The sequence below is a fragment of the Aeromonas sp. 19NY04SH05-1 genome, from assembly GCF_040581895.1.
GTDB lineage: Bacteria > Pseudomonadota > Gammaproteobacteria > Enterobacterales > Aeromonadaceae > Aeromonas > Aeromonas enteropelogenes.
In genome coordinates, this window is record NZ_CP095328.1 from 497501 (window position 1) to 555171 (window position 57671).

Annotated in this window: 46 protein-coding genes, 7 tRNA genes, 2 rRNA genes and 1 riboswitch (2 of these 56 running past the window's edge); of the genes, 30 read left to right on the forward strand and 25 right to left on the reverse strand. The window is 60.6% G+C overall.

Annotated elements, in window-relative coordinates; genetic code table 11:
• The 3 genes from MRK42_RS02350 to MRK42_RS02360 all read left to right on the forward strand — a co-directional run.
• Window positions 1–686: ribosomal RNA gene (locus tag MRK42_RS02350) — 23S ribosomal RNA — on the forward strand (it extends 2203 nt beyond the left edge of the window).
• A 120-nt stretch (window positions 687–806) separates the two neighbouring features.
• A 5S ribosomal RNA gene (gene rrf, locus MRK42_RS02355) occupies window positions 807–921 on the forward strand.
• Between the two features lie 94 nt (window positions 922–1015).
• Window positions 1016–1092, forward strand: a tRNA-Asp gene (locus MRK42_RS02360).
• Between the two features lie 438 nt (window positions 1093–1530).
• On the opposite strand, the gene MRK42_RS02365 is transcribed toward MRK42_RS02360, so the two are convergent.
• Window positions 1531–1618, reverse strand: a tRNA-Ser gene (locus tag MRK42_RS02365).
• Window positions 1619–1814: 196 nt separating this feature from the next.
• Here MRK42_RS02365 and MRK42_RS02370 point away from each other — a divergent pair.
• Together MRK42_RS02370 and MRK42_RS02375 are read left to right on the forward strand one after the other, a co-directional pair.
• Entirely contained in the window at window positions 1815–2564 is a 750-nt protein-coding gene (locus MRK42_RS02370) for a DsbA family protein (protein ID WP_354688876.1), read from the forward strand.
• A 281-nt stretch (window positions 2565–2845) separates the two neighbouring features.
• Entirely contained in the window at window positions 2846–3745 is a 900-nt protein-coding gene (locus tag MRK42_RS02375) for a sulfite exporter TauE/SafE family protein (RefSeq protein WP_354688877.1), read from the forward strand.
• On the opposite strand, the gene MRK42_RS02380 is transcribed toward MRK42_RS02375, so the two are convergent.
• Both MRK42_RS02380 and hemL read right to left on the reverse strand, forming a co-directional pair.
• A complete protein-coding gene (locus tag MRK42_RS02380) occupies window positions 3663–4475 on the reverse strand; it encodes a hypothetical protein (protein WP_354688878.1) in 813 nt (270 codons plus the stop codon). The genes MRK42_RS02375 and MRK42_RS02380 overlap by 83 nt on opposite strands.
• Before the next feature lie 180 nt (window positions 4476–4655).
• A complete protein-coding gene (hemL, locus tag MRK42_RS02385; protein WP_354688879.1) occupies window positions 4656–5942 on the reverse strand; it encodes a glutamate-1-semialdehyde 2,1-aminomutase in 1287 nt (428 codons plus the stop codon).
• Window positions 5943–6183: 241 nt separating this feature from the next.
• On the opposite strand from hemL, the gene clcA reads away from it, so the two are divergent.
• From clcA to erpA, 3 genes are all read left to right on the forward strand, one after another.
• Window positions 6184–7575, forward strand: coding sequence for a H(+)/Cl(-) exchange transporter ClcA (clcA, locus tag MRK42_RS02390; protein ID WP_042026740.1), 1392 nt, complete (start codon window positions 6184–6186; stop codon window positions 7573–7575).
• Between the two features lie 87 nt (window positions 7576–7662).
• Window positions 7663–8364 (forward strand): DUF6776 family protein, encoded by a 702-nt coding sequence (locus tag MRK42_RS02395; protein ID WP_026456437.1) that lies wholly within the window; start codon window positions 7663–7665, stop codon window positions 8362–8364.
• 84 nt (window positions 8365–8448) lie between these two features.
• Window positions 8449–8799 (forward strand): iron-sulfur cluster insertion protein ErpA, encoded by a 351-nt coding sequence (gene erpA / locus MRK42_RS02400; RefSeq protein ID WP_026456436.1) that lies wholly within the window; start codon window positions 8449–8451, stop codon window positions 8797–8799.
• 115 nt (window positions 8800–8914) lie between these two features.
• Here erpA and nhaC read toward each other — a convergent pair whose 3' ends face one another.
• The gene (gene nhaC, locus MRK42_RS02405; protein WP_026456435.1) at window positions 8915–10324 is read right to left on the reverse strand and encodes a Na+/H+ antiporter NhaC; all 1410 of its coding nucleotides are present in this window, start codon (window positions 10322–10324) and stop codon (window positions 8915–8917) included.
• 300 nt (window positions 10325–10624) lie between these two features.
• Between nhaC and MRK42_RS02410 the strand changes: the two genes are divergently transcribed.
• A complete protein-coding gene (locus MRK42_RS02410) occupies window positions 10625–10834 on the forward strand; it encodes a hypothetical protein (protein ID WP_042026738.1) in 210 nt (69 codons plus the stop codon).
• On the opposite strand, the gene MRK42_RS02415 is transcribed toward MRK42_RS02410, so the two are convergent.
• The 9 genes from MRK42_RS02415 to rsmC form a co-directional block, all read right to left on the reverse strand.
• Window positions 10829–11101, reverse strand: a complete 273-nt coding sequence (locus MRK42_RS02415; RefSeq protein ID WP_354688880.1) for a late competence development ComFB family protein — start codon at window positions 11099–11101, stop codon at window positions 10829–10831. The genes MRK42_RS02410 and MRK42_RS02415 overlap by 6 nt on opposite strands.
• 109 nt (window positions 11102–11210) lie before the next feature.
• Window positions 11211–11296: transfer RNA gene (locus MRK42_RS02420), tRNA-Leu, on the reverse strand.
• Between the two features lie 71 nt (window positions 11297–11367).
• Window positions 11368–11453: transfer RNA gene (locus MRK42_RS02425), tRNA-Leu, on the reverse strand.
• 46 nt (window positions 11454–11499) lie between these two features.
• Window positions 11500–11585, reverse strand: a tRNA-Leu gene (locus tag MRK42_RS02430).
• Window positions 11586–11631: 46 nt separating this feature from the next.
• Window positions 11632–11717, reverse strand: a tRNA-Leu gene (locus MRK42_RS02435).
• 55 nt (window positions 11718–11772) lie between these two features.
• Window positions 11773–11858 (reverse strand) — tRNA-Leu (locus tag MRK42_RS02440).
• A gap of 128 nt (window positions 11859–11986) precedes the next feature.
• Window positions 11987–13447, reverse strand: coding sequence for a glycogen synthase GlgA (gene glgA / locus MRK42_RS02445; RefSeq protein WP_354688881.1), 1461 nt, complete (start codon window positions 13445–13447; stop codon window positions 11987–11989).
• Complete coding sequence (gene glgC, locus MRK42_RS02450) at window positions 13437–14654, reverse strand: glucose-1-phosphate adenylyltransferase (protein WP_026457173.1); 1218 nt, start codon at window positions 14652–14654, stop codon at window positions 13437–13439. The genes glgA and glgC overlap by 11 nt, the downstream gene beginning before the upstream one ends.
• Window positions 14655–14805: 151 nt before the next feature.
• Entirely contained in the window at window positions 14806–15855 is a 1050-nt protein-coding gene (rsmC, locus tag MRK42_RS02455) for a 16S rRNA (guanine(1207)-N(2))-methyltransferase RsmC (protein WP_354688882.1), read from the reverse strand.
• Between the two features lie 280 nt (window positions 15856–16135).
• Between rsmC and dapA the strand changes: the two genes are divergently transcribed.
• The gene (gene dapA / locus MRK42_RS02460; protein ID WP_042026733.1) at window positions 16136–17008 is read left to right on the forward strand and encodes a 4-hydroxy-tetrahydrodipicolinate synthase; all 873 of its coding nucleotides are present in this window, start codon (window positions 16136–16138) and stop codon (window positions 17006–17008) included.
• A gap of 74 nt (window positions 17009–17082) precedes the next feature.
• Here dapA and MRK42_RS02465 read toward each other — a convergent pair whose 3' ends face one another.
• Window positions 17083–18048, reverse strand: coding sequence for a CYTH domain-containing protein (locus tag MRK42_RS02465; RefSeq protein WP_354688883.1), 966 nt, complete (start codon window positions 18046–18048; stop codon window positions 17083–17085).
• A gap of 169 nt (window positions 18049–18217) precedes the next feature.
• Between MRK42_RS02465 and MRK42_RS02470 the strand changes: the two genes are divergently transcribed.
• A complete protein-coding gene (locus tag MRK42_RS02470; protein WP_026458279.1) occupies window positions 18218–18898 on the forward strand; it encodes a TIGR00153 family protein in 681 nt (226 codons plus the stop codon).
• A gap of 25 nt (window positions 18899–18923) precedes the next feature.
• A complete protein-coding gene (locus tag MRK42_RS02475; RefSeq protein ID WP_338611700.1) occupies window positions 18924–20189 on the forward strand; it encodes an inorganic phosphate transporter in 1266 nt (421 codons plus the stop codon).
• Window positions 20190–20269: 80 nt separating this feature from the next.
• Here MRK42_RS02475 and MRK42_RS02480 read toward each other — a convergent pair whose 3' ends face one another.
• Both MRK42_RS02480 and metB read right to left on the reverse strand, forming a co-directional pair.
• A complete protein-coding gene (locus MRK42_RS02480) occupies window positions 20270–22741 on the reverse strand; it encodes a bifunctional aspartate kinase/homoserine dehydrogenase II (RefSeq protein WP_338611701.1) in 2472 nt (823 codons plus the stop codon).
• Window positions 22741–23904: a cystathionine gamma-synthase gene (metB, locus tag MRK42_RS02485; protein ID WP_338611702.1), complete on the reverse strand. Its 1164-nt coding sequence runs from the start codon at window positions 23902–23904 to the stop codon at window positions 22741–22743. The genes MRK42_RS02480 and metB overlap by 1 nt, the downstream gene beginning before the upstream one ends.
• A 205-nt stretch (window positions 23905–24109) precedes the next feature.
• Here metB and metJ point away from each other — a divergent pair, with 205 nt between their 5' ends.
• Entirely contained in the window at window positions 24110–24433 is a 324-nt protein-coding gene (gene metJ / locus MRK42_RS02490; protein ID WP_026457225.1) for a met regulon transcriptional regulator MetJ, read from the forward strand.
• Between the two features lie 230 nt (window positions 24434–24663).
• Window positions 24664–25002: a tRNA-binding protein gene (locus MRK42_RS02495; RefSeq protein ID WP_338611703.1), complete on the forward strand. Its 339-nt coding sequence runs from the start codon at window positions 24664–24666 to the stop codon at window positions 25000–25002.
• 62 nt (window positions 25003–25064) lie between these two features.
• On the opposite strand, the gene MRK42_RS02500 is transcribed toward MRK42_RS02495, so the two are convergent.
• The 3 genes from MRK42_RS02500 to nudE form a co-directional block, all read right to left on the reverse strand.
• Window positions 25065–26336 carry an aromatic amino acid transport family protein gene (locus tag MRK42_RS02500; RefSeq protein ID WP_338611704.1) on the reverse strand — a complete coding sequence of 424 codons (1272 nt, stop codon included), beginning with the start codon at window positions 26334–26336 and terminating at the stop codon, window positions 25065–25067.
• Between the two features lie 402 nt (window positions 26337–26738).
• Entirely contained in the window at window positions 26739–27560 is an 822-nt protein-coding gene (gene cysQ, locus MRK42_RS02505; protein WP_338611705.1) for a 3'(2'),5'-bisphosphate nucleotidase CysQ, read from the reverse strand.
• A 41-nt stretch (window positions 27561–27601) separates the two neighbouring features.
• Window positions 27602–28210 carry an ADP compounds hydrolase NudE gene (gene nudE, locus MRK42_RS02510; RefSeq protein ID WP_026457221.1) on the reverse strand — a complete coding sequence of 203 codons (609 nt, stop codon included), beginning with the start codon at window positions 28208–28210 and terminating at the stop codon, window positions 27602–27604.
• A 146-nt stretch (window positions 28211–28356) separates the two neighbouring features.
• Between nudE and yrfG the strand changes: the two genes are divergently transcribed.
• Window positions 28357–29025 (forward strand): GMP/IMP nucleotidase, encoded by a 669-nt coding sequence (gene yrfG, locus MRK42_RS02515; protein WP_338611706.1) that lies wholly within the window; start codon window positions 28357–28359, stop codon window positions 29023–29025.
• 82 nt (window positions 29026–29107) lie between these two features.
• On the opposite strand, the gene MRK42_RS02520 is transcribed toward yrfG, so the two are convergent.
• From MRK42_RS02520 to MRK42_RS02535, 4 genes are all read right to left on the reverse strand, one after another.
• Window positions 29108–29320 carry a hypothetical protein gene (locus MRK42_RS02520; RefSeq protein ID WP_026458093.1) on the reverse strand — a complete coding sequence of 71 codons (213 nt, stop codon included), beginning with the start codon at window positions 29318–29320 and terminating at the stop codon, window positions 29108–29110.
• A gap of 122 nt (window positions 29321–29442) precedes the next feature.
• Window positions 29443–29778, reverse strand: a complete 336-nt coding sequence (locus tag MRK42_RS02525) for a DUF1294 domain-containing protein (protein WP_338611707.1) — start codon at window positions 29776–29778, stop codon at window positions 29443–29445.
• Window positions 29775–30365 carry a sugar O-acetyltransferase gene (locus tag MRK42_RS02530; RefSeq protein WP_338611708.1) on the reverse strand — a complete coding sequence of 197 codons (591 nt, stop codon included), beginning with the start codon at window positions 30363–30365 and terminating at the stop codon, window positions 29775–29777. The genes MRK42_RS02525 and MRK42_RS02530 overlap by 4 nt, the downstream gene beginning before the upstream one ends.
• Before the next feature lie 77 nt (window positions 30366–30442).
• A complete protein-coding gene (locus tag MRK42_RS02535) occupies window positions 30443–31705 on the reverse strand; it encodes an MgtC/SapB family protein (RefSeq protein WP_338611709.1) in 1263 nt (420 codons plus the stop codon).
• A 207-nt stretch (window positions 31706–31912) separates the two neighbouring features.
• Here MRK42_RS02535 and MRK42_RS02540 point away from each other — a divergent pair, with 207 nt between their 5' ends.
• The 6 genes from MRK42_RS02540 (at window position 31913) to cbl (ending at window position 37655) form a co-directional block, all read left to right on the forward strand.
• On the forward strand, window positions 31913–32911 hold the full coding sequence (locus MRK42_RS02540; protein ID WP_338611710.1) for a sulfate ABC transporter substrate-binding protein: 999 nt from the start codon (window positions 31913–31915) through the stop codon (window positions 32909–32911).
• A gap of 55 nt (window positions 32912–32966) precedes the next feature.
• Complete coding sequence (locus MRK42_RS02545; protein WP_338611712.1) at window positions 32967–33542, forward strand: alpha/beta hydrolase; 576 nt, start codon at window positions 32967–32969, stop codon at window positions 33540–33542.
• A 261-nt stretch (window positions 33543–33803) separates the two neighbouring features.
• Window positions 33804–34643, forward strand: coding sequence for a sulfate ABC transporter permease subunit CysT (gene cysT / locus MRK42_RS02550; protein ID WP_338611713.1), 840 nt, complete (start codon window positions 33804–33806; stop codon window positions 34641–34643).
• A complete protein-coding gene (cysW, locus tag MRK42_RS02555) occupies window positions 34640–35530 on the forward strand; it encodes a sulfate ABC transporter permease subunit CysW (protein ID WP_338611714.1) in 891 nt (296 codons plus the stop codon). The genes cysT and cysW overlap by 4 nt, the downstream gene beginning before the upstream one ends.
• Window positions 35531–35552: 22 nt before the next feature.
• Window positions 35553–36611 carry a sulfate ABC transporter ATP-binding protein gene (locus MRK42_RS02560; protein WP_338611715.1) on the forward strand — a complete coding sequence of 353 codons (1059 nt, stop codon included), beginning with the start codon at window positions 35553–35555 and terminating at the stop codon, window positions 36609–36611.
• A 96-nt stretch (window positions 36612–36707) separates the two neighbouring features.
• On the forward strand, window positions 36708–37655 hold the full coding sequence (gene cbl, locus MRK42_RS02565; protein ID WP_224210939.1) for an HTH-type transcriptional regulator Cbl: 948 nt from the start codon (window positions 36708–36710) through the stop codon (window positions 37653–37655).
• Between the two features lie 61 nt (window positions 37656–37716).
• Here cbl and gbpA read toward each other — a convergent pair whose 3' ends face one another.
• Both gbpA and MRK42_RS02575 read right to left on the reverse strand, forming a co-directional pair.
• Entirely contained in the window at window positions 37717–39141 is a 1425-nt protein-coding gene (gene gbpA / locus MRK42_RS02570; RefSeq protein WP_338611716.1) for an N-acetylglucosamine-binding protein GbpA, read from the reverse strand.
• A 64-nt stretch (window positions 39142–39205) separates the two neighbouring features.
• A riboswitch (cyclic di-GMP riboswitch) is annotated at window positions 39206–39290 on the reverse strand.
• A gap of 266 nt (window positions 39291–39556) precedes the next feature.
• Entirely contained in the window at window positions 39557–41245 is a 1689-nt protein-coding gene (locus MRK42_RS02575; protein ID WP_338611717.1) for a methyl-accepting chemotaxis protein, read from the reverse strand.
• A 281-nt stretch (window positions 41246–41526) separates the two neighbouring features.
• On the opposite strand from MRK42_RS02575, the gene MRK42_RS02580 reads away from it, so the two are divergent.
• The 9 genes from MRK42_RS02580 to MRK42_RS02620 all read left to right on the forward strand — a co-directional run.
• Window positions 41527–43377 carry a M3 family metallopeptidase gene (locus tag MRK42_RS02580; protein ID WP_338611718.1) on the forward strand — a complete coding sequence of 617 codons (1851 nt, stop codon included), beginning with the start codon at window positions 41527–41529 and terminating at the stop codon, window positions 43375–43377.
• A gap of 643 nt (window positions 43378–44020) precedes the next feature.
• Window positions 44021–45103 carry a UDP-N-acetylglucosamine 2-epimerase (non-hydrolyzing) gene (gene wecB / locus MRK42_RS02585; protein WP_254203569.1) on the forward strand — a complete coding sequence of 361 codons (1083 nt, stop codon included), beginning with the start codon at window positions 44021–44023 and terminating at the stop codon, window positions 45101–45103.
• A gap of 5 nt (window positions 45104–45108) precedes the next feature.
• On the forward strand, window positions 45109–47352 hold the full coding sequence (gene nrfB / locus MRK42_RS02590; RefSeq protein WP_042070498.1) for a cyclic di-3',5'-guanylate-activated glycosyltransferase NrfB: 2244 nt from the start codon (window positions 45109–45111) through the stop codon (window positions 47350–47352).
• Window positions 47352–50291, forward strand: a complete 2940-nt coding sequence (locus MRK42_RS02595; RefSeq protein ID WP_338611721.1) for a tetratricopeptide repeat protein — start codon at window positions 47352–47354, stop codon at window positions 50289–50291. The genes nrfB and MRK42_RS02595 overlap by 1 nt, the downstream gene beginning before the upstream one ends.
• Window positions 50291–51196: a DUF4434 domain-containing protein gene (locus tag MRK42_RS02600; protein WP_338611722.1), complete on the forward strand. Its 906-nt coding sequence runs from the start codon at window positions 50291–50293 to the stop codon at window positions 51194–51196. Before MRK42_RS02595 ends, MRK42_RS02600 begins: the two co-directional genes overlap by 1 nt.
• A gap of 766 nt (window positions 51197–51962) precedes the next feature.
• Entirely contained in the window at window positions 51963–54347 is a 2385-nt protein-coding gene (pgaA, locus tag MRK42_RS02605; protein ID WP_338611723.1) for a poly-beta-1,6 N-acetyl-D-glucosamine export porin PgaA, read from the forward strand.
• Window positions 54347–56305 (forward strand): poly-beta-1,6-N-acetyl-D-glucosamine N-deacetylase PgaB, encoded by a 1959-nt coding sequence (pgaB, locus tag MRK42_RS02610; protein WP_338611724.1) that lies wholly within the window; start codon window positions 54347–54349, stop codon window positions 56303–56305. Before pgaA ends, pgaB begins: the two co-directional genes overlap by 1 nt.
• Window positions 56302–57552 (forward strand): poly-beta-1,6-N-acetyl-D-glucosamine synthase, encoded by a 1251-nt coding sequence (pgaC, locus tag MRK42_RS02615; protein WP_216993118.1) that lies wholly within the window; start codon window positions 56302–56304, stop codon window positions 57550–57552. Before pgaB ends, pgaC begins: the two co-directional genes overlap by 4 nt.
• Window positions 57539–57671, forward strand: the start of a protein-coding gene (locus tag MRK42_RS02620; RefSeq protein WP_042070494.1) for a hypothetical protein. 182 nt of this gene lie beyond the right edge of the window; only the first 133 of its 315 coding nucleotides appear in the window; the start codon lies at window positions 57539–57541; its stop codon lies off the right edge, out of view. Before pgaC ends, MRK42_RS02620 begins: the two co-directional genes overlap by 14 nt.

A 57671-nucleotide genomic window follows, 5' to 3' on the forward strand; every position in this document is an offset into this window, starting at 1 on the left:
TCGCGGACAGTGCCTGGTGGGTAGTTTGACTGGGGCGGTCTCCTCCCAAAGAGTAACGGAGGAGCACGAAGGTTGGCTAATCCTGGTCGGACATCAGGAGGTTAGTGCAATGGCATAAGCCAGCTTAACTGCGAGACGGACAGGTCGAGCAGGTACGAAAGTAGGTCATAGTGATCCGGTGGTTCTGAATGGAAGGGCCATCGCTCAACGGATAAAAGGTACTCCGGGGATAACAGGCTGATACCGCCCAAGAGTTCATATCGACGGCGGTGTTTGGCACCTCGATGTCGGCTCATCACATCCTGGGGCTGAAGTCGGTCCCAAGGGTATGGCTGTTCGCCATTTAAAGTGGTACGCGAGCTGGGTTCAGAACGTCGTGAGACAGTTCGGTCCCTATCTGCCGTGGGCGTTGGATGATTGAAGGGAGTTGCTCCTAGTACGAGAGGACCGGAGTGAACGAACCTCTGGTGTTCGGGTTGTCACGCCAGTGGCACTGCCCGGTAGCTAAGTTCGGAATCGATAACCGCTGAAAGCATCTAAGCGGGAAGCGAGCCCTGAGATGAGTCATCCCTGACCCCTTGAGGGTCCTAAAGGGCCGTTGGAGACCACAACGTTGATAGGTGGGGTGTGTAAGCGCGGCGACGTGTTGAGCTAACCCATACTAATTACCCGTGAGGCTTAACCATACAACACCCAAGAAGTGTTCTAAGGCTTGTAGCAAATAGAATGAACTACTCAAATTCAGTGATAGCGAAGCCAACAGGCAAATCGTTATTCACGTCAGCTTTCTCAGATTGAAGAATTTGCCTGGCGGCCATAGCGCCGTGGAACCACCTGAACCCATGCCGAACTCAGAAGTGAAACGCGGTAGCGCCGATGGTAGTGTGGCATTCGCCATGCGAGAGTAGGACACTGCCAGGCACCCAATTAAACGGTGATGTGAAAGACATGACCGGCTGCGAGGATGACACCTCAGAAGAAGCGGCAAATGATTTAGCGAAAGCTAACCGAATGCGGAGCGGTAGTTCAGTCGGTTAGAATACCGGCCTGTCACGCCGGGGGTCGCGGGTTCGAGTCCCGTCCGCTCCGCCACTAACAAGAAGCCCAGTCGACAGACTGGGCTTTTTTTCGTTTTTAAGGCCTTCCCTGATGGGAAGGCCTTTTTCGCTTCTGGCCCTTAGGGTCATATTCAGCATTGCCTTGGGCAGTTCTCCCTCCTATCAATTTATCTTCTCCCGTTGCGGATCTATTTTCTCCACTCTGAAGCCGTCACGATCGTGAATAGTCTCTTATCTTGCTTGGTAAGATGAATCAAGCTTCTCGTCAGTACTTTATCTAAGTCAATGTCACTGTGTATCTGGGCAACGGAAATGGATTATTCGGAAGAGGATATGGGGTGGGCATCAATGATGGGATATGCAGCCTGCTGCGTTTGGTGTTGTTGAGGCAAGGGGAAATAGATGAGAGAGGGAGCGTATCAGCATATACAAAAAAGCCCACGCAACCAAAGTTGCATGGGCTTCGAATTGATGGCGGAGGAGGTGGGATTTGAACCCACGGATGGTCGCCCATCGCCGGTTTTCAAGACCGGTGCATTCAGCCGCTCTGCCACCCCTCCGCAGCAGTGCGGCGAATATTACCATGCTGTTTCTGCTTGTAAATCCCTGACTTGCCTGATCGCTGGTTAATTGCACGAAATCACGGCAAAAGGGATGAAAAGGGTGGGGTTATCGCATTTTTCACCAGATAACTTGACTTGAATACAGACTCAACCACTATAGTGGCCACCATCATATCCTCTGCAAGATAATGTTATGACTATTAAAAATGCCCTGTTTTGCGCCTTGGCGGGCGTAACCCTGCTGGCGGCTCCGGCCCAGGCAAGCGAGTTGACCAAGACCGATGTCGAGCAAATCGTGCGTGACTATCTGGTCAAGAATCCGGAAATACTGGTTGAGATGTCCAATGCCCTGCGCGCCAAGCAGGAGCAGCAGCAAGCCGAAAGTGACAAGGCGCTTATCAAGGCTCATGCCAAGCAGCTCTATGGTAACAATGACCCCGAGATGGGTAATCCGAAAGGCTCGCTGACAGTGGTCGAGTTCTTCGACTATAACTGCGGCTACTGCAAGCGCGCCCACCCGCTGGTCAAACAGCTGATCGCAGAAGACAAGGATATCCGTTACATCTACAAGCAGTTCCCGATCCTGAGCGAAACTTCCTACTTTGCCGCACGCGCTGCACTGGCAGTCCAGTTGGGACAGCCAGACAAGTACCAGGCCTTCCATGAGAAGCTCTATGCGCACAAGGGGCCGTTGGCCGATGAGGCACAGGTCAAACAGGTGGCTGAGGCGGCAGGCGTGAACTGGAGCAAGGTTGAAGCCAAGCTCAAGGATGGTAGCATCGATCAGAATCTGGGTACCAACCGGGCACTGGCGGAAGCGCTTGCCATTTCGGGCACTCCTGCCTTTATCATCGGTGATCAGATCCTGCGTGGCGCACCGCGGGATCTCGCGAGTCTGAAAGGCTTCATCAAGGATGTGCGTGAAGGCAAGAGCATTCAGTAAGATCTGTTTGCACTTTCAGTTGTGATAGAAAAAGAGGGCCGGTATTGCTACCGGTCCTCTTTTTATTATGCCCATCGGAACAGGTGGTCGTCGCGAAAGGACCATAACAGCGTCCGACGGGATGGGCCTCTCGCCCCAGTAACAAGTATTAGCAGAGTCGTTCGACGTCTATCCGGGAATATTTGCTCCCACTGTCGCGTATTTGGGGGATTGCTTAATTCCAGTCAAGATTTTTCCTGCTGCCTGCCTTAGAATCGCCGCCCGTGGCAGGAGAAACCCATATGTTAGTTGAAATTTTACGGTTAATTTTTATAGTCGGCGGTCTGGCATACGTCATCATGCTGGTGCAGGCATGTTGGCGAATGAAGCGTAACGGGACGATCGAGCCCACCCCCTTCTGGCCTGTGGCGGCGATCGGGGGGATTGCCAATTTCCTCGATACTTTGGGGATTGGCAGCTTCGCGGTGAAGACGGCTTGCTACAAGCAGTTCAAGCTGATCGACGATCGTCTGTTGCCCGGCACCCTCAACAGTCAGTGTGTGTTGCCTGCGGTGACCCAATCACTCATCTTCATCGGCGCAGTGGCCGTCGACCCCCTGACCTTGCTCAGCATGATGGTCGCCGCTGCGGCAGGCGCCGCCTGGGGCGCGCGGCGGGTTGCCTCGTTTGATCGGCAAACCGTGCGGCTGGTGATGGCTATCTCTCTTCTCGTAGTCGCCGGATTCATCTTCGCCGGTCTCCTGGGCCTTTTCCCCGTGGGGGGAGAGGCGATGGGGTTGAGCGGCTACAAGCTGGTGATCGCTCTGCTCGGCAATTTCCTCTTCGGAGTACTGATGAATGTCGGTATCGGTCTGTTTGCACCCTGCATGACTCTCGTCTACCTGCTTGGCATGAACCCGCTGGCAGCGTTTCCCATCATGATGGGCTCTACCGCCGTACTGAGCGTCTTCTCGGCGGGTACCTTTATCCGCAAGGGGACCTTTGATGCCAAGGCCGTGCTGGCGGTTGCCATCTTTGGTCCCATCGGGGTGGTGCTGGCGGCCATGCTGGTCAAGTCGATGGATGTGGAGATGCTGAAGTGGCTGGTCGCCTTCATCGTCATCTATACCTCCTGGACCATGTACGCCTCCTGGCGGGCGGGTCGTCAGCCCTCTCCACAACTGGTTGCGGACGCAAGCTAGCTTGCACCAAGGCGGCCTCGGCTCTGGCCCCGAGAAAGACATAGAGCCCGAGTGCCAGCAGCAGACCCACGGCACATCCCATCACGCCGACCGCAGGCCAGAGCAGCTCGCTCTGGCCCAGCGAGCCCTTGAACAGCAACAGCAGCCCTTCGATAGAGACCGCGATCAGGATGGCGGCGATGAAGCGGGTGATGGTGCGGCGAATGGCGCTATGGCGGAAGATATCCTTATGCAGCAGCACCTCCTCTTCCAGTATGGTTTTGCCGAGATCGAACACCGCCAGCGCCAGGGTCAGGAAGATGATGGCGCTGAAGGCGCCAAGCCGGTTCTGCCGGGTGCCGCACAACAGCAGGTAAAGCTGCTCCAATCCGTGCCAGATGAGGGTGGCGACGATCAGGAACAGGGCCGCACTCAATATCACGTAGACACCCTTGAACCAGGGAATGGCGCGCCGCCGCCCACCATCGCCCATCAACCAGGCGATCAGCTGGTGCAGGCAGACGGTGACTGCCCGTCCCTGACCACGGATAACCAGATGCAGCCGGTCAGATTCGGCAGGCGTTGGGGGCAGGATCCCGGTAGCCCCCTGCCACTGTTCGATGCTGACAATGAAGGGGTAGCGTTTGAGCGAGGCGAGCGGGGTTTCGAGCAATCCCTGCAACAGAGGATGCAGTTCGTCGCCAAACTCCTGATAGCGTCGCAACACGTCGATGGGGCTCATCTCTGCCATGGGAACCTCGTTTGCATGGGGCCTGAGCTGGATGTGCAAATTATGGGCCTGCTTTATGACAGGGATAGGAGAGGGAATTGCACCAGAAGGCGGCAGGAGAGGGGCGGGTCAGGCAGTATTGCACCGCCAAGGTGAAGAATAAAAAAGGGCCCTCGTGGGCCCTTTTGTATCGGCAGGGGATTAACCGGCCAGCTTGGCGAAGCAGCGATCGGCGGCTGCCAGGGTGTGTGCTATCTCCTTGTCGCCGTGAGCCATCGACAGGAAGCCAGCCTCGTAGGCGCTCGGCGCCAGATAGACGCCCTCCTCCAGCATCAGGTGATAGAAGCGCTTGAAGCGCTCCATGTCGCAGCGGGTTACCTGCTCGTAGCGGGTGATCTCGGGCTCATCGGTGAAGAAGAAGCCGAACATGCCGCCGACATAGTTGATGGCGAGCGGGATACCGTGTTTGGCCGCTGCGGCTTTGAGCCCCTCAGCCACCTGGGCTGTTTTGGCGCTCAGCTGATCATACAGGCCCGGCTCCAGCAGCAGATCCAGCATGACCAGGCCGGCGGCCATGGCCACCGGGTTGCCGGAGAGGGTGCCCGCCTGATAGACGGGGCCGGTCGGGGCGATGTGCTGCATCACCTTCTTCTTGCCACCGAAGGCCCCCACCGGCATGCCGGCACCGATGATCTTGCCGAGGGTGGTCAGATCCGGGTCAATGTTGTAGTGCCCCTGGGCGCCGCGCAGGGAGACGCGAAAACCTGTCATCACCTCGTCCAGGATCAGCAGGGCGCCGAACTCGTCACAGATGGCGCGCAGCCCTTCCAGGAAGCCGGGGACCGGCGGAATGCAATTCATGTTGCCAGCCACCGGCTCGACGATGATGCAGGCGATCTCGCTGCCGTACTGGGTGAAGGCCTCGCGCACCGAGTCCAGATCGTTATAGACACAGGTGAGAGTGTGCTTGGCGAAGTCGGCCGGCACGCCCGGGCTGTTGGGCTGGCCCAGGGTCAGGGCGCCGGAGCCGGCCTTGACCAGCAAGGAGTCGGCGTGGCCGTGGTAGCAGCCTTCGAATTTGACGATCTTGTCGCGGCCGGTGTAGCCGCGGGCGAGGCGAATGGCGCTCATGGTGGCCTCGGTGCCGGAGTTGACCATCCGCACCTGCTCCATGGAGGGGACGATCTGGCGCACCTTCTCGGCCATCAGCACTTCGATCTCGGTGGGGGCACCGTAGCTCAGCCCTTTCTCGACGGCCTTGATGACGGCGGCCTTGATGACCGGATGATTGTGACCCAGCAGCATGGGACCCCAGGAGCCGATATAGTCTACATAGGCCTGACCGTCGACGTCATAGAGGTAGGCGCCATCGGCGTGGTCGATGAAGCGGGGTGTGCCGCCGACCCCATTGAAGGCGCGGACCGGTGAGTTGACGCCGCCCGGAATGGTCTGGCGGGCCTGTTCAAACAGCTGATCTGATTTTGACATGGATCATCCTTAATGGGATTTTGGTCGTCACACAGGGGAAAGCAGCCGATTGAGACTCGGCAGGTTGTGGCATGAGGAGTATGCTTTGCGCTCTCGCCACCCGGACTCTCGGTCTGCACCCGTGACAAAATTAACGGGCCGACTATAGCAGAAAGCCCCAGCCCTGGGCAGCCGAGCAATGCGCCGGGTGATCCTGATCTCAGCTCGCTGACGATGTCGTTTTTCAAGTTGGTGTAACAAGATGGCGCAACAAGCTCTCTCCTCTTCTGAACCGGATGCAGCTCCTCGGGGAGCCGTCTCTCGAATCATCCGGCAAGACAAGATCCCCTTGCTGGTACTGCTGCTCGCAGCCTTGGTCGGCACCTTGGCGGGACTGGTATGCGGCCTTTTTGAATCTGGGGTGCATTGGCTGGTCGGGCAACGCCTGGATCTGCTGGCCGATCGCCCATGGTGGCAGCTCGGGCTGCTAGGCTTTGGCTTCAGCGCCCTGCTGGGGCTGGTCGGTTACTTTCTTACCCATGCCTTTGCCCCCGAGGCGGGCGGCTCCGGCATTCCCGAAATCGAAGGGGCGATGGACGATCTGCGCCCGGTGCGCTGGTGGCGGGTGCTGCCAGTCAAGTTCTTCGGCGGCATCTGTACCCTGAGCTCCGGCATGGTGCTGGGACGTGAGGGGCCGTCGGTCCAGATTGGCGGCAACCTTGGCAAGATGGTGGCGGATATCTTTCGGCTGCCCAAGGAGCATGGCCATGCTCTGCTGGCCGCCGGGGCGGCTGGCGGCCTTGCCGCCGCCTTCAATGCGCCGCTGGCTGGGATCCTGTTCGTGATGGAGGAGATGCGGCCGCAGTTTCGCTATTCCTTCCTGGCCATCAAGGCGGTGGGGATCTCTGCCATCATGGCCACCCTGATGCTGCAGAACATGAAGGGGCAAGCTCCCGTCATCAGTCTACCGCACTATGATGCCCCGGCACTGAAGGCACTCTGGCTGTTCCTCTTCATGGGGGGCATGTTCGGGGTGCTCGGCTTTGTCTTCAATAAGCTGGTGCTGGCCTGTCAGGATGGCTATCTGGCGCTGCACCAGAACAAACGTCACCGCTTTGTCGCCATTGGCATGCTGGTGGCTGGCACCTTTGGCGTCTTGTCGCTGTTTGCTCCGGCTGTCACGGGGGGCGGTACCGAACTGATCCCCCACCTGATGGGAGGGGAATATGCGATGGCCACCCTGTTCCTCATCTTCTCGGTGCGACTGGTGGCGACTCTTATCTGCTTCTGCTCCGGCGCCCCTGGTGGGGTATTTGCCCCTACCCTGGCCCTCGGCACTCTGTTTGGCGTGGTGTTCGGCCATCTTTTTCACTCCGCGTTTCCGGATCTTGGCATTGAGCCCGGCGCTTTCGCCATCGCGGGCATGGGGGCGTTGTTTGCCGCCACAGTGCGTGCGCCCATCACCGGCATAGTGCTGGTGACAGAGATGACTGACAACTATCAGCTGATCCTGCCCATGATGATCACGACCGTCGGCGCGACCCTGGTGGCGCAGGGATTGGGTGGTCGCCCCATCTATTCCCAGATCCTGGAGCGAACTTTACGGCTCGCCGCGCGTCAAAAGCGGGGAGAGAGCGGCGCCACCACCAGTTAACTCCTTGTATATCACCGCGGTTCAGCTTGGGTCGCGTATAGTGAAGGGAAGGTGGCTGCCGTATGGCGTGGTAACAGAAGAGGCCCTATGTCCCAGATATTGAAGTTGTTGGCGGTGCTGATCGTGGGGGCGCTCATCGGATACTTTGTCGGTAACCGACAAGAGTTGGCACAGAGCAGTCTGCTAGTGGTGCAGCAGGAGACGCTGGATCGCCAGGGCAAGGCCATCGGTCAGCTCAAGACCGAGCTGGGCGTGAAGGATACCCAGCTGGCGACCCAGAAGGCAGCCTTCGAGCAGTTGCAGACCACCCTGAAGAGCCAGGAGGCTCAAGTACAGGAGCTCAAGCGCCAGTTGGCGTTCTTCGAGCGGATCATGCGCCCCACCGGTGAACAGGTCGGGGTGGTGATCGATAACCTCACCCTGCAGGAGACCAGCATTCCCGGTCGTTATCACTATCGTCTGGCCCTGACGCAACCTGCCAAGAAGCGCGAGCTGTTTCGCGGTCAGGTGCAGATCCGGGTCGAAGGCAGCCAGGGTGACAAGCCCAGAGTGCTGACCGGACGGGATCTGGGGATGAAGGTGAGCGAATGGCGCTATGCCCTGCGTTATTTCCAGCTGCTTGAGGGGAATTGGCAGTTGCCCGAAGGGTTCGTGCCGGACCGGATCCGGGTCACCATCAACAAGGATGGCCGGCAGCCGGCACAGGAGTTGCTGGTGGAGTGGGGCGAGGTGATCAAGCCGCTGGTCGCGGCGCCACCGGCTCCCGTGCCCGCCACCGGACAAGAGTAGTGGTGAATACTTGAACTGAATGGTCGGGTATTGGATAATTTCGCGGTTTCCATGTTTGTGGATCTAATGGTTGTGAGGTCAGTGATGAGTGCAGTAGCAGAAGCCCCGTTGCCAATCCAGATGACGGATGCGGCAGCCAACAAGGTGAAGACCCTGATCACCGAAGAAGAAAATCCGGAGCTCAAGCTGCGGGTATACATCACGGGTGGGGGCTGCTCTGGTTTCCAGTATGGTTTTACCTTTGATGAGAAGATCAACGATGGCGACACCGTGGTCGAGAAGAACGGCGTTACCATGGTGATCGATCCCATGAGCCTGCAATATCTGGTGGGCGGCAGTGTGGATTACACCGAGGGTCTGGAAGGTTCGCGTTTCACCGTGACCAACCCCAACGCCACGACGACCTGTGGCTGTGGTTCCAGCTTCTCCATCTGACCACGAATCCGGTTCGATGCAACGGCTCTCGGCAACGAGGGCCGTTTTTGTTGGTTGAGTGGTAATAACGATAAAGGCGCCGCAAGGGCGCCTTTATCCTGTTCAAAGTGCTGGGTTAGCGGGAGCTGGCCGCCTCGACCAGCGGTACCCGATTCACAGCCTTGCCCAGATAGGCGAGGGTGATAGTCACTATGATGCAGGTGAAGCTGAGCCACATGTAGGGTAGGTAATCGAGGGTAGCCACCCCCAGTACCCCGGCCATGAAGATGCCGTTGTCGCTCCAGGGCACCATGCCGCAGGTGAGGGTGCCGCCAAACTCGGCGTTGCGGGAGAGGTTCTTGCGCGCCAGTCCCAGCCGGTCGTAGTTCTTGGCCATGATCTTGGGGGTCAGGATCAGCGACACATACATGGCGGAGCCGAACACGTTGGCCAGGAAGGCGGTGCCTATGGTGTGGGTAGTCAGGCTGCCCGCTCCGTTGATGCGCTTTTCAAAGGCGCTGGCGATCACTTCCAGAATGCCGACCTTCTCCAGCAGGCCACCGAAACCCAGACCGAAGATGATGACGGCCACCGAGCCCAGCATGGATTCCATACCGCCACGGCCCAGGATGTTGTCGATGAAATCGACACCGGATGTGATGGCAAACGGGCTGTAGGCGGAGTGCATCGCCTTGACCGGATCCATGTCCTGGAAAACGATGGCCCACACCAGGCCCAACAGGGCGCCGAAGCTGATCACCGGGAAGGCGGGCTTGCGGTTGGCCAGGAGGCCCAGCACCAGCACCACCGGAATGATGGCCAGCGGGGTGATGTTGAACTGCTTGTCGAGCGCTTCCATCACCAGGTTGACCTGCTCCAGGCTCACATTGCCCGAGTACTGCATGCCGACCACGGTAAACAAGGCGGCGGTGATGATGTAGGAGAAGAGGCTGATAGGCAGCATCCCCTTGATGTGTTCCATCACGTCGACGTTGGACATGGTGGAGGCCAGTACCACGGAGTCGGAGAGCGGAGATAGCTTGTCACCGAAGTAGACGCCGGAGAGCACGGCACCGGCCACCAGAGGTGCGGGTACCCCCAGGCTGTGGCCTATGCCCATCATGGCGATGCCGGCGGTGGCTGCGGAGCCCCAGGAGGTGCCGGTGGCCAGCGAGGTGAGGGAGCAGATGATCAGGGTCGCCAGCAGGAAGATGGAGGGGTGTATCACCTTGAGGCCGAAGTAGATGATGCTGGGCACTATGCCGCCGGCAATCCAGGTGCCGACCAGGGCACCGACGGAAACCAGGATCAGGATGGCCCCCATCCCCTTGGAGACGCCGTCGACGGCAGCCTGTTCCAGGGATTTGTAATCATGGCCGAGCTTGATGCCCAGCCCCATGATGACGAACCAGGCGATGAACAGGGCCAGCTGGATCGGCAGGTCGAGCACGCTGGTAAAGGAGAAGGCCAGGGCCAGGAAAATGGCCAGGCAGGCAAATACCTGCAGCATGCTCGGCAGTCGGATTTGGTTGTGTTGGTTTTGCATAGATACTTCCTAAACTCTTGCTCGCCAAGGTCGGTCCCTCTCGTCCTGTGGATATCTGTATCCCGAGGGGCCAACCCAAAAAGAGGCCGCAATCTATCACAATCCGGGGGGAGAAAATCCCAACTGAATTGGCAAAAACACAAGATTGATTGAAAAAATCACAATTTAGTTGATCTCATAACCCATTTTTGAGCGCCATGTTGGCAAGGTAAGCGACATTCGAAGCTCGTTTGAAATGGCTTGCACCACCAATAGATGAAGATGATAATTGTTCTCAATTGTGGGGCGAGGAGAGAAGAGATGCGCTGGGGGTTGAGAGGGGTCCTGTTACTGGCCGCGTTGGCCGTGCTTTATTGGGGGCACGGGAAGGAGTATGGCTTCTGGAGTCTCGGTTTTGTGCTGGCGGCCTGGGTGATGCTCGAGCCCAGGTTGAAACCTGCGCTGATCTTGCTGCCAGTGGCCGGGGCGGCGGGGGCCGTCACCCTGCTCTGGCAGCAGCCATGGCTATGATTGCTTGGTGGGGGCCTGCTTGATGGTCTGCTGGGCCAGCTTGAGAGACTCGATGACCTGTTTCTCCATCTCGGCTCGTTTGGCGTCAGTCAGGAAGTAGATCATATCGACATCGTGGCGAATGTAGTGGGCAGGCAGCTGGTTGAGGGTGAGGCAGCAGAGATCGGCCATCTGATCGCTGCTCAGGGTCTGTTGCAGTCCCTGCTTCTCAATCTCCTTGAGCATCAGGTGTTCGTAGAAATTGTGAATATCGGTATCCAGTATCATAACGGTTCCTTGGCATGGCGATAGGCGGGGAATCGTCAAAAGGATAGTCATAACAAGGAGTAAAAACAAAAGGCCCGTCACTTTCGTGATGGGCCTTTTGCGTAATGAATGGTGCGAAGAGAGGGACTCGAACCCTCACATCCGTGGGACACTAACACCTGAAGCTAGCGCGTCTACCAATTCCGCCACCTTCGCACACTGATTTTTTCCATCTGGTTTTTACATGCGGATGGAGCGCATCGTTCTGTTTTTACATGTCAGAGTCATGGTGCGAAGAGAGGGACTCGAACCCTCACACCCGGGGGGCACTAACACCTGAAGCTAGCGCGTCTACCAATTCCGCCACCTTCGCACATCGGGTTATCAGTCTGGATTTACATGCTGTCTGATAAAAAGCATGGTGCGAAGAGAGGGACTCGAACCCTCACACCCGGGGGGCACTAACACCTGAAGCTAGCGCGTCTACCAATTCCGCCACCTTCGCACATCGGGTTATCAGTCTGGATTTACATGCTGTCTGATAAAAAGCATGGTGCGAAGAGAGGGACTCGAACCCTCACACCCGGGGGGCACTAACACCTGAAGCTAGCGCGTCTACCAATTCCGCCACCTTCGCACATCGGGTTATCAGTCTGAATTTACATGCCGCCTGATAAGAGCATGTTGCAGTATGGTGCGAAGAGAGGGACTCGAACCCTCACATCCGTGGGACACTAACACCTGAAGCTAGCGCGTCTACCAATTCCGCCACCTTCGCATCACTGCGGAGGGGGATTCTATAGAGTTTTGGGGGAGCGTCAACAGCCAGAGGGGACTTTTTTCACTGTTGGCGCTCAAAGCCATGCCAAAGGGACAAAACTTCAGCAATTCGCCGACGCCGATGGCTCAGTGGCGTCCAAGGGCACTCTGGTACATCTGTTCATACTGGGTCACCGAGTCGGCCCAGTTGAAGCGAGTGCTCATGGCATTGCGCTGCACTTTGGCGAAACGCTCCTTGTCCTGCAGGAAGTAGAGCAGGCTGCGACGCATGGTATCGAGCAGGATGGCCGCCGTAGGATCGTTGAAGCAAAAGCCGGTGGCATGCTCGGGATTGGCATCCCAGTCCACCACAGTATCTTTCAGGCCACCCACGGCACGTACCAGCGGCAGGGTGCCATAGGCCAGGCTGTACATCTGGTTGAGGCCGCAGGGTTCGAACAGGGAGGGCATCAGGAAGAAGTCGGCACCCGCTTCCACCAGATGGGCCAGCCTGTCGTCATAGGCGTTGATGAAGGCCAGCTTGTCCGCATGCTGTTGGGCCATGGTCTGCAACTGGGCTGCGAGCACGGGATCGCCGGAACCCACGATCACCACCTGTACCTGATGGTGGAGGAACTTCTCCAGCGCCGGGATCAGCAGTGGCACGCCCTTTTGTTCGGTCAGGCGACACACCATGCCATAGATGGGCAAGTCCGAGACGGGCAGGCCCACCTCCTGTTGCAGGCGCTGCTTGCAGATCCCTTTGCCGGCGAGATTGTCGATGCTGTATGTAGCAGGCAACAGCTCGTCGAATTCGGGATCCCAATCCTTGTAATCACAGCCGTTGAGGATGCCGCACAGATCGGCTGCTCGTTGCTGGAAGATGTGGGCCATGCCGTGGGCCCCAAGATGGGTGAGCAGCTCCTGGGCATAGTTGGGGCTGACCGCATTGATCTTGTCGGCGTAGAGCACCCCGCATTTGAGCAGGTTGACGTGGCCATAGTCGTAATTGATGCGGCGTTCGTAATCGGCAATCTCGGGGATAGCCCAGAACTGCTCGCGACCAAAACCTCCCTGAAACGCCGCGTTGTGAATGCTGATCACGCTGCGGGTGTGCTGGAAGAAGGGGTTGTGGGCATGTCGGGTCTTCAGCAGCAGCGGCAGCAGACCTGTGTGCCAGTCGTTACAGTGGGCGATATCGGGGGCAAAACCTATTTGTTCACAGGCATGCAGGGCGGCCGCAGACAAGAATGCAAAACGTTCGCCATTGTCACCATAGGCCTGATTGTTTTCGGCGTAGAGCTGGGGGCGATCGAAGTACTGCGGGCAGTCGAGCAGATAGACACAGACACCGTCCAAATCCATCTGGTAGATGCGATAGCCGATATCCGGCAGGCCTGGATGGGTTGGCAACCAGCGGGATGCCAGCAGTCTGGCCTCATCCCGCCGTTTTATAGTCTTGTAGAAGGGCAGCATGATCCGGACATCATGCCCCTTCTGGGCCAGGTACATGGGCAGGGCTCTGGCGACATCGGCCAGGCCCCCGGTCTTGACCAGCCCCTCAACTTCCGAGGCAACAAACAGGATTTTCAGTGGGTTAATAGCCAACTCTTGCTCCCTTAGGTACCACGACGATACCGCCTTCGGATACGGTGAATCGCTCTCTGTCGTGGTCGAGATTTTCACCGATAACGGTGCCGGGTGCAATTTCAACGTTTTTGTCGATGATGGCGCGCCGGATGGAGCAACCTTCTCCTATCTTCACATCCCCCAGCAGGACGGATTCACTGATATGGCTGCATGGGCCTATGTTGCAACGAAATCCCAGGATGGAGCGCTGGATCTGGCTGCCCTGAATGAAGCAACCAGCGGAGATCAGTGAGTTGGCGATCTTGACCTTGCACTCTTCGCTGTCGATGAAGGTGGCGGGCGGCAGGGCTGGATAGTGGGTATGCAGCGGCCACTTGCGGTTATAGAGGGAGAAGGGGGGATTGTCAGCCACCAGATCCATGTGCGCCTGCCAGTAGGAGTCGAGGGTTCCTACGTCACGCCAGTAGACATCCGGCTTCTCGCCCGGGATGAGATTGGTGCTGTAATCGTAGACATAGACGGGCGCGCGCGGGTAAAGGCTGGGGATCACATCCTTGCCAAAATCATGGCTGGAGTTCTCTTCAGTGGCATCCCGTTTGAGCTCGCGGCAGAGGGTCTCGGTCTCGAAGATATAGTTGCCCATGGAGACCAGCGCTTGGGTGGGATCGCCGGGAATGGGTTTGGGATGCTTGGGTTTTTCCTGAAAACCTATCATGCGCCCCTCGGTATCCACCTCGATCACCCCGAAGGCGCTGGCCTCCTCAATGGGCATACGCAGGGCGGCGACCGTCATGGCGGCGGCTTTTTGCTTGTGGAAAGCGACCATCTGGCTCACATCCATCTTGTAGATGTGATCGGATCCGAAGATGCAGACGTGGTCCGGTTCGGCGCGCTCGATAAACCCCAGGTTCTGGTAGATGGCATCGGCGGTACCGTCGTACCAGCGTTTGCCCATGCGCATCTGGGCTGGAATGGGGTCGATGAAACGGTCGGTGATACCGACGATGTTCCAGCCTTTCTTCATGTGCAAGTAGAGGGATTGGGACTTGAACTGGGTCAGGACGTAGATGCGCAGGAAATCGGCATTGACGAAGTTGTTGAGGACAAAGTCGATTAGCCGGTAACTCCCGCCAAACGGGACTGCGGGCTTGCTGCGGGTGGTGGTGAGGGGCTGCAGGCGGGTTCCTTCGCCTCCAGCCAGGATCATGGTCAAAATGCCGGCCATCGTATGTCTCTCCCTGAATAAACAAGATGAAAAGGTTTTCAATTCGTTTCAAAAAAACACCCCTTAAGGGGTGTTTTTTGTTTCCATTCAAGTACCTTATCAGATCCCGTGCGACGCTCTCTAGCGCTTTCGGGACAAGACTTACACTTATTTACACTTTGCTCAGATAGACCTTGAATTTGGCATCACTACGCACTGTTTCGGTCTGCTTGAAGTGCGTATCCAGTATAGGCTGGTATCGCAGGAAGGCGTTGGCCACTATGGTCAGGCTGCCATGAGGGCGCAGATATTCTGGCGCCTTGGCGAGAAACGTCTCGGTAGCGGCGTAGAAGGTCTTGAGCCCGGCATGAAACGGGGGGTTTGAGACGATCCGGTCAAACTTGCCGCTGATGTCGGAGTAGACATCGGAAGCATGCACCTTGCCCTGCAGGCCGTTGATGGCCAGGGTACGGCGGCTCGATTCCAGTGCCAAGGCATTGATGTCAACCATGGTGACCTCAAGGCCGGGATTGCGCTTGGCCAGCACCGAGCCTATCACCCCGGCACCGCAGCCAAAATCGAGCAGCTCGCCGCCCATGGGGGGCAGGGTCGCCAGCAGCATCTGGCTGCCCAGATCCAGTCCGTCCGCACTGAACACACCCGGCAGGGCCATCACAGTCAATTCGGTGTCACCCATCTTGCACTCATAGCGGCTGAACCAGGCATCCAGCTCGAACGGGGCAACCGGCTTGCTGAGCTCTCCGTGATAGAGGGAACAGCGACGGGCCGAATCGCGCTTGATCGGCTTCTCGCCATAGGGGGCCAGCAGTTTGTCGGCCCCATTGATGCCGCCGCGGTTCTCGCCGGCGAGAAACAGGTCGGCACCGGCTTCCAATAGCGGTATCATCATGGCCAGCAGATACTGGGCCTCGGCCTTGGCCTTGGGCATCAGCAGCAGCAGGGCATCGAAGCGGGGAGCACCGCCCAGCTGGTGGTCGAACAGGATGGCATCCTTGAGTGCGCTTTGCTGGCTGCGGTAATAGCAGTAATCCGTGGTGAAGACGGTCAGGGAGTCGGCCAGAGTGGCCAGCTGGCGGGGATAGTCATCCTCCAGGGCGCCGCACACCAGTAGCCGCTTGCCGACAAAGAGGGCTTGGTTTCGTTCCAGCATCTGGCTGACGGCACTATTTTTATGGCTGATGGCTCCAGCAGGGCTGCTCATCGGTTCTCTCCACGCAATTTTGGGCGGCCATTATACATAGCCGGTTTCGCCTTGACATTTTTGCCGTGTTCCCGAAATATGCCCAGACACCATTTTTTGACCAGAGATGATGAAATGCGGTTCAACGAGTTGAAACGAAAGCATAAAAAAAGCCTGAAATCCGGGCCTGCCGACGTTCGCGCGTAACCTCTCATCCCTGAGAACATTCAAACCCCGGTTGCGCACATCGTACCGGGGTTTTTTATTGCCATATGCGTGCCATTTAGGAGAAGGAGATCCCATGTTTCAAGGTTCAATCGTTGCCCTGATTACCCCGTTTCGACAGGGCAAGCTGGATGAAGAGGCGCTGCTGCGTCTGGTGGAGTGGCATGTCGAGCAGGGTACCCATGGCATAGTGCCGGTCGGTACCACAGGCGAGAGTCCGACCCTGACTCACGACGAGCACTGCCGGGTAGTTGAGCTGGTGGTCAAGCAGGTGGCGGGGCGCATTCCGGTGATAGCCGGGGCCGGCTCCAACAACCCGGTCGAAGCGATCGAATACACCCTCCATGCCGAGCGGGTCGGGGCCGATGCGACCCTGCATGTGGCTGGCTATTACAATCGCCCCAATCAGGAGGGACTCTACCATCACTTCAAGGCAGTGCATGATGCCACCGCCAAGCCCATCATCGTCTATAACATCCCGCCCCGCGCCATCGTCGATGTGCAACCGGCGACTCTGGCTCGCCTGGCCGAACTGCCGCGCATCGCCGGGGTGAAGGATGCGACTGGCGATCTGGCCCGTCCCTGGGTCGAGCGTCAGCTGATCAAAAAGCCCTTTGCCTGGCTCTCCGGTGAAGATGCTACCGCGGTGGCCTACAACATAGGTGGCGGTCAGGGCTGTATCTCGGTAACTGCCAACGTGGCGCCCAAGCTGGTGGCCGAGGTACAGAATCTGGCGCTGGCCGGCAAGTGGCAGGAAGCGCGCGAGCTGCAGGACAGGCTGATCCCGCTTCATCAGGCCATGTTCGCCGAGCCTAGCCCCGCCGGTGCCAAGTACGCCGCCTCCTTGCTCGGTTTTTGCAGCGAAGAGTGCCGCCTGCCGGTGATGCCGCTCTCTGAGGCCACTCGTGAGCGCATTCGCAGTGCCATGCAGCAGCTGAACCTGCTGTAAGTTATCGCAAACAGTCAGAACAAAACGGGTGAGCCTTGGCTCACCCGTTTTGTTTACAGGGCCTCAAGAGAGAGTCAGCGGGCTGTTTGATGCAACCAGGCCGCAATGGCCAGTTGCAACGCCACATAATCCGGATGAAGGAAGAGGGCTGACAAGTCGGCGGGCCAGTGGTCGTTCTGCCGCTCATTTCTAGCAAGGTGTGCCTGAAGGCTTATGAGTTGGGGTTGCCATGGTGCCGTCACGCCGGTGGCGCAGCGCTCAATGAGGGCCACGCCTTCACACAAGGCGGTGAAGGCTTGCTGCTGCACCTCGTCATTTCCCCGGCTTTCCAGCCAGAGCTGCTCATGATGTTGCCAGTGGCGCAGCCCTTCGCCGATGGCGGCAGAGTCACTCATGGCTTTGTCGTCTGTCAGAGTTTGCCGTGCCAGCGGCTTGCCAAGCCCCGCCAGCTGATAGCCACGCTGGGCCTTGGACTGGGCGCCGAGGCGCACGCCGCCGAGCCTGGCGAGACGCCCGGCCAGGGCAAACAGCGCTGCCGTGTCGCCGGATTTCAATTCCAGTTCCAGCTCGTCGATCCGGCTGCTACCCAGGCTGCCGTCGATTTCCCCCTGATCCCAGGCCAGCTCGATCTCGGCCCCGTCGAAGGCGATCAGCCAGTGGCGGCGCAGGAAATCGGTACGGAATTGGGCAATCAGCTGCTGCTGGATACGGTCACGCTCGGCCAGGGTGGGCCAGATGTCGTCGGGAAAGGCGGTGAGGGTGGGCAGATCGCCGTCGATGGGAGCGTTGTATTCGGGTCTGGCGTGCAGTCCGCCCACGACCTGACCGCGGCACTTGATGGTTTGTTCGGCAAATTCATCGCAGCGGCGGATCCTCAATCCCATCTCGAGGCGGCGCAGGGCCAGATCTGGGGTATCGAAATAGACGTTGCCAAGGCGCTGCTGCGATTCCTCTTTAATATCCAATAAATTCATAAGGTTGGATAAGGTTGTCGCGACGTCATTGGCGACGAAAAACTTTATCTCGATCTCAGTTTGCATAGTCATTCCAGGCTGGGAGGCAACTTTGGGGGGCAGGAATCGGGTCGCGAGGATATAATGCCCGCGAGACAACTAGATTAATTCGCGGTTTTATTGAGGGCGCAGTTCGGTTAACATGCGCGCCTCATAAAATCGTATCGAGTGTTTTTTCACCGACACAGGTTTGGCCATGCCAGTAAATACTATTTTGGGGCTTTTTGCCAAGTCCCCCATCAAGCCGCTGCAGAAGCATATCGTCAAGGTTCACGTGTGCTGCGAGCAGCTCATTCCCTTCTTTGACGCCGTTGCCGAAGACCGTTGGGAAGATGCCGAGAAGATCCGGCAGCAGATCTCCCAGCTGGAAAAAGAGGCGGATATCCTCAAGCGTGAAATCCGTCTGAAACTGCCGCGCGGCCTGTTCCTGCCGGTTGCTCGTACCGACCTGCTGGAACTGTTGACTCAGCAAGACAAGATTGCCAACCGTGCCAAGGACATCTCCGGGCGCATGCTTGGTCGTCGCATGGAATTCCCGGCCGAAATGCGGACGGATTTCATGGCCTATCTCAAACGTTGTATTGATGCGACCGCTCAGGCCGAGAAAGCGATCGGGGAGCTCGACGAGCTGCTTGAGACCGGCTTCAAGGGACGGGAAGTTGAAATGGTTGCCGAGATGATCCATCAGCTGGATCTGATCGAGGACGATACCGACACCATGCAGATCGGTCTGCGCCAACAGCTGCAAGCGGTTGAGCAGAACTACAATCCGATCGATGTGATGTTCCTTTACAAAATCCTCGAATGGGTAGGTGACCTGGCAGATCAGGCCGAGCGTGTAGGCGCCCGTCTGGAATTGATGCTGGCTCGTTCGTAATCCACTGACTGAGTAAACACAACTAATGGACATTATCGCGAATTACGGCACCACTCTGGTGCTCGTGGCGGCCTTGTTCGGCTTCTTGATGGCCTGGGGTATTGGTGCGAACGACGTGGCCAATGCCATGGGGACATCGGTTGGTACCAAATCCCTGACCATTCGTCAGGCGATCATCATCGCCATGATCTTCGAATTTGCCGGTGCCTATCTGGCCGGTGGTGAAGTGACCGCCACCATCCGTAACGGCATCATCGACAGCAATGCCTTTGCCGATAGCCCGGATCTGCTGGTGCTCGGCATGATCGCCTCCCTGCTGGCGGCAGGCGCCTGGCTGATCCTGGCCTCCTACTTCGGCTGGCCCGTCTCCACCACCCACTCCATCATCGGCGCCATCGTTGGCTTTGCCGTGGTGAGCATTGGCCCGGAAGCGGTGCAGTGGAGCAAGTTTGGTGGCATCGTCGGCTCCTGGGTCGTGACCCCAGCCCTTTCCGGCGTCATCGCCTACTTCATGTTCATCAGCGTGCAGAAGCTTATCTTCAACACCGATGATCCCCTGAACAACGCCAAGCGCTATGTGCCGTTTTACATGTTCCTGACCTCCCTGGTGATCTGCCTGGTGACCATCAAGAAGGGCTTGACCCACGTTGGTCTACACCTGACCAATGGGGAAGGTGTCCTGCTCTCAGTGGCCATCTCCATTGCGGTAGCGATCGCGGGCTGGGTCTACATTCGCGGCCAGAAATACAACCCGCAGGATGACAGCAAGATGCACTTCGCCAACGTGGAGAAGGTATTCGGCATCCTGATGGTGATCACCGCCTGTGCCATGGCCTTTGCCCACGGCTCCAACGACGTGGCCAATGCCATCGGTCCCTTGTCTGCGGTGGCTTCCATCGTGTCTTCCGGTGGCGAGATCGCCAGCCAGGCCTCCATCGCCTGGTGGATCCTGCCGCTCGGCGGCATTGGCATCGTGATCGGTCTGGCGACCATGGGCGAGAAGGTGATGGCGACTGTCGGTACCGGCATCACTCACCTGACCCCGAGCCGTGGTTTCGCCGCCCAGCTGGCGACCGCCGCGACCGTGGTGATCGCTTCCGGTACCGGTCTGCCCATCTCCACCACCCAGACCCTGGTGGGGGCCGTCATGGGTGTGGGTCTGGCGCGCGGTATCGCGGCGCTGAACCTGGGCGTACTGCGCAACATCGTGGTCTCCTGGGTCATCACCCTGCCGGCAGGTGCCATCCTGGCCATCGCTATTTTCTACGTGCTGCAGGCCTTCTTCTCTTAAGAGAGGAGACTGCCAGCAAAAAGCCCGAGTCATCGACTCGGGCTTTTTTATTGCGCCATGGCTGGCTTGTATCTATCGGTTCAGAGCGCCGCGCAGATCTGCCACAGATCGTACTGGATGGCGGCGGCCGTCACCTCGCGCCCCGCCCCCGGCCCCTGGATCACCAGCGGGTTGGTGCGGTAACTGTCGCTCTCGATGGCGAACACGTTGTCGCAGGGCAACAGGTTGGCAAACGGATGGTGGGGTTCGAGGCTCTCGAGGCCAACTCGCGCCTTGCCGTCATGCTCGAAGCGGGCGACGTAGCGCAGCACTTTGCCAAGGCGCTTGGCCCCCTCGAAGGCGGTCTGGATCGGGCCGTCCAGCTCCGTGAGCCGGTCCATGAACTGATCCGTATCGACCTTGCGCAGGGCGACGGGCACCAGGTTCTCCAGCTCGATGTCGGCGGAGTCGAGCTCGAAACCCGCCTCCCGCGCCAGGATTAAAAGCTTGCGGCGCACATCCTGACCGGAGAGATCCTCGCGGGGATCCGGCTCGGTCAGACCGTGCTGCCATGCCTCGTCCACCAGCTCGGAGAAGGGGCGAGTGCCGTCATACTGCTGGAACAGCCAGGAGAGGGTGCCGGAGAAGATGCCGGAAACCCCCTGGATGCGATCACCGCTCTGGCGCAGCATCTGGATGCTGGACTGGATTGGCAGGCCGGCCCCCACGGTGGCGTTGTAGCGCCACTGCACCTGATGGTCGCGACAGGTCTGCTTGATGCGCTGGTAGAACTCGCTCTCGGCCGCGCCAGCGAACTTGTTGGCGGCGATGATGTGGATGCCGAGCTGGGCGAACTCGGGGTAGTAGCGGCTCACCGTCTCGCTGGCGGTCATATCCAGCGCAATCAGCGCATCGAAGCCGTGCTGCTCCAGCTGGCCGAGCAGCTCGGGCCAGATCAGCGGTTTGGGGTCGAACTTGTCCTGTACCTTGAGCGGATCCAGTCCCTCCTCATCCAGCAGGCCTCCCTTGGAATCGAATACCCCGTAGAGGGTCAGCGCCAGGTTGAGCTCGTGTTCGAGGCGCGCCTTCTCGCGGGCGTAGAGGCCGAGCCAGTGACCGCCGATATTGCCCTTGCCGAACACCACCAGTCCGACCCGGGTCGGGCGGCTGAACAGGGCGCTATGCAGGGCGATGAGCAGCGGCTCCAACACCACCTGGCGCAGTACGGCCACCAGGCTCAGACCGTCCCTGGCCACCTGCACAAACTCCAGCGGTTGATCCGCCAGCAGCTGGTAGAAGCGGTGACACTGTTCGGCGTTGTCGGTGACACCGGCACCTACCAGGGCCACCAGGCTGTACCCCTCTTTCTGGATAAGGCCGGTGAAGCTGCCTTGCAGCTGGAAGTCGCGCAGCAGCTCGAAGGCCCCTTGCGCCACCTCCAGGGTGTAGGCGAGACGCAGGATCCTGCGATCCGGCTGGCGCTGCAGGGTGAGCGGATTGAGGCGATGACGGGCCAGGTAGGTTTCGATGGTTGCCACTGTCTGATCAAAGTCGGTCTGCGGCAACACCTTGAGCTCGATGAGGGCGATCTGATCCACCGAGGAGACGATGCGGGCGCCACCGGAGCGCGGGGCGCGGCGCAGGATATGGGTACAGCCCTCGTCCGGGTTGTAGCTGCAGCGCAGGGTGAGGCGCTGGCGGCTGTCGGCCACCGGTTGCAGGGTGCGCGAATGGAGCACCGAGGAACCGAGGCGGGCCAATTCGTTGGCCTCGGCCAGGCTGAGGCGCTCCAGCAGGCGCGCCTCCTTCACCCGGCGCGGATCGGCGCTGTAGACCCCGGCCACGTCGCTCCAGATGGTGGTGGATTCACCATCCGCCAGCTGGGCCAGCAGGCTTGCGCTGTAGTCGGAGCCGTTGCGCCCCAGCAGCAGGGAACGCCCCTCCAGGTCGGCGGCGATAAAGCCGGTCACCACGATGCGGCCGGCGTGCTCGGCCAGCCGCGCCTTGAGCAGTTCGCTGGAGAGCAAGGCATCCACTTTGACCAGGGCGCCATCCTCGGCACGCAGGAAGCTGCGGGCATCAAGCCAGATGGCCTTGTCGCCGCGGCTGGTGAGCAGGGCCGCCAGCAGGCGCGCCGACCACACCTCGCCAAAGGCGAGCAGGCCGTTGCGCTCGAAGCGGTCAAACTGCCCTTCCAGGGTCTTGGCGATCAGCTGCATATCGTCGGCCAACTGTTTGCTCAGCTCGAGCTGCAGTTCCCCCTCCAGCAGGCCATCTATCAGGCTCTGCTGGTAGGCTTGCAGGGCGGAGATGGCTTCACCGGCGGCTTCGTCGCCTGCCTCGGCCAGCTCCACCAGCTGGATCAGCCGGTTGGTGGTCTTGCCGGCGGCGGAGACTACGACGAGCTCTCTCCCGCCCCCTTGTTGTTCGGCTTGTTGTTCGAGAATGCTGGCGACCCGGCGATAACAGACCGGATCTGCCAGGCTGCTGCCACCAAACTTGTGCACATGGCGCCGCTTCAATCCTGCTTCTGTTGCCACCGCGATCTCTCCTTGCTGTTGTTGCTGTTCCATTACTTCGCCGCCTGTTCTGCCTGTGCAAATGCCTGGGCCAGATCGGCCACCAGGTCTTCACCGTGTTCAATACCGACCGACAGGCGCAGCAGTTGGGCGCTGATGCCTGCCGCTTGCTGCGCCGCCGGGGTCATGGCCCTGTGGGTCATGCTGGCCGGATGGGCCACCAGACTCTCCACCCCGCCGAGTGATTCCGCCACCGAGAAGAGGGTGAGGGCCGCGAGGAAGGCGCGAATGCCCGCCTCGTTGCAATCGAGTTCAAAACTTAGCATGGCGCCAAAGCCCGACTGTTGACGGCGCGCAATCTCATGACCCGGATGGCTCGGCAGGCTGGGGTGGTAGATGCGTTTGACCAGGGGTTGCTGCTGCAGGAAGGCGAGGATGCGGTCCGTGTTCTCCTGGTGGGTGCGCAGGCGAGGAGCCAGGGTGCGCAAGCCGCGCAGGGTGAGGTAGGAATCGAACGCCCCTGAGGTGAGACCCAGACAGTTGGCCCACCACACCAGCGACTCGGCAATGGCCTGTTCCTTGGCAATTGCCACGCCGCCCACCACGTCCGAGTGGCCGTTGATGTATTTGGTGGTGGAGTGGACTACCAGGTCTGCCCCCAGCGCCAGCGGCTGTTGCAGCAGGGGGGAGAGGAAGGTGTTGTCCACCACTACCTTGGCGCCCGCTTCGTGGGAAGCCCTGGCGATGGCGGCGATGTCCACTACCCGCAACAGCGGGTTGGAGGGGGTCTCTACCCATACCAGGGCCGGTTTTTGCGAAAGCGCCTCGGTCAGCGCCGTCTCGTCCCCCTGGTCGACGAACAGCACCTTGTAGTGACCCTTGGCCGCCAGGTACTCGAACAGGCGCCAGGTACCGCCGTAACAGTCGTGGGGGGCGATCAGCAGATCTCCTGCCTTGAGCAGGGCTGTGGTGACCAGGTGGACGGCACCCATGCCGGTGCCGGTGACCACGGCGCCGGCGCCCCCTTCCAGCGCCGCCAGCGCATCCGCCAGATTGGTGCGGGTCGGGTTGCCGGAGCGGGCATAATCGTATTGACGAGGCTCGCCGAAGTCGGCAAAGGTGTAGTTGCTGGAGAGGTAGATGGGTGGCACCACGGCACCGTGCTGCTGGTCTGTCTCAATCCCGGTGCGTACCGCCAGGGTGGCCTTGTGGGTCATATCACTCTCCTTGATGTCTCTTCGAACGCAGGCATCTTGCTGTTACGCGTTATCCCGCCATTGCTGGCCTATGGTGATTCACACTACGCGAGCAAGAAAAAGCCGTCAATAGCTCTAGACGTCTAAATGGCTTTGCCGTTGGATTGCCATTGATTTCCTTAAGGGTTAAAATCCGCCCTCACGGCCAAATGAGAACAGGTGAGTCATGGGAACAGAGTGGAACGGCGACTACGTCAGCCCCTACGCGGAACACGGTAAGAAGAGCGAACAGGTCAAGAAGATTACCGTCTCGATCCCGCTCAAGGTGCTGAAAGTACTGACCGATGAACGCACCCGCCGTCAGGTGAACAACCTGCGTCATGCGACCAACAGCGAGCTGCTCTGTGAAGCTTTCCTGCATGCCTTCACCGGTCAGCCGCTGCCCTGCGACGACGATCTTCGCAAGGATCATCCGGACAGCGTGCCTGCCGAAGCGCGTGCCATCATGGAGGCGCTGGGCAAGGAAATCGAAGATTTCGACAAGGAATAACTCCTTTCAATGACGCGGCTGATGGCCGCGTCATTGCTATCTGCCATCCCCCATTGCCGCCTTCGCCGTTACCCGCGCACATTGGTTCTCTCCGTCACTCTGTTGTCGCCTGACCTCTTGTGTTGCCCGGTGACCGACAGTCGTCACGAAGCGGCTGTTTGTCGAAGACAAGGGCTGGTGTTTCGGGGCATGCTGAGTCTCATGAGACATTGGCGGGACGAGGAGCCGGAATGCAGACCATAAGCTGGCAGGATTTCGAGATGGTGGCGTTGCGGGTGGGCACCCTGGTGCGGGTCGAACCCTTTCCCGAGGCGCGCAAGCCCGCCTACAAGGTGTGGGCGGATTTTGGTCCCGAGCTCGGCGTGCGCAAGAGCAGTGCCCAGATAACGGATCTCTACCAGCCAGAGGAGCTGGTTGGCCGTCAGATCATCGCCGTGGTGAACTTCCCGATCAAACAGATTGGCCCCTTCCAGTCCGAATTTTTGCTGACCGGTTTCTACCGGGCGGATGGCGCCGTGGTGATGGCCATCCCGGAGCAGGCGGTGGAGAACGGTGCCAGGCTGGGGTAAACCGGTGCGACACAGAGACAAAAGAGGCGACCCCGGGGTCGCCTCTTTCTCTTTGCATCCTGTTACTTCAGCAGGCTGAAGAGCAGTGCAGAAACCGCCAGGGAACCGGTCAGCAGGATGAAGCCGTTGGTCCAAGGGTGACGGAAGCGCGCCAGCGACTTCACCTTGTAGATGGCCACTACCGGCATGATGAACAGGATCATGGCGATGACGGGGCCGGAGAGGGTCTCCATCAGGCCGAGGATGCCGGGGTTGACCACGGCCGCCCCCCAGATGGAGAAGAACATCAGGGCGATGCCCAGCTTGTCGGCCTTGGCCAGCGACAGGCCGGTGGGCTTGGCGATCAGGGTTTTGAGGCTCTCTCGCGCTCCCAGGAAGTGGCCGAGGAAGGAGGAGCTGATGGCGATGAAGGCGATGAGCGGCCCCAGGGTCACGATCACCGGGTTGTCGGTGATGTTGGCGAGATAGGAGAGCACGGAAACATTCTGGGCCTTGGCCTGCGCCAGCTGGGCCGGGGTGAGGCTCAGCACGCAGGAGAAGACGAAGAAGAGTACGAAGCTCACCAGCATGACGGTGGTGTTGCGCAGGATCTGGCCGCTCTTGGCCTCGGCCTGCTCGCCATATTCCCGGCGCTGCACGTTGGCAAAGCCCGAGATGGCGGCGGCATGGCTGAAGGCGAACACGGTCACCGGCAGCGCCAGCCAGACGGTATTGAGGAAGTTACCGCCCTCAAACGCGCTCATCTGTGGCCACTGCCACTGGGGGATCAGGTAGCAGGAGAGGGCTGCCAGTATGGCCGCCAGCGGGTAGACCATGAAGGCGAAGGCTCGCAGCATCGCCTTCTCCCCCGCCAGCATCACGGCGATCATGGCAAACACCAGCATGCCGGAGAGCATCACCCGATCCGGGGAGGCCATGCCGAGCTGGTTGACCATAAAGCTCTCTACCGTGTTGGTCAGTCCCACGCCGTAGATGAGCAGGATCGGGAAGATGGAGAGGAAATAGAGGGTCGAGATGAGGCGGCCGGCCATCTTGCCAAAGTGCTCCTCGGCCACATCGGTGAAATCTGCGTGGGGGCGGGAAGAGGACAGCACGAAGCGCGCCAGCCCGCGGTGGGCCAGGAAGGTCATGGGACCGGCCAGCACGGCGACTATGATGAGGGGCCAGATCCCGCCCAGACCCAGGTTGATGGGCAGAAACAGGATGCCGGCACCGACGGCGGTACCAAACAGGCTGATGACCCAGTGGGTATCGTGGCGGCGCCAGCTGTTGGCGGTGGCAAGGGTGGATTGGGAACCGGATAGCTCTCGGGATGCCTCTGCAGATAAACTCATTGATAATTCACTTTTTGTTAGTGCTTTAATCTGAGCTTATTGTGGTTTATCGGGATTTAATTCTCAAAAAGCAGGGGTGAAACATATCACTACCATAATGGGCGAAAGCCAGTGAAATTGGGAATAGAATCGGGTTCGCGAAATTGAGTAAAACTGTAAATGTAAAAAATATCAGTATATAAGCCCGAATTTTCATTCATAATTAATTTTTTGTCTCGGCTAACTGACCATTTTCAGAATTACATGAAAATCATGCCACTACGCCGGATTCGGTTGTGATGATTCACTATCATTCTCGCCGTTTTCCAGAGGATATCCCTATCCATTGTCGATATAGCCAGCGGATCATACCAAGCAAAGAGGCGGCCTGGTGGCCGCCTCTTTGCGCTGTCCGATGACATATCAACCAGGCTGCTGAACCAGGATCTTGTTCCAGGCGAGATCCGGATCCCCCATCACGATGAAGTCAGGGTTCTCCAGCGACTCCGTCTCGTTGTAACTGAGCGGTTGCAGCGTCAGGCTGAGGATACGGCCACCGGCCGCCTCGACGATACACTGGGCAGCAGCAGTATCCCACTCGCCGGTGGGACCGAGCCGCACGTAGCAATCGGCCGCCCCCTCCGCCACCAGGCAGGATTTGAGGGAGCTGGAGCCGAGCGGGATCAACTCGTAGTTGATGGCCGGGTTGAGGCGACGGGTCAGGTTTTCCAGTTTCTGGCGACGGCTGATGGCCACCACCAGCGAATCGGGCTGATCGTGTTCGTGGTGCATGGCGCTGATGGGATGTACTTCGCAATTAACCTCCTTGAAGGCGCCATGGCCACGCACCGCCCAGTAGAGCACGTCGGACTCGGGGGCATAGATGACGCCGAGCACGGGCACATTATCCCGTACCAGGGCGATCAGGGTGGCGAAGTCGCCACTGCCGGCGATGAACTCGCCGGTGCCGTCGAGGGGATCCACCAGCCAGTATTGCCGCCAGTTGGATCTCAGGCTGAAGGGGATGTCGGCGGCCTCCTCGGTCAGCACAGGCACGTGGGGAGTGAGCGCCGACAGCGCCTGTTTGAGGTAGGCATCGGCAGCAAGGTCGGCACTGGTGACCGGGGTCGCATCCTCCTTCAGCTGACGCTCGAACTGACCGCCGTGATAGATTTCGTGAAGGATCCGCCCCGCTTCGCGGGCAATCTCCTTGACCCCTGGCACCCAGGCCAACAACTCCTGCATTTCGTTATCCTCTGTCTTTATTGCCGATGCCCGCGAGCGGGCTAGTTTTCCTGCTCTGCCAGCCACTTGCGGGCCAGCAGCAGGGCGCAGATGCTGCGCGACTCGGTAAAGTCGGGGCGCGCCAGCAAATCGTCGATCCGGTTCAGCGGCCAGGGGATCACCTCGAGAGGCTCGGGCTCATCACCGATCCTCTGCTCGGGGAAGAGATCCCGGGCCAGCAGTATCTCCATCCGGCTGGAGAAGTAGCCCGGTGCCAGCGACACCTGTTTGAGGGGGATCAGGGTGCGGGCACCAAAGCCAGCCTCCTCCATCAATTCGCGGTTGCCCGCCTCCAGGGCGTCTTCGCCCGGGTCGATCAACCCCTTGGGAAAGCCGAGCTCGTAAGAGTGAGTGCCTGCCGCGTATTCGCGCACCAGCAGCAGGGTGTGGGCATCGAACAAGGGCACCACCATGACGGCACCCCGGTTGCCGCCGCGCATCCGCTCGTAGATCCGTTCTTCGCCATTGGTGAATTTCAGGTGCAGGGACTCCACCTTGAACAGGCGACTCTCGGCCACCAGCTCGGCCTTGAGGATCTCCGGCTTGGGTTTGTCGTGGTCCAGGATCTCGACACGGATGTGTTCGGGTTTGTTCTTGTGGTGGTTGCTCATCGACCGCGGGCTGCTCGTTAAAAAATCGTGCTTCAAGAGTAAACGACTCCCACCCCGAACACCACGGGACAAGGGCGCGAAAGGGGATGGAAAAATCGTTATACTGCCCCCCGGTTTTTTTCATGACGCTTGCTTCAGGAGACCCCATGCCGACCCGACTGCCCTGGCACCAGATAGATACCGTTCTGCTCGATATGGATGGCACCCTGATCGATCTGCATTTCGACAACCACCTGTGGCAGCAGCTGGTCCCCGAGCGCTACGCCGAGCAGCACGGCTTGCCGCTGGCCGAGGCCAGGGCGCGGATAGACGCGCACTACCACGCCGTCAACGGCACTCTCAATTGGTACTGTGTCGATTACTGGAGCCAGACCCTGGGGCTGGATATTCGCGCCCTCAAGCAGGAGATCCTGGAGAAGATCCAGTGGCGGCCCCATGCCATCCCCTTTCTGGCCGAGCTGCGGGCGGCGGGCAAAAAGCTGGTGCTGTTTACCAACGCCCATCCGGCCAGCCTGTCGGTCAAGGATACGCGGCTCGGATTGGGGGAACATCTGGATCAGCTGGTGAGCACCCATGAGCTGGGCTGGTCGAAGGAGAGTCAGCACTGCTGGCAGGCGCTGGCGCAGCGGCTGGCGTTCGATCCGGCCCGCACTCTGTTTGTCGATGACAGCGAGCGGATCCTGCGCGCCGCCGCCGACTACGGTATCGGTTTTCAGCTCGCCATCCAGAATCCGGACAGCCGCCAGCCCGAACAGCAGATCACCGCTTTCCCGGCGATCCGGGATTACGCCGAGCTGTTGCCGCTGGCAGTCTGAGCGGACTAAACCGCTGGCTTAAAACGACAGAGGGCTGCATGGTGCAGCCCTCTGTGTTTGGGAGACGGATGGGGAGAGTGTTTCACAGCTCCTTGAACGGGCGGCGCTTCTCCTCTTCGATGACGATGGCCTCCAGGTTGGCCACCCGCTCCTGCAGCTCCCTGATGACCTGATCCTGCTTGCCGAGGCGATCCGTGATGCGGGCATCCCCCATCTGGTAGCGGGCCCGCTTGCCGAGATAGCCAAACAGCACGCTGATAAACACGATCAGGACTATGCCTGTCCACATGGTCATGTCACGACTCCTTGTCGTCATTAACGGCGATCACTGAATGGGATCACCCCGTTTTCTCACAGTCACCGGTCCGTCGCAACGGGGCGCAGACTCCCTTTGTGATGGCGGTAGCAATAGATGCCTTATTGCCAGAGTAGCCTGCCGATCCATAGCCCCCACAGGGTGATGTGCAGCAGCACGATAAACCAGAACACCAGCCGGTAGCTGCGCTTTTGGGTCTTGTGACGCAGCCACTGGCGGGCCACCAGGGCACCGGGCCAGCCACCGCACAGCTCCAGCAGATGGAGGCGGGATTCGGGAATGCGCCACTCGCCGCGCACCGCCTGGCGCTTGTCCCAGGCGTAGGCGGCCACGGTCAGCATACTCATTACCAGCAGCACCGCCAGCGGCCACCACTGTTGGCCGTCGAGACCGAGCCACAGGGCCGAGCCGAGCGGCAGCAGGGCCAGCGCCATCATTGGGCGAGCTCCCAGCAGCACTCTTCGTCCTGCTCGAGGGTGCGGATCACCCGGGCCGGATTGCCCACGGCCACCGAGTCGGCCGGAATGTCGCGGGTCACCACGGCGCCGGCCCCTATGATGGAGCGGGGTCCTATGGTGACGCCGGGGCAGATGATGGCACCGCCACCGATCCAGCAGTCATCGCCAATGTGTACCGGTTTGTTGTAGGCGGTCCAGTTGCGCCGCTCCAGGTAGTTCATGGTGTGGGTGGCGGTGTAGATCTGCACGTTGGGGGCCAGCAGCACATGGCTGCCGATATGCACTTCACCCACGTCGAGTATGGTGACGTTGAAGTTGAAGAAGGTCTTCTCGCCGATGTGGATATTGCGGCCGAATTCACAGGTGAAGGGAGTGCTGATCCAGCAGGAGTCGGGGCAGTGACCGAACAGCTCGCGGCACAATCGCTGTCGCAGGGCCTCGTCGCCGGCCGAAGAGGCGTTGAGCTCGGCCAGCAGCACCTGACCACGGATCCGGTCGTTCGCTATCTCCTGGCTCTGGCTATCGAGGGCGCCCCCCGCCAGAACCTTGTCCCAGTCGCTTGCCATGTTTACCTCCACAATATGCAAGAGAGGCCAGTATACGTGACCGGCGCTGGGGCGTCAGGCTGTCACTTGCTGCAAGATCAGGTGCCGGGCCAGATGAGCGGCAGGATCAGCAGGGCCGAGATGAAGTAGGGGAGCAGCACCCGCAGCCCCAGCCTGCGACCGCCGATGCCAAGTGCCAGCAGCCCCTTCACCAGTGAGTTGACCAGCCCGGCGAGCAGGATGCCGCGGGCTGCCACCTCCAGCGCCAGCTCCTTGTGGGAGAGCTGGGAGAGGGAGAGGGTGATGGCGTCCACGTCGGTGATCCCCGAGACCAGTGCCAGCAGATAGACCCCGGAGTTGCCCACCTTGCTCTGCAGGAAAGTAGCCATGAAGCCGATGAGCGCCAGCAGCAGGCCGAACTTGATGGCGGTGGCGAGATCCAGCGGGTTGCTGGTCTGGGGCTGCACCGGGCCGTCGGTCAGCTCCTCGCGCTGGCGCCAGAACCAGAACGCGAAGCCGTAGACGGTGACCGCCAGCAGCAGCAGGGGGGCGGCGAGGCGCATCGCCAGCTCGTTGTGGATCAGCAGCACCAGCACCAGCAACCGCAGCCACATGGTGGCCCCCGCCAGCAAAATGCCGGTGGCCAACAGCCGCTCCAGCCCGCCCTGCTCCTTGTTGAGGCGGGCAAACTGCAGGGTGAGGGCGGTGGAGGAGGCGAGCCCTGCCAGCATGCTGGTGAGCACCAGCCCGGCGCGGGTGCCGAGCAGGCGCACCGCGAAGTGGCCGCAAAACGAGATGCCCGCGATGATCACCACCATCAGCCAGATCTTGAAGGGGTTGAATGCCTCGAGCGGCCCTATCTCCTCGTTGGGCAGCACCGGCAGCAGTACCAGGGAGATGAGCAAAAAGCGCAGGGTGGCGTGAAATTCGGTTTCGCTCAAAAACAGCATGCCCTGCTGGATCTTGCCCTTGAGCCCCATCAGCAGGGCCGCCAGTACGGCGCAGGCCACCGCCTCGCTCGGGCTCAGCAGCACCGACATCAGGCCCAGCAGATAGGTGAGCAGCATGGCTGCCGAGCTGGTGAGGCCGAACTCCCCCTGCCAGCGCTGGGCCAGCCAGACCGATAGGCCGCAGCCGATCACCACCGCCAGCAGGCCGAGCAGCGGCAGCCAGGGACCAAGGGTCGGCAGCAGCAGGGCGCAGACCCCGCCGAGCAGGCCGATGAGACCATAGGTGCGCATCCCGGCGATGCGCTGGTTGTCCCCCAGCTGGCGCACCTGCCAGCCGCGCTCCAGCCCGATGATAAGACCGATGGCCAGCGACACCAGGGCGCCATTGACCGGTTCTGCATTGATCCACATAACGACCTCCTTTTCGCCTGTGTCTGCCTTGCTCCCATGATGGCACAGCCGGCTGACGGGCAGAGGGGTCTGGCTCACAGAGTGTACGAATGACGCCCTTTGGGGGATTTATATGAGTAAAAGAGATAAGCAAAGCGTTATTTCTTTCTTCTTGGCATAACTGCTTCGCGGCATGCTGTCCTTAACCCAACGATAAGGAGCATCACCATGACACTGCGAACGACCGCCCTGACAATCTTCTCTCTGCTGGCCTTCCAGGCGGGGGCCGCCGAGATCCGCCTGCTCAACGTTTCCTACGATCCGACCCGCGAGCTGTTTCAGGAGTACAACGCCGCCTTCGCCAAAGAGTGGAAGGCGAAAACCGGTGACGACGTGGTGGTGAGTCAGTCCCACGGTGGTTCCGGCAAGCAGGCCCGCGCCGTGGTGGACGGACTGGAAGCGGACGTCGTCTCGCTGGCACTGGCCTATGACGTCGATGCCATTGCCAAGACGGGGCTGATCGCCACCGACTGGCAGAGCCGCCTGGCCAACAACGCCGCCCCCTACACCTCCACCATCGTCTTCCTGGTGCGAAAGGGCAATCCCAAGCAGATCAAGGATTGGGGGGATCTGGTGCGCAAGGATGTGGCCATCGTAACCCCCAATCCCAAGACTTCCGGCGGGGCGCGCTGGAACTATCTGGCCGCTTGGGGCTATGCCCTGAAGCAGAGCGGCAGTGAAGAGGGGGCCAGGCAGTTCGTCGGCGATCTCTTCAAAAATGTGAAAGTGCTGGACTCCGGCGCCCGTGGCGCTACCACCAGCTTTATCGAACGGGGTCTTGGCGACGTGCTGCTGGCGTGGGAGAACGAAGCCCTGCTGGTGCTCGGCCAGGCCGGCAACCGCGACAAGTTCGAGCTGGTGGTGCCGTCGGTCTCCATCCTGGCCGAGCCACCGGTGGCGGTGGTGGACAAGGTGGCCAAGAAGCACGGCACAGAGGCGGTGGCCAAGGGCTACCTGAGGTACCTCTACTCCGACGAGGGGCAGCGGATCATCGCCAAGTATCACTATCGCCCCAGCAATCCGGCGATCCTCAAGGAGACGGCTGCCCAGTTCCCGAAACTGACCCTGTTTACCGTCAAGGAGCTGGAAGGGGATTGGAACAAGGCCCAGCAGAAGCACTTCGCCCAGGGTGGCCTGTTCGACCAGATCTACCAGCCGGGCCGCTGAGCTGCGCGTCCCCCATCACTCACTGGCCAGCGCGCCAACGGATAGGAGTAACAAGATGGACAAGATCCTCCTGGTTCCCGGTTTGCACGATAGCGGGCCGGATCACTGGCAGAGCCGCTGGCACCTGCACTTTCCCCACTGGCAGCGCATGAGGGGGTTGCCGTGGGACAAGCCGAACCTGACGGTCTGGAGCGCCAAGCTGGCGAGCAAGCTCAAAAGCCGTCGCGGCCGGGTGCACCTGGTGGCCCACTCCTTCGGCGCCCTGACCGCCATTGCCGCCGCCCGGCTGCAACCCCACAAGATCGCCTCCATCCTGCTGGTGGCGCCGGCCGATCCGACCCGTTTCGGCATTGCAGACGAGCGACTGACCGGCCCCCTGCTGGTGTCGGCCCAGATGGTGGCCAGCCGCAACGATCCCTGGATGAGTTTCGAGCGGGCCGAACACTGGAGCCGGCAGTGGCAGGTGCCGCTGTTTGATGCCGGTGAGGCGGGTCATATCAACGCCCAGTCCGGCCACGGGGAGTGGCATCAGGGACTGCATCTGCTCGGCAACCTTCACCGTCGGGCCGAGATGGTGATCGAACCGGCTCCGGTGGCGTGGAAAGGGTGCCCGGCTCTGGGGTTTCGCTGATGGTTGGATGACTGCGGGGGAGGGATGCCGATCGAGATGATAACTGTCTGATTTTGTTCACTGGCTAAATTGCACAAGGCTCCGTTTTTCAGGTCTTTTGTTGATATGAAAGACCTTTTTTATCTGGGTTGCCCGCAACGCCCTGTTTTCACGCTGTTAGACAAAAAAGTGATTAGCAAAGGTGTTATTGGTGTTTGTGACGGGGAATGAGAGCCAGCAGAATCACTATATCGAAATTAATTTATAACACATGGTTTTGTTATGCGATTTGGTTCTTATTCTGTCCTGCCTGGCTTTGGCCAGACCCTCGGCTTCAGTCTGCTCTATCTGGGGTTGCTGGTACTGCTGCCCCTCTCGGCACTGGTGCTGTTTGCGCTGAATAACCTGACCACTGCCGAGTTCTGGCAGGTGATAGGGTCGCCCCGGGTGCTGGCCTCCTTTCGCCTGAGTTTCGGGGCGGCGTTTGTCGCGGCGCTGCTCAACAGCCTGTTTGGCCTGATCCTGGCCTGGGTGCTGGTGCGTTACACCTTCCCCGGCCGCCGTCTGGTGGATGCGCTGATCGACCTGCCATTCGCCATGCCCACCGCCGTCTCGGGCATCGCCCTGTGCGCCATCTTCGCCCCCAATGGCTGGATCGGTCAGTGGGTTGCCCCGCTCGGTATCGAGCTTGCCTACAACCCCATCGGGGTGGTCATCGCCCTCACCTTTATCGGTCTGCCGTTCGTGGTGCGCACCCTGCAGCCTGTGCTGCGGGAAGCCGAGACCGAGCAGGAGGAGGCGGCCGCCAGCCTGGGGGCCGATCGCTGGCAGACCTTCCTGCGTGTGCTGTGGCCGACCCTGGTGCCGGCCCTGCTCACCGGCTTTGCCCTGGCGTTTGCCCGTGGCGTGGGGGAGTACGGCTCCGTCATCTTTATCGCCGGCAACCTGCCCATGGTCTCTGAAATCGCGCCCCTGATGATCATGAGCCACCTGGAGGAGTACGACTACGCCGGCGCCTCCGCCATCGCCGTGGTCATGCTGCTGATCTCTTTCATTTTGTTACTGCTTATCAACAAGTTGCAGGCCTGGAGCTGGGCCCGTATCGGAGGGAGCCGGATATGAATGCATCGACTATCGCCATGGATGTCGCCCCCGTGGTGACAGAGACCCAGCGCAAGGCGCCACCGCTGATCCGCGAGCCGCAATGGGTCAAGTGGCTGCTCATCACCCTGGGGTTGGGCTGGTTTGCCGCCCTGTTGCTGCTGCCGCTGGTGACCGTCTTTATCCAGGCGCTGAGCCCTGGCCTGGCATTTTTCTGGCAGGCCATTAGCGAGCCGGATGCCCTGAGTGCCCTTGGGCTGACCGCCCTGGTGACCCTGTTCGCCGTGCCTCTCAACCTGTTGTTCGGCCTCGCGGCCGCCTGGGCCATCGCCCGTTTCCGTTTCCCGGGCCGGCAGTTGCTCGTCACCCTCATCGATCTGCCGTTTTCGGTCTCGCCGGTGATTGCGGGCCTGATGCTGGTGCTGCTGTTTGGCAGCCACGGCTGGTTTGGCGACTGGCTCAGTGTGCACGACATCAAGATCATCTTCGCCACCCCGGGCATCATTCTGGCCACCACCTTCATCACTGTGCCCTTCGTGGTGCGCGAGCTGCTGCCCCAGATGGAGGCGCGCGGCCCGGAAGAGGAGGAGGCCGCCATCATGCTGGGGGCGAGCGGCTTGCAGATGTTCTGGCGGGTTACCCTGCCCGGGATTCGCTGGAGCCTGATGTACGGTGTGCTGCTCTGTACTGCCCGGGCAGTGGGGGAGTTTGGCGCCGTCTCCGTGGTCTCCGGCCATATTCGCGGCCAGACCAACACTCTGCCGCTGCATATCGAGATCCTCTACAACGAGTACCAGACCGGCGCCGCCTTCGCGGTGGCAAGCCTGCTGGCGCTGTTCGGGATCTTCACCCTGCTGGGGGAAACCCTGCTGGCCAGGCTGCGTGGCCAACCCACCCACTCTCACTGATCACAGTTTCAAGGAGGCAGCCATGAGCATTCAGGTGCAAGGACTCAACAAGCATTTCAACCAGTATGCGGCACTGACCGACATCAACCTCGATTTTCACGATGGTGAGCTGGTGGCCCTGCTGGGCCCCTCCGGCTGCGGCAAAACCACCTTGCTGAGGATCATCGCCGGGCTGGAGCAGGCCGACGCTGGCCGGATCATTATCCGCGGCGAGGATGCCTCGGCGCTGCACGTGCGCGAGCGCAACGTCGGCTTTGTGTTCCAGCACTACGCCCTGTTTCGCCACATGACGGTGTTCGAGAACGTGGCATTCGGCCTGCGGGTCAGGCCGCGCAACGAACGCCCGGGCGAGGTGGCCATCCGTGCCCGGGTCAGGGAGCTGCTGGATCTGGTGCAGCTTGGCCACGTGGCCGAGCGCTATCCGACCCAGCTCTCCGGCGGCCAGCGTCAGCGGGTCGCCCTGGCCCGCGCTCTGGCGGTGCAGCCCAGGGTGCTGTTGCTGGATGAGCCCTTCGGCGCCCTCGACGCCCAGGTGCGCAAGGAGCTGCGCCGCTGGTTGCGGGAGTTGCACGACGAGTTGCACGTCACCAGCCTGTTCGTCACCCACGATCAGGAGGAGGCGCTGGAGGTGGCGGATCGGGTGGTGCTGATGAACGCCGGCCGGGTCGAGCAGATCGGCACCCCGGCCGAGGTCTATGACCATCCCGCCAGCGCCTTCGTACACAGTTTCCTCGGCAGCGTGAACCAGTTTCGCGGCCGGGTGGCCGAACAGGGGTTCGGCATCGGTGAGCAGTTGCTCGGCGGCCCCTCGACCGCCCATCTGGCCCCGGGCAGTGCCGCCATCGCCTATGTGCGTCCCCACGAGCTGGAGATTCTGCCGGTAGAGGCCAGCGGCGGTATCAGCGCCACCATCACCCGCCTGCTGCCCATGGGGCCGCGCATCCGGGTAGAGCTACGTGGCGAGGGGGGCGTCCACTACGAGGTAGAACTTGGCAAGGAGGCGGCCAGCCATTTCACGCCGGGCCAGGAGGTACGGCTGGTAGCCAGACAGGCGCACTTCTACCCCGATTACCAGATTTGATGGGCTATCCAGGCTGGGGGCGAGTCATCGGCCTGCCCGCATCACCCACAACGCATGGCGGTGGACACCGCTGCGACTCGACGCAGGAGGCGATGAGTGAACTTTCAGCAGTTACGTATTATCCGTGAGGCGGCCCGGCGGGATTACAACCTGACCGAGGTGGCCAATGCCCTGTTTACCTCCCAGTCCGGAGTCAGCCGCCATATCCGCGAGCTGGAGGAGGAGCTGGGGGTGGAACTCTTTATCCGCTACGGCAAGCGGCTGCTCGGCATGACGGAGCCGGGCAAGGAGCTGCTGGTGATCGCCGAGCGCATCCTCGGAGATGCCGAGAACATCCGCAAACTGGCCAGCACCTTTGCCAACCGCGATTCCGGACGCCTGCTGGTGGCGACCACCCATACCCAGGCCCGTTACGCCCTGCCCCGGGTGGTGAAGGCGTTTCGCGAACAGTTTCCGCTGGTGCAGCTGGAGTTGCGTCAGGGAGGGCCGGAGGAGATAGTGCGGCTGGTGCAGACCGGCGAGGTGGACATCGGCATCAGCAGCGAGCAGCTCGACAGGAGCGAAGGGGTGGTGGCCTTTCCCTACTATCGTTGGCATCACAACATAGTGGTGCCGGAGCGCCATCCCCTCTCGCAAGAGTCCGAACTGACCCTGGCGGCGCTGGCCGATTGGCCCATCATCACCTATCAGGCGGGGCTGACTGGGCGGGTGCGAGTGGACGAAGCGTTCGCCGAGGCGGGGATCACGCCGCAGATCCTGCTGACCGCCCAGGATTCGGATGTCATCAAGACCTATGTCGAGCTGGAGATGGGGGTCGGCATACTGGCGGACATGGCGTTCGATGCCCGGCGCGATCACACCTTGGTACAGCTCGACGGCAGCCATCTGTTTGCGCCGCACACCGCCTGGATTGGCCTCAAGCAGGGGCAGTTCCAGCACAACTTCGCCTGGCAGTTCATCCAGCTCTGCAACCCCGAGTTGGCGCTGGCCGACATCCAGGCCCGTGCCATGGGTGGCGAGCCCCAGATTGATTACCAGATCTGAGCCTGTCACCAGACCAAACGGGGAGCCACTGGCTCCCCGTTTTCATGTCGCGGTGAAACGATTAGTTCAACTCAATCCAGGCATCCTGCCAGTGGGAGCCGGTGCCCGGCTCATACTGGGTCGCGTTGGCAGCCCACTGGCTGCACCAGCCACTGTAGGGGAAAGGTTTGCACTGGTAGACCTTGCCGTTCTTGGGTTGCAGCACCCTGGTGCCGTCGGTGTAGGACTTGAGCCCCTCCGGAAAGGTGAAGTCATGAGCGCCGCCGGCAGCGGGATCCTTGAACATCAGGTCCAGAGTCTGCTGGAGCGGGGTACCGCCATTTTTCGGGGTGCCCTTGATCACCAGCTGGTGGTGACCGGCGCTCAGCCCTTCCAGAGTCATGGTGAAGCCCTGGCTGCTGTCCCTGATGTCGGCGCTGGACTGGCCTTTGGCGATGCCACCATGGTCATACAGGGTATTGGTGACGGTCAGATCGCCCTGGGTGGTGACGGTGAAGTCGAGGGTCGCCTTGCCGTTGTCGAGCTGGTATTCGCTCGCCAGACCGCTGATGCTGATGTCGTTGCCAACCGGCGGCTGCAACTGCTCGAGCTGGATCTCGACCCGCTCCAGAGCGCTGCCCGCCTTGAGGTAGACGGGGTTCTGGCCGTAGACGGGGTTGAACTGGCCATCTGTCCCCTGCTGGCCGGCACGGATCAGGCTCTGTTCTGCGTTGATCTTGCTGGCCAGGGCGTGGGCCCAATTGTTCTTCTGGCCCTGCTCCGCGCTGGCGATGGTCAGCTCGGTCTGCAGATCGGTGCGCTCGCCGTTGGCATCGAACACCCGGGTTCTGGCCTTGTCGCCGGCCGCCAGGTCGATGGAGGGGTAGATGGTGCCGCCCTGGGTCCACGCTAGCGGTGGCTGGGTGCCGCCCTTGAAGTTGGCATCGATCAGGTTGTAGAAGCTGTTGGCGGTATCACCCACTTCCCACACCCCGAGAATGATCTGGTAACCGGTGCGCTCCGGCAGGATGCACTGGTGGGTGACCTGCTTGGGCGGTTGTACCATGTTGCCGTCGATGACGCAGAAGGGGGTGAGCTCGAAGGCGTCGCGGGTCAGCGACTGGTTCGGGTTCCAATCCTGTTTGGTCAGGTAATAACGCCAGTTGCGGGTCACATGGTTGGCGGTGAAGGTCCAGCTGATGGCGAAGGGGCCGGCCTGCACGTCGCGGCGGGTCCAGCGATCGCTGGTCTGGGCGTTGAGCTCGCCGAACTGGGGATGGCCGGCGGCGGCAATCTGCCCATCTACCGGGCCGCCGTCCGGGAAGCCGGAGGAGGCCTCCAGGCTCTGGGGTTCCCACTGCACGGCACCGCACTGGCTGTTGCCGCCGGTCTTGCACAGGGCGTTGCGCGATTCCGGCTGGCTGATGTAGCCGTGGGCCAGCACACTGCCGCTGGCGAGCAGCGTCAGGGCGGCGGCGATGTGGTTGAATCGGATGGTTGCTGCCATACATTCCTCTGATCGGTCGATGTGGGCAGTCACGTTGGCAGGGGAATCCCCGGGCACACCTGAGTGTGGCAACCCCGCTATCCTGGACGAACGTCTTTAGACCGGAGGTTTTGCGTCCTGACTTTTCAGCCAGTTTGCCAAATGACTACAGAAAGGGTCATGGTGTCGCGTTTGGCGACAAAATCATCATGACTAATTTTGATTAAATTATTAAGTGTAAATCTTTACAGCTTGACCTCTCTGGCGTTGGTTTTTCACTCAACCATATGTTTTTAAATGTATAAATAAACAGCGTGTTCTTCTTAATCTCGCCAATCCTGTCGATAAGATGCAAAAATTTGGCATTTTTTCATCAATAAAAAAATCCCCTGCCACCTTCGTGGTCAGGGGATGGGATGCGACAGTGCAAGACGGATCAGTGGCGAACCCGGGGGGATTCGCTCTGGCGCGGTGATTGCATCTGCATGGGCAACGGGCTCTGTTCGCTGGCGTGGCCGAGTTTGAACACGGCGAGTCGTTCGTCCAGGCTGCGGGAGAGACCGGCCAGCAGCTCGCTCTCCTGGGCCAGCTGGGAGGCAGACTGCGACATCTCCAGCGCCGAGTCGTTGATGCCGCTGACGTTGCGGTTCATGTCTTCGGCTACCATGCTCTGCTGTTCGGCGGCGGTGGCGATCTGGGTCGCCATGTCGCTCACGTGCTGGATGTGGTTGACGATGAGGGAGAGATCCTGGCCTGCCTTCTCGGACTGGTTGACGCTGCTCTCCGCCAGCTTGCGGCTGGTGTCCATGGCGTCGGCCGCACTCACCGCCCGCTGTTGCAACTGGGCGATAGTGCCCTGGATCTCTTCGGTGGACTGGCGGGTACGGCTCGCCAGCTGGCGCACCTCGTCGGCGACCACGGCAAACCCGCGCCCCTGTTCGCCGGCCCGGGCAGCCTCGATGGCGGCATTGAGGGCCAGCAGATTGGTCTGCTCCGAGATGGCGCTGATGACGGCGGTCACCTCGCCTATCTGCATCACCCCCTCCTTGAGCTGATTGACCTGCAGGGTGGCCTGCTCCACCTCGGTCGCCAGCGCCTGGATGCCGTGCACGCTGGCGTGTACGTCCTGATTGCCGAGGCCGGCTTCGCTGGTGGCATCTTGGGTATCGCGGGCGGTATTCTCGGCGTGACCCGCCACATCCGAGATGGTGGCGCTCATCTCGTTCATGGCGGTGGCAAGCTGGGCCAGCTGATCCCGCTGGCTGGTCACCGCTTGGTTGGTCTGCTCGGCGGAGGCCGCGATGCGCAGGGCGGCATCCGCCACGTTGCGGGCCCCCAGGCTTGCCTCGAGCAGGGCGTGGCGGATGGCATCCAGGCCCTGGTTGGTAAAGTGCGCCACCATCCCCAGCTCATCCTTGCCCTCAACCGGGATGCTGACCACCAGATCCCCCTTGGCGACCCGCTGCATAGCGTGATTGATCCGGCTGAGGGGATTGACGATGGAGCGGCTGATGGCAAATCCCAGCAGGCCCATCAGCAGGATAGCCAGCAGGGTCGCACCCCCCATCAACTCATACTGGGACCAGATGGTCGCTTCTATGTCTTGCAGCAGGATGCCGGAGCCCAGGATCCAGCCCCAGGGCTGGTAGCCGGCGACCAGCGACATCTTGCGGGCGGACTCGCCGGAAGGGGATGCCCAGAGATATTCCAGCCGACCCTGATGCCCCCCCTTGCCGAGATCCACCATGCGCTGCCAGTGGTCCTCCGTATGTGCTGCGCGCTGTTCCCCCATCTGCTGGCCGACCAGTTCCGGCTTGGCAGGGTGGACGATGATGTGGCGGGTCTCATCGATCACGAACAGGTAGTTGTCGCCATCGAAACGCATGCTGTTGAGCATGGCCCTGGCCTCGGCCTGTGCCTGGTCGGCAGGCAGGCTGGTGGCGAGGGCCTGGATCCGGCTCATGGCGAGATCCAGCACCGCCTGCAACCGCGCCTCCCGTTCACTCATCAGGTTGCGATGCAGGGCACTGGCCGAGATCAGCAGCAGTGCGATAAAACCGGCCAGCGCCAGGGTGAGCAGCAGCATCAATTTGCGGCTCACGGCGATATCACCGAGCTTGAACATAGTATCTCCCTGATTTCCTTATGGGTCTGGCTGTGTCCAGCCACTCCCGTGCTCCAGATTATTTTGCAGTTAACATTTAATTAACTTTCAAAAGCTTGCCGCTAGCGAGAGCTAATTGAGTATTTCAACAACAGTATAGTCAGCAGACAGCTCTCCCCACTTTTTGGTAGCTTGTTTATGCGCATCCCGGCGCATTATTTGCCAACACATATGAATGAGATGGCATTTCACCAATAAGGAGTGGGCCCCGTGCGGGTGACCCCATTAAAAAGAGGGAATTTATGAGTTCCATTGCCAGGAATTACTTCAACCAGCTCAATGCCGACTACCTGCAGGTACACAGGCGCAAGGAGGATCTCTTCTGGTCCACCTACATGGGCACCAGCGACGATCAGGCCGGCTTCACCGCCGCCGAGCAGGCTTACAAGGGCTTTTGTGCCAATCCGGCACGGTTGCCTGAGCTGCGCGAGATGCTCGCACTGGCACAAGAAGAAGATCTCAAGCGGGGGCTCAAGGGCTGGCTCGCCTTCTTCGAGTGCAACGTTATCGAGGATCCTCAGGCCGCGGCCCTGATGGACGAGCTGGTGGCTGCCGAGGCAGCGCTGTTTGCCCGCCGCAAGGGGTTGAAGCTGACCTTGCTGGACGAGCAGGGCCGCCAGGTGGCAGGCAGTCTGCCCGCCGCCAGCACGGCGCTGGCCGCCAGCGCCGATGAAGCGGTACGCCAGAGCGCGCTCGCCATGTTTCACACCCTGGAGCAGTGGGTGGTCGACAATGGCTATCTGGAGATAGTCGCGCTGCGCGACCGCTTCGCCCGCGCCATGGGTTATCGCGACTACTTCGACTACAAGGTGCACAAGAATGAGCAGATGAGCCCGGAACAGCTCTTCGCCATCCTGGATGACTTTATCGCCCGTACCGAACAGCGGCTGCACCAGAGTCTGGCCGAGTTGAAGGCGGCCAAGGGAGAGGAGGCCTTGCTGCCCCACAACCTGCGCTACAGCGTGAGCGGCGACGTGACCCGCCAGCTCGACCCCTATGTACCCTTCTCTCGGGCGCTGAAGGATTGGGTTGAGAGCTTCCGCCGCCTCGGCATCCAGTATCGCGGCGCGACGCTCACTCTGGATCTGCTGACCCGGGAGGGGAAATACGAGAATGGCTTCTGCCACGGCCCGGTGCCGAGCTTCTGGCAGGAGGAGGAGTGGGTGCCGGCGGTGGTCAACTTCACCAGCCTGGCCAACCCGGCTCAGGTGGGCAGCGGTTGGAGCGGCCTCAACACCCTGTTCCACGAGGGCGGCCACGCGGCGCACTTTGCCAACGTCATCGGCAACGCCCCCTGCTTCTCCCAGGAGTTTCCGCCCACCTCCATGGCCTATGCCGAGACCCAGTCCATGTTCTGCGACAGCCTGCTGGATGACGCGGACTGGCTCAAGCGTTACGCCAGAAATGCGGCGGGGGAGGCGATCCCCGATGCGCTCATCGAGGCCATGATCGCCGCGCGCCAGCCGTTTCGTGCCTTCAACGAGCGCCAGATAGCGCTGGTGGCCTACTTCGAACGGGATCTCTACGCCATGGCCGATGGCGATCGCACCCCGGCCGCCGTGCTGGCGCTGGCCCGCCAGTGGGAACGAAAGATCCTAGGAGTGGAGAGCCCGCGCCCGCTCTTGGCCATTCCGCACCTCCTGAATCAGGAATCAGCCTGCGCCTATCACGGCTACCTGTTGGCGCTGATGGCGGTGGAGCAGACCCGCGCCTATTTCCTGAAGCGCGACGGCTACCTCACCGACAACCCGCGCATCGGGCCGGATCTGGCCGCCCACTACTGGGGGCCGGGTAACGGCATGACCCATGACGAGACGCTGCGCAGCCTCACCGGCGAGGGCTTTAGCGCCGCGCCGCTGGCCGAGGCGTGCAACCGGAGCGTGGCCGAGGCGTGGCAGCAGGCGCAGGAGTGTATGGATGCGGCACAGCAACGTCCGCCGGCGGGGGAAGGAATGCCGCTCGACGCTCACATCCGGGTGGTACACGGCGCCGAGCTCATCGCCGACAACAGCGAATCAGAGGCACGCATGCTGGCCGATTTCGAGACCTGGATCCACCGTCTGGCAACCGGGAGTCAGCCATCGCTGGTGTAGCCGGTGTTGTCACCTGACATAACGAGTGTCACGAGCCCCGCAAGGGGCTCTTTTTATGGGCCTGGGTATGCAATCCGTCATCGGAAGGTGTGGTTAGGTGTCTGCTGTCAGCATATTCAGGAAGCCTCAAAGGGGGACAGCCAGGCAGATTGGGAAGCGCCTCATCATGCCGTCATTGGGGAGCTGGTTGGGATTCGAATGAAATTTACACTTTTTATTGAATCGTTACATTTTAATTGTGGACGAGTTGGGCTAACAGGCAGATTATGAACGAGCCACCCTCGGTGTGAGCCGGGCTCGGAAAATCACAGATCTCCCTGGCGAGATGGCTGGATTGCCTGCGACGAGGGTCAGACATATCGCCTCCCATATCTGAGAATGTTCACCATCTGTTCATGATGGTGCGCATCTAATCCCGGGCCGCGCAAACACGGATGATGCAATCAGCATACGCATCAGGATGTGTCGTTGCCTCTGGATATTCGCCGGCGATGATCTGCAGGAGATGTTCTTTCTTCTGCTTTCTTATTCTCTCCAGTGATTTATTATCTATTGCATTTTTCCTGCAGCATGCGTACGCCTCTTTATGTTGGCTCGTAAAACGTTTGCCAGGAGATCGATTCCCTGAATGGAGCATGTTGTGATGAAGAAGATCATGATGGTATCGGGTACCCGGCCGGAAATAATCAAACTGGCCCCTCTCTATCATGCCCTGCGGCATTCAGCCTGGGCGGATGTGAAGTGGGTGCATACCGGGCAGCATGACAGCATGGCGACCCAGTTGCTCGACTGTTTCAGTATCCGGCCAGACTGGTCTTTGGTACGTCAGGGAGCGAGCCTCTTTGAATTCAGCCAGGGCTGCCGGGCCCAGCTGGAAGGGCTGATGGATCAGGAGTCTTGGGACATGGTGGTCGTGCAGGGTGATACCGAGAGTGCCTTCCTCGGTGCGCTGACCGGCTTCTATCATCAGGTGCCTGTTGCCCATGTGGAGGCGGGACTGCGAACCTATCGTCTCGATCGCCCTTTCCCGGAAGAGGGGCTGCGCCAGATGATTGGACGCATCGCCCAATTGCACCTGGCGCCGACGGCGCGTGCGCGTGACTGTCTGCTGGCCGAGCAGGTACCGGCAGAGCAAGTACATGTCACTGGCAATACCGTTATCGACGCCCAACTGTGGGTTGGAGAGCACCATGGCATCAAGCGCAGCGATGCGCAGCCGGGGCATCTGCTGGTGACGGTGCACAGGCGGGAAAACTGGGGTGATGAAGTCGCGGGGATCTGTCGTGCCATCGCGCGTCTTGCCACGGCCAATCCCGATATGCGAGTGCTTTTCCCGGTGCATCTCAACCCCGTCATCAAGCAGGCTGTCTACCCGCTGCTTGGGCACCTGCCCAATGTCACCCTGACCGAGCCCCTCGACTATCTGGCCATGCAGCAGGCCATCGCCGATGCCTGGCTGGTGATGACGGATTCGGGAGGTCTGCAGGAAGAGGCACCCACCTATGGTGTTCCCCTGCTGGTGCTGCGCGAGGAGACAGAACGGCCCGAGGCGGTGGAGTCCGGTTACGCCCAATTGATGGGGACGGATGAGGAACGCATCGTCCAACGGGTCAGCGAGTTGTGGCAAGCGGGTGATTTCGCCCCGCGGGTAATGGCCAATCCGTTCGGGGATGGTCAGGCCTGTGCCCGCATCGTCGCCATCATGGCTGATGCCTTGCTGAGGTAATCACGATGCCGGAATATTGGTTGGTGGATGGCTTTGCCACCTATCTCTATGGTCTGAAGCTGATCGCCATCGTGGTGGCGATCGCCATGCTGGTGAGCGGGATCGATGATCTCTTCATCGATATCGTCTACTGGCTGCGAAATGCCTGGCGGCGCCTGACCGTTTATCGCCAGCATGATCGCCTGAATTATCAGGCATTGTACGAGCGGGAAGAGCAGCCTCTTGCCATCATGGTGCCAGCCTGGCACGAAACGGGCGTCATCGGCCAGATGGCCGAGCTGGCGGCGACCCGTTTCGATTATGAGAACTATCAGATCTTCGTCGGCACCTATCCCAATGATCCCGATACCCAGAAGGATGTGGACGAGGTCTGTGCCCGCTTCCCCAATGTGCACAAGGTGGTGTGTGCCCGTCCCGGGCCGACCAGCAAGGCGGATTGCCTCAACAATGTGCTGGATGCCATCTTCCAGTTCGAGCGCAAGGCCAATCTCTCCTTTGTCGGTTTCATCCTGCATGATGCCGAAGATGTCATCTCGGACATGGAGCTGAGGCTGTTCAACTATCTGGTGGGTCGCAAGGATCTGATCCAGATCCCCGTCTATCCCTTCGAGCGCAGCTGGTACAACTTCACCAGCCTGCACTACCTGGACGAATTTGCCGAACTGCACAGCAAGGATGTTCCGGTGCGCGAGGCGGTGTCCGGCCAGGTGCCGAGCGCCGGAGTCGGCACCTGTTTCAGCCGTCGCGCCGTCATCGCGCTCCTGGAAGACGGGGACGGTATCGCTTTCGATGTGCAGAGTCTGACGGAAGACTACGACATAGGTTTCCGGCTCAAGGAGAAGGGAATGGAAGAGATCTTCGTCCGCTTCCCCGTCATCCGTGAAGCCAGAAGTACTCCGAATCAACGTTGGCGGTTTGGCATGTATGAGCGGGATACCAATGTCATCTGCGTGCGGGAGTATTTTCCCGATACCTTCCAGACGGCGGTTCGCCAAAAGTCGCGCTGGATCATCGGCATCGTCTATCAAGGCTTCAAGACACACAAATGGAGCAGCAACTGGAAGCTGAACTACTTCCTGTGGCGGGATCGCAAGGGGGCCCTGACCAACTTCCTCAGCTTCACCGCCAGCCTAATCCTGCTGCAACTGCTGGCACTCGTGCTCTATCAGTGGCTGGCTCCGGATCCCTATTACTTTCTCTCCATCTTCGAGGGGGATGCCTGGCTGGTCACCCTGCTCTGGATCAATTTGTTCCTGATGATTAACCGCATGTTGCAACGGCTGATCTTCGTGACCCGCTACTACGGCATGGTGCAGGGGCTGATGTCCATTCCGCGCCTGTTCTGGGGCAACATCATCAACTTCATGGCCAACTGGCGGGCGCTCTCGCAGATCATTGCCCAGGGGGATCCGCGCCGGGTTGCCTGGGACAAGACGACCCATGATTTTCCCAGTCTGGGAGAAGAAAACCGGGCCCGGCGACCGCTTGGCCAGATATTGATAGATCAGGGGGTGTTGACCAGAGAGCAGCTGGATCAGGTGTTGCTGGACAGACAGCCCGGTCTGCGCCTGGGCAGCAACCTGGTACAGCAGGGGCTGATCACCAGGGAGCAGCTGGCTGCCGGCGTGGCCGAGCAGAGCGGGGTGAGCTGGGAGCATATCGATGCCTATGGCCTGGAGCGGGAGACGCTGCACAGAGTGCCGCCCAACGTCGCCATGCATTATGGCGTGCTGCCGCTGCGCATCGAAGACGGAGTGTTGGTGCTGGCATGTGAAACTTACCTTGACCCCGTTTCTCTTGGCGCCCTTTCTCGCAAACTCCGTTCGCCCGTCACCTATGTGATTGCCTGCAAGGGAGAGGTCTCAGTGGGGCTTCGCCACTGGTACGCCCGTGGCCAGGAGGGCGATCCCCGGGCATTGCTGCAACGCGCACTGACCGATGGCCAGATTGCTGAAGCGCAATCTACTTCTATCTGGAACAAATATCTGGCCAGCCAGGTGATGCTGCCCGAACTCCTGGTCACCCTTGGTCACATAGACGAAGCCGCCCTGCGTTCCCTGCTGTTGCGGCACGAGCGAAGTGAAAAGACGCTCGCCAGCTTTCTGGTTGAGCAGGAAGTGATCAGTGAACAGGTACTGGCCCAGGCTCTGGTGCTGCAAGGCACTTATCAATTGAATCTGCATGACTTGCTGCGGGAGGCCGGGGCGAATGAAACCTGGTTGGCACGGCAGCAGGAGGAGGCGATCTGATGCGTCCCGAATTATTGCTCCTGTCCGGTTTGCTATTCGGTCAGGGAATCATGGCGGCCCAGCACGACTATGAATTGGGGCCCGGAGTGAGCAGCTACCAACGCTTCGTGCTCTATCCCCATCTGCAGAAGGGATTTTCGGCCATGGAACGGGGGCATCGTGATCGTGCCATCGCCGAGTTCGAGCAGGCCCGCAAGCTGCAACCTGAAAACCCCGTCATCGCGCTCTATCTGGCGCGTGCCTATGAACATTTTGGTCAGGACAAGCAGGCTGCGGCGCTGGTCAACCAGCAGTTGGCCATCACGCCCGCTGATGTCGGGCTGCTTGCTTTCTCCGAGGGGCTGCAGCGCAAGGATCCGCTGGATCCAGCCTGCAACCTGCTTGAATGCAAGGTTGCCCGGGCTGAGCGTGATCTGCTGGATACGGATCTGCAGGGGCTGGCCACCGCGCTGGACGATCCCGAGCTGGCGGCTACTCCCCAGGGATTGAGCCTGCGTCATGACTTGCTGCAACGATCGCTGGGTGAACGTAACTGGACGCTGGCGGCCGGGCAGTTTGCCTGGTTCGATAAGGCTGGAAAATTGAGCCGGGGGGAGTTGAAGCAGTGGCTGAACATGTCGCTGGCACAAGGCGATGTGGCACAAGCGGTTGCGCTGCGCCGCCGTCTGCCGAGCCAGGATGGCGAGCTGGATCTGGCCATCGCACTGGCGCTGGGCAAGGAGCAAGGGGGAGCGGCGTTGAAGCGTTATCAGCAGGCGCATGCCCCGCATTTTGCCAAGGCCGCCCAGGAGCGAGAGTGGCTGCAACTGGCAGCCAGTAACGGCACCCTGAAGGGCGACGAGGCACTGCAATTTGCCGAAAACCAGGGCTTCTATGCCGGCTTGATGGTGCCCGTGCTGCGCCGGGAGGGGCGCTGGGCGCAGCTGGATCGTCTGTTGGCCAGCACTCCCGGGTACAACAGCGCCGAGCTGGCATTCGAATCTGCCCTGCATCAGCGTCAATGGGACAAGCTGGCCAGAGATGGTCGCCGGTTGATCCAAGGCTCCCGGCAGCCCATGGTGCAGCTGGAACTGGTCAGTTACCGGCTGCAACAGGCCGGCTTGCTGGCGGCGAGTCGTGATCTGCTCATCGATTACTGGCCCTATCAGGGGGCAAGCCTGGCGGGTCGCGAGACTCTGATCCGGCGTCTGACCCTGCTGCAAGGGGAAACCGGAGCTGGCGCCTTGCCCGAGCGCCTGTCCGAGCCGCTTTCCGAATCTGGGCTGCGCAGTCTGCAGGCCAATCTGCTGGCTCAGTCGGGGCAGTGTAAGGGAGTGATACGTGTGTTGGGGGATCTCTCGGCTCGTTATGATGCCGACAGCTGGCGGGCGCTTGGCGGCTGCTATCGCCAGCACAAGCCGGGTCTGGCCGAATATGCCTTCTCCCGCGCCGCCAGTTTCGGGCTGCCCGGCGATGTGCGCCAGTTTGCCTATCAGGCGTATGAGAACCGCCATTATGATGCGGCGCTCAAGGCCTGGCAGCAGGTCACGCTGGCCCCTGAGCAGCAAGAGCAGATGGCGGCGATACGCTCTGCCCTGGATGCAGGAGACCTGGTTCAGGCTCGGCGGTGGCTGGAGCAATACCTGCAATCCGGGTTGCCTCAGGATGCTGAATATTGGCGCGCTCTGGCCAGAACCCAGCAGGATGGACCCGCCATTGCCAGCCTGGAGCGGGCCATTGCCCTGGTGCCGCAGGCAGCCGACTATGCACAGTTGGCGCAGCATCATCAGGCGCTCGGACAGACGGCACAGGCGAGCAAGGCCCTGTACAGAGCAAACCGCCTTGAGCCGGATAATCGGGAATACCAGCTCGCCTACGGTTATGCCTTGCTGAACAATGGCGAGAAGCAGGCGGCCAGCGACTGGCTGGAATCCATCTATCGGACAGGGGATACCGAGCTGGCCGAGCAGCTGGTTTATATCAATCAGTCTCTGGCACACAACCAGAAGGCGCGTGAGTACGCCACCAAGGCTATCGATGGTGAGCAACCGGCGCAGTTGCGTTACGACCTGCGACGGTTGCATGAAGATCTGGGGCGGCGCTGGACCTACAGTTTCGATGCCTGGACCGGGACGGGCCAGGGCACGGTGAGTGGCATCGGGGGCAACTCGGTTGCCCAGAGCTATGCCCAGGCCGAGGTGGAGTACCGTTTGGGAGAAGAGCCCATCCGCGATGGCAAGACGCTCTCCTTCTATGGCCGTCTCTATGGCAGCAGCCAGGGCAAGCGGATTTATCACCCCAATGAAGGATTGTCCGAAGACGGCACCTATGAAGTCGACAGCAATGGCAATCCTCTGGATTTCCGGGATCCCACCCTGGGGGTAGGGTTGCGCTGGAAACCATTCAGAAGCCAGACGATCTTCTTCGCGGCCGAAGAGCTGCTCCCGCTCAACAGCAGTCAGGGCGGTGAGCACGACACCCTGATCCGGGCCAGCGCCTCCTTCCTGAACGATGGCAAGTACAGCGATGAGTGGCAGGTCGGCGAGAGTGGCTGGTGGGCCCAGAACCTCTATCTGGATGCGGCCCGTTACCTGCGTTCGCAGCAGACTAGCCTGGTCGCGGATTACCGGCTCAGCTACCACCACAAGATCCGGCGGGGCGACACGCTGGAGCCCTATGCCCATGTGCAGGGGCGTCAGTACTGGAACGACAAGAGTTCGGACCGTGATTACTACAACGATGAAGGCAATGTGGTGGGTTTCAACGCCGGCTCCGACGATTACAGCCTGTTGATGGGAGGGGTAGGGATACGCTGGAACCACTGGTTTGGCGAGACCCGCTACGACGCCTGGCCCTACAAACTGAGTCTGGGTGTCGAATATCAGCGCCTGTTGAAGATCGATCCCGACCGGGAAGGCGACAAGGGCACCCTGATGATGACCATTGGAGTGAGATGGTAATGAGACATTGGATCAAGGGGTTGGTCCTCATTCTGTTGGGGATTGTGCTGCCTGCCCATGGGGGTCAGGTGGGGCAGGTGAGTCAGGGGATCTTCTATCAGCCCCAGTTGCGGGATGCCGCCCTCGGCGAAGCGCGCTGGGACGAGATAGTGGCACAGGTGAAACGGGAGGGATTCGATACGCTCGTCGTGCAGTGGAGCCGCTACGGTGATGCCTTTGCAAAACCGGAGGAGAGCGATTGGCTGGCGGCCCGGCTCCAGCGAGCCCGGTCGGCAGGCCTGAGGCTGGTTATGGGGCTCTACGCCGATCCTGCGTTTTTTCAACGTCAGGATCAAAGCGCCGGGTCTCTCGCTCGCTATCTCGACCAGCAGGAGCGTCATAACCTCCGTCTGGCGAAAGAGTGGCGCAAGCGCCTGGGTGAGGAGAGTATTGCAGGCTGGTATCTGCCGGCCGAGCTGGACGATCTCAACTGGCGTGAACCGCAGCGGCAAGCGCTGCTGGCCAGCCATCTGGCCAGTTCGGTCAACTCCTTGCGCGAACTGGCCCCCGTCCCCGTCTATGCCAGTACCTTCTTCACCGGCAAGATGAGTCCGCAAGCCTATCAGGCGTTCCTGAGCCGTCTGGCAGGGGCGGGAGTGAGCCTCGTGGTACAGGATGGGAGTGGCACAGGTGTCTTGAGCCAGCCCGAACGGGAACTGTATCTGAGCGCCCTGGCCCCTTGTGCAGGTCGGGTGTCTGGCCTGATCCATGAACTGTTCGTGCAGCAAGCCGGCGGCACCACCTTCCGTGCCGAGCCCCTTGACGAGGCCCAACAAAGAGCCCTCTGGGCGGCACCTGTCCGGTGTGGCAGCCTGCGCTGGTTTTTCTCGCTACGCTATCTGCCCGGTCTGTCCGATATGCGTTGAGGCGAGAGCCGTTTTGACAGACAGAAGCCGTGTGGTTGACGCTGCCTCTGTCTGTCAAGTTGGGCTCTGACGGCCTGAGAGGAGCGGGCGCCGCCCGGCGGAACTGGCACATGGAAAGATGAGCGATGGTCGGGAGAGGCTGTTTCATCTCTTGAACCTGGGGGGGTATGGCGACCATACGATGCTTGTGTCTGCGTTTACTGCCCTGTTTGGCACCCAATATTGCTGGTGAAAATGGAAGGTTGGCCAGCGAGGCAAGGGATAATTATTACGTGCATTGTCAGTTGCGACAGAGTGTGTCGCAGTGTTGATTTTGACCCGCTTTCTGCCATCGGAGAAAACGATCGATTTGGTGAGTGTGATGATAAAAGGGGAATTAGCCGCAAAACCCTTATAATTGGCACATCAATAGCCTCCTCCAATTCTATTTTCCCTCCTGAATTTTGTGGTTTTGCATGTCTCCACGACTCGTCGATGAGCATAAATTCGTTACACCCCCGGATTGACTAAATTCTCTACAGAATCAAAATTGTCGTCCTCGCCACTCCCGATGTGAATCGGGTTCGGAAAGTTACAGGTCTCCTCCCGGAGATGGCTGGGCCGCACATAGGAAAGGTGCCGGTCTTGCTGCCCACCTTTCACCCTCAAATCAGCACACAAGTCAGGAAGCCATCTTGCCCATCTGGCAGGAGCGGACGCGTGTGTATATCCGTGTGGGAGTTCAAGGACGATACGACCCGCGTTTGTCATGGGTGGTATGTTGCGAATGAATCGCATCTTTTGGTTACTGGTGCTGCTGCCGTCGTTGGCATGGGCCGGTGGGGTGGACAACGCCCGCGAAGCCTGGGTCATCAAGGCCAGGGCGGGGGAGCTTGAGGCTGCCATAGCGGGGCTGGATGCCCTTTATCGACAGACAAATGATGGCAAGGTGCTCGACGATCTGATCGCGGTGCAGCTTTGGCATGGCGATCGCAAGGGGGCGCTGGCTGCCTGCACACCTTGCGAGTTCAGTCCCATTTCGAACAAGACGCTGGAAGAGGTGGCTCGCGCCGCCCGGGACGAGAAGCGTTATCCGGAAGCCATCAGCTACTACCGTGTCCTGCAGGGGCGCGCCCCCGCCAACCCCAACGGTTGGCTCGGGCTGTTTCTCACCGCCAGCGATCAGGGCAACCAGAGGTTGGCCCGTCAGGCGGCCAGCGAGTACGAACAGCGTTTCGGCCGTGATCGCGCCATCCTCGATGCCCGTCTCTACGCCGCCCGTCAGGCGGAAGATGCCATGGGCGAACTGCTGGTGCATCAGCAGTGGCTTGAACTCGAGCCGGATAATGCCGAGCAGGTGCTGGCGCTCTATCGGGTGGCGGTCGGGCTGGGGGCCGGGCCTGCGGCCGGCGAATTGATGGCCCGTTATCCCTCGCTGTTCAAGCCGGTCGACAGGCTCTGGCTCGATTACTATCAGGCCGTCAATCTGCTGCGGATGTCATCCAAGATCGAGGATCCCGCCCAGGTTCGTACCTCTCTGACCCAGGTCCTGGCGCTGCAAGACAAGATCCTGGCACGCGCTCCCCGCGAGCATGTGCTCTACCTCAGCACCCGGCGGGATCGGGTGGTGACCCTGGTTGCCCTCGGCGAGTTTGCCCGGGCAGAAAAGGAGTCCGCCACTTTGCAGGCAGAAGGGCCATTGCCGGATTATCTGCTCGAAGCGCGCGCCGATGCCTTGGCCGGGCTGGGGCGGGCGACGGAGGCATCTGCGCTTTATGACCGGCTGGCCACTCCCGAACGGGCCAGAGACAAGACATTGCTGGAGAAGCGTTTCTACGCCTATTCGGATGCGGAACGTTACGAGGCCGCCCAGGCGCTGCTGGCGGGCTGGCAGGAACCGGCGACCCGCTGGGATTTTACCGGCAACCAGCGCATGGCCAACGATGACTACGAGAAGCTGCTGCAACTGCGAACCCTGCTGCAGGCCTGGCGTGGTCAGGCCGGGGAGGCGGAGGCAGAGCTGGAATCCTGGTTGAAAACCGCACCGGCCAATCCCTGGCTCTGGTTGCAACTGGGAGATATCCGGCGCTGGCGCGGTCATCCTGACGGGGCCGAACAGGCCTACAGGGAGGCGATGCGCTGGTTGCCCACTGGACGCACGGTGCAGGCCGAACCGGGTCGCCTCAATGCCCGGCTCGATCGGGGGGAGTGGCAGCAGACGCCACAAGCGGTGCGAGCCCTTGGCAACCTGACCCGGGATCGTCAGGAGCTGCAACAACGGCTGGCTCTGGAGCAGGCCCCCATGCTCACGACCGAGCTGACCCATGGCCGCAACGAGGGAGGCTCGGTGCAGGCCAGCCGCGACTGGCGTTATGACAGCCGTCTCTATAGTGGCCGCAGTGATGGTGGTGATCGTCTGTTTGTTCGTCGTCAGGGCAGTTTTGGCGACTATGAGGGGCAAGGGGAGAGAGCTGCCTACACCGGGGTCGGGGCCGAACTCTCCTTCTATCCGCTGCTGCTGACCCTGGAAGGGGGCACGGGCAGTGAGCTTAACCGCAAGGGCTACCTGTGGAGCCGTCTCGACTGGCGGCTGGACGATCAGTGGCAACTGGGGGCCGCCGTCAATCTCAACAGCGCCGACACCCCGCTGCGGGCCCTGGCGCGGGGCCACTACGCCGATCAATACCTGCTGGATCTTGGCTGGCGCCAGGACGAAACCCGTGAGGGCGGCCTGCGTCTCGAGCGCATGGACATCGATGATGGCAACCGGCGGCTCACTGCTTCCGGCTGGCTGCGCCAGGATCTCTGGCGCCGGGATCGCTGGTGGTTTGACGGCACCCTGCGGGCCGCCACCTCCCGCAACGAGGAGGTGGACGCTGACTACTTCAACCCCTTGAGTGATCGCAATCTGGAGCTGGAACTGGCGGCGCGCTACCGCTTGCCGCTGGACGGTCGTCGCTCCCTGCTGCAAAGCCTCACCATGAGCGGCAATCACTACTGGCAGGAGAGCTATGGCAGCGATCAGGGCTGGCAGCTCAGCTATCGCCATGACTGGGTGCTCAGTCCTGCGCTGAGCCTTGGCTATGGTCTGGGCCGTCGTCAGGCCGTCTACGACGGCAACCGCGAGTATGGAAATTTTGTCTTCGCCAATTTGCAATGGAGTTTCATGTGATGAGACGCTGGCTTGCTCCTTTTTTTCTGTTGTTGACCCTGCTGCCCGGTCTCACCCAGGCGGCCCGCAAACCGGATGATTACGTGGTGCTCTGCTATCACGACATCGTCGATCTCAAGCTGACCCCCAACCTCAAGCTCTATCCCCAGACGATCCGGCGCGACACCCTGATCCGCCACTTCAACTGGATCAAGCAGCAGGGCTACCATCCGGTCAGCTTCCAGCAGGTGCTGGACGCCAGGGCGGGCAAGGCGCCGCTGCCGGACAAGGCGATCCTGCTCAGCTTCGACGATGGCTACGAGAGCTTCTACCGGCTGGTTTACCCCCTGCTCAAGCTTTACAACTATCCGGCCGTTTTTGCGCTGGTGGGCAGCTGGCTGGAGGTGGCGGATGACCAGATGGTCTCTTATGGCAACGACAAACTGCCCCGCAGTTATTTCGTCAACTGGCCGCAGATCCGCGAGATGCAGGCCTCCGGGCTGGTGGAGATCGCCTCCCATACCTTCGCTTCCCATTACGGGCTGCTGGCCAACCCGCAAGGCAACGTGCAACCGGCAGTGACCACGGCGGGCTGGAGCCAGGCCGGTTACGAGTCCATGGCCGATTACCGGGCGCGGGTGAAGGCCGACTTCGACGCATCGGCTCGCCAGTTGAAGCAGCAGACGGGGCAGGCACCGCGCATCATGGTCTGGCCCTATGGCGCCTTCAACGAGACGGCGCTGGATCTGGCCCGGGAGGCGGGCATGCCCTACACCTTCACCCTGGCCGAAGGACTCAACAAGGTGAACGACACGGGCAGCACCGTGCGTCGCTATCTGCTGGATGAGGACACCAGTCTCGAGACCCTGGACGAGATCATGGGAGGCAACACCTGGGAGCGGCAGGTGGAGCGGCTGGTACATGTGGATCTGGATTATGTCTATGACCCGGATCCCCGCCAGATGAACAAGAACATCGACATGCTGCTGGACAGGATCAAGGGCTACGGCATCACCACCGTCTATCTGCAGGCCTATGCCGATGACAACGGTGATGGGGTGGCGGAGGCGCTCTACTTCCCCAATCGCCATATGCCGGTCAAGGCGGATCTGTTCAACCGGGTGGCCTGGCAGCTCAAGACCCGGGCCGGGGTCAAGGTGTATGCCTGGATGCCGGTGATGGCCTACGACATGGGGCCGAACCATGCCTATGTGGCCGACAGCCGCACCGGTAAACCCGCCCAGGGGCAGTATCTGCGCCTCTCTCCCTGGGATCCGGCCAGCCGTCGGATCCTGCTGGATATCTACGAGGATCTCGGTTTCTACACCAAGTTCGATGGCCTGCTGTTCCACGATGACGCCTTCCTCAGCGATTACGAAGGCCCCTTCCCCCTGGAGCGCACCCCAGAGGCACTGCAGGCACAGGGAGAGCGCAAGACCGACCTGCTGATCGATTTCACCATGGAGCTGCGTGATGCCGCCGCCCGTTACCGTCAGGGGGGCGCGGATGGCCTCAAGACTGCCCGCAACATCTACGCGACCCTGGTGACCGAGCCCGAGTCCCAGCAGTGGTTTGCCCAGAGCATGGCCGCGTTTGCCAAGGCCTACGACTATACCGCCGTGATGGCCATGCCCTACATGGAGCAGGCGAAAAATCCGGACGAGTGGCTGGCCAGACTGGCGGAGGATTCACTGGCCCAGGTGCCGGCCGAGCGCCTGGTATTCGAGCTGCAGAGTCGCAACTGGCGCACCGAACAGCCCATACCCGACGCCGAACTGGCGCGCTGGATGCAGATCATCCAAAGCAAGGGAGTGAACAACTTCGGTTACTACCCGGATGATTTTCACAACAACCAGCCGGATCCCGCCGTGCTAAGGCCCGTCTTTTCGGTACAGACACAGCCACAACCTGAATTGCAGGGGGGCGCACAAGGCGGCTCAATCCGCCAGGGGGCAGCGACCACGGAGGTGACACGGTGAGTGATCTGCTGACGGGCATCGCCATGTTCACCCTGGCCTATCCGAGCGTGATGGCGCTGGTGTGGATCTGTGGCGGTCTCTACTACTACTTCCAGTGGGAGCGGCGGGATATCGCCCTGGCCAGGGAGGGGCTCGAGTTGCCCCGTTATCCCAAGGTGACCCTGATGGTGCCCTGCTACAACGAGGGGGCCAATGTGGAGGAGACCATAGGTCACCTGCTGCGCCAGCGTTATCCCGACTTCGAGGTGCTGGCCATCAATGACGGCAGCAAGGATGACACCGGCGAACGGCTGGATCGGCTGGCCAGGCAAGATGAGCGCCTCACAGTGCTGCATCAGCCCAACCAGGGCAAGGCCATGGCCCTCAACAACGGATTGGCGCTGGCCAAAGGGGAAATACTGATCGGCATCGATGGCGATGCGGTGCTCGACCATGAAGCCGCTCGCTGGATGGTGAAGCATTTTCTCGACAGTCCCAAGGTCGGCGCCGTCACCGGCAATCCCAGGGTGCGAACCCGCTCCACCATCATCGGCAAGATCCAGACCGGGGAGTTCAGCTCCATCATAGGCCTCATCAAGCGAGCCCAGCGCATCTATGGCACCGTCTTCACCGTCTCCGGCGTGGTGGTGGCGTTTCGCAAGTCGGCGGTGGAGGCAGTCGGCGGCTGGAGCACCGACATGGTGACCGAGGATATCGACATCAGCTGGAAGCTGCAGCTCGCGGGCTGGCTCATCCACTACCAGCCCCAGGCGCTGTGCTGGGTGCTGATGCCCGAAACGGTGCGGGGTCTGTACAAGCAGCGGTTGCGCTGGGCCCAGGGCGGAGCCGAGGTGTTTCTGCGTTATGGCCTGCAGGCGCTGCGTTGGCGCAATCGCCGTTTCTGGCTGCTGTTGCTGGAGTATCTCTCCAGCGTCGCCTGGTGTTACAGCATGCTGATGCTGGCGGTGAGCTGGCTGCTCAACCCCGAGCTGGAGGGGTTGGCAAGGGGGCACCTGTTCCAGTGGACCGGGGTGATGATGACCGGCATCTGCCTGCTGCAGTTCTCCGTCAGCATCTTCATCGACAGCCACTACGACAAGAGCATGGCCCGCAGCTTCATCTGGTGTGTCTGGTATCCCCTGATCTACTGGCTGCTCAATCTGGTGACTGTGATCGTCGCCGTGCCCAAGGCCATTTTGCGCCGCCGTGGTCAGTTGGCGGTCTGGGAAAGCCCCGACAGAGGAGAGTCGTTCCGTGACAAAGCATAAGCTGGCGCAGGAGATGATCATCCGCAATGGCACCCGGCGTAGCTGGCGTTACCGTATGCGGGATATGTTGATCCTGCTGGTGACCTGGAGTGGCTGGCTGTTTCTGGTGCTGCAGCCTT

Bases quoted from the DNA above. Each gene is read 5' to 3' on its own strand.
- MRK42_RS02370 (WP_354688876.1), top strand. From the start codon at position 1,815: ATGACTATTAAAAATGCCCTGTTTTGCGCCTTGGCGGGCGTAACCCTG.
- MRK42_RS02375 (WP_354688877.1), top strand. From the start codon at position 2,846: ATGTTAGTTGAAATTTTACGGTTAATTTTTATAGTCGGCGGTCTGGCA.
- MRK42_RS02380 (WP_354688878.1), bottom strand. From the start codon at position 4,475: ATGGCAGAGATGAGCCCCATCGACGTGTTGCGACGCTATCAGGAGTTT.
- hemL (WP_354688879.1), bottom strand. From the start codon at position 5,942: ATGTCAAAATCAGATCAGCTGTTTGAACAGGCCCGCCAGACCATTCCG.
- clcA (WP_042026740.1), top strand. From the start codon at position 6,184: ATGGCGCAACAAGCTCTCTCCTCTTCTGAACCGGATGCAGCTCCTCGG.
- MRK42_RS02395 (WP_026456437.1), top strand. From the start codon at position 7,663: ATGTCCCAGATATTGAAGTTGTTGGCGGTGCTGATCGTGGGGGCGCTC.
- erpA (WP_026456436.1), top strand. From the start codon at position 8,449: ATGAGTGCAGTAGCAGAAGCCCCGTTGCCAATCCAGATGACGGATGCG.
- nhaC (WP_026456435.1), bottom strand. From the start codon at position 10,324: ATGCAAAACCAACACAACCAAATCCGACTGCCGAGCATGCTGCAGGTA.
- MRK42_RS02410 (WP_042026738.1), top strand. From the start codon at position 10,625: ATGCGCTGGGGGTTGAGAGGGGTCCTGTTACTGGCCGCGTTGGCCGTG.
- MRK42_RS02415 (WP_354688880.1), bottom strand. From the start codon at position 11,101: ATGATACTGGATACCGATATTCACAATTTCTACGAACACCTGATGCTC.
- glgC (WP_026457173.1), bottom strand. From the start codon at position 14,654: ATGGCCGGCATTTTGACCATGATCCTGGCTGGAGGCGAAGGAACCCGC.
- rsmC (WP_354688882.1), bottom strand. From the start codon at position 15,855: ATGAGCAGCCCTGCTGGAGCCATCAGCCATAAAAATAGTGCCGTCAGC.
- dapA (WP_042026733.1), top strand. From the start codon at position 16,136: ATGTTTCAAGGTTCAATCGTTGCCCTGATTACCCCGTTTCGACAGGGC.
- MRK42_RS02465 (WP_354688883.1), bottom strand. From the start codon at position 18,048: ATGCAAACTGAGATCGAGATAAAGTTTTTCGTCGCCAATGACGTCGCG.
- MRK42_RS02470 (WP_026458279.1), top strand. From the start codon at position 18,218: ATGCCAGTAAATACTATTTTGGGGCTTTTTGCCAAGTCCCCCATCAAG.
- MRK42_RS02475 (WP_338611700.1), top strand. From the start codon at position 18,924: ATGGACATTATCGCGAATTACGGCACCACTCTGGTGCTCGTGGCGGCC.
- MRK42_RS02480 (WP_338611701.1), bottom strand. From the start codon at position 22,741: ATGGAACAGCAACAACAGCAAGGAGAGATCGCGGTGGCAACAGAAGCA.
- metB (WP_338611702.1), bottom strand. From the start codon at position 23,904: ATGACCCACAAGGCCACCCTGGCGGTACGCACCGGGATTGAGACAGAC.
- metJ (WP_026457225.1), top strand. From the start codon at position 24,110: ATGGGAACAGAGTGGAACGGCGACTACGTCAGCCCCTACGCGGAACAC.
- MRK42_RS02495 (WP_338611703.1), top strand. From the start codon at position 24,664: ATGCAGACCATAAGCTGGCAGGATTTCGAGATGGTGGCGTTGCGGGTG.
- MRK42_RS02500 (WP_338611704.1), bottom strand. From the start codon at position 26,336: ATGAGTTTATCTGCAGAGGCATCCCGAGAGCTATCCGGTTCCCAATCC.
- cysQ (WP_338611705.1), bottom strand. From the start codon at position 27,560: ATGCAGGAGTTGTTGGCCTGGGTGCCAGGGGTCAAGGAGATTGCCCGC.
- nudE (WP_026457221.1), bottom strand. From the start codon at position 28,210: ATGAGCAACCACCACAAGAACAAACCCGAACACATCCGTGTCGAGATC.
- yrfG (WP_338611706.1), top strand. From the start codon at position 28,357: ATGCCGACCCGACTGCCCTGGCACCAGATAGATACCGTTCTGCTCGAT.
- MRK42_RS02520 (WP_026458093.1), bottom strand. From the start codon at position 29,320: ATGACCATGTGGACAGGCATAGTCCTGATCGTGTTTATCAGCGTGCTG.
- MRK42_RS02525 (WP_338611707.1), bottom strand. From the start codon at position 29,778: ATGATGGCGCTGGCCCTGCTGCCGCTCGGCTCGGCCCTGTGGCTCGGT.
- MRK42_RS02530 (WP_338611708.1), bottom strand. From the start codon at position 30,365: ATGGCAAGCGACTGGGACAAGGTTCTGGCGGGGGGCGCCCTCGATAGC.
- MRK42_RS02535 (WP_338611709.1), bottom strand. From the start codon at position 31,705: ATGTGGATCAATGCAGAACCGGTCAATGGCGCCCTGGTGTCGCTGGCC.
- MRK42_RS02540 (WP_338611710.1), top strand. From the start codon at position 31,913: ATGACACTGCGAACGACCGCCCTGACAATCTTCTCTCTGCTGGCCTTC.
- MRK42_RS02545 (WP_338611712.1), top strand. From the start codon at position 32,967: ATGGACAAGATCCTCCTGGTTCCCGGTTTGCACGATAGCGGGCCGGAT.
- cysT (WP_338611713.1), top strand. From the start codon at position 33,804: ATGCGATTTGGTTCTTATTCTGTCCTGCCTGGCTTTGGCCAGACCCTC.
- cysW (WP_338611714.1), top strand. From the start codon at position 34,640: ATGAATGCATCGACTATCGCCATGGATGTCGCCCCCGTGGTGACAGAG.
- MRK42_RS02560 (WP_338611715.1), top strand. From the start codon at position 35,553: ATGAGCATTCAGGTGCAAGGACTCAACAAGCATTTCAACCAGTATGCG.
- gbpA (WP_338611716.1), bottom strand. From the start codon at position 39,141: ATGGCAGCAACCATCCGATTCAACCACATCGCCGCCGCCCTGACGCTG.
- MRK42_RS02575 (WP_338611717.1), bottom strand. From the start codon at position 41,245: ATGTTCAAGCTCGGTGATATCGCCGTGAGCCGCAAATTGATGCTGCTG.
- MRK42_RS02580 (WP_338611718.1), top strand. From the start codon at position 41,527: ATGAGTTCCATTGCCAGGAATTACTTCAACCAGCTCAATGCCGACTAC.
- wecB (WP_254203569.1), top strand. From the start codon at position 44,021: ATGAAGAAGATCATGATGGTATCGGGTACCCGGCCGGAAATAATCAAA.
- nrfB (WP_042070498.1), top strand. From the start codon at position 45,109: ATGCCGGAATATTGGTTGGTGGATGGCTTTGCCACCTATCTCTATGGT.
- MRK42_RS02595 (WP_338611721.1), top strand. From the start codon at position 47,352: ATGCGTCCCGAATTATTGCTCCTGTCCGGTTTGCTATTCGGTCAGGGA.
- MRK42_RS02600 (WP_338611722.1), top strand. From the start codon at position 50,291: ATGAGACATTGGATCAAGGGGTTGGTCCTCATTCTGTTGGGGATTGTG.
- pgaA (WP_338611723.1), top strand. From the start codon at position 51,963: ATGAATCGCATCTTTTGGTTACTGGTGCTGCTGCCGTCGTTGGCATGG.
- pgaB (WP_338611724.1), top strand. From the start codon at position 54,347: ATGAGACGCTGGCTTGCTCCTTTTTTTCTGTTGTTGACCCTGCTGCCC.